51 protein-coding genes, 1 tRNA gene and 3 rRNA genes are annotated in these 57,431 nt (G+C 75.6%); 41 read left to right on the forward strand and 14 right to left on the reverse strand.

Annotated features, from left to right (window positions below; all coding sequences use genetic code 11):
• The 5 genes from ACI79B_RS14815 to ACI79B_RS14835 all read left to right on the forward strand — a co-directional run.
• Window positions 1-220 (forward strand): 16S ribosomal RNA (locus tag ACI79B_RS14815); the annotation flags it as partial.
• A gap of 463 nt (window positions 221-683) precedes the next feature.
• A 23S ribosomal RNA gene (locus ACI79B_RS14820) occupies window positions 684-3,819 on the forward strand.
• Between the two features lie 110 nt (window positions 3,820-3,929).
• Window positions 3,930-4,046 (forward strand): 5S ribosomal RNA (gene rrf / locus ACI79B_RS14825).
• Between the two features lie 1,145 nt (window positions 4,047-5,191).
• Window positions 5,192-5,947, forward strand: a complete 756-nt coding sequence (locus tag ACI79B_RS14830; protein WP_456928708.1) for a tetratricopeptide repeat protein — start codon at window positions 5,192-5,194, stop codon at window positions 5,945-5,947.
• A gap of 99 nt (window positions 5,948-6,046) precedes the next feature.
• Window positions 6,047-6,406 carry a single-stranded DNA-binding protein gene (locus tag ACI79B_RS14835; protein WP_456928709.1) on the forward strand — a complete coding sequence of 120 codons (360 nt, stop codon included), beginning with the start codon at window positions 6,047-6,049 and terminating at the stop codon, window positions 6,404-6,406.
• 29 nt (window positions 6,407-6,435) lie between these two features.
• Here the strand turns inward: ACI79B_RS14835 and ACI79B_RS14840 are convergent, their stop codons facing one another.
• On the reverse strand, window positions 6,436-7,761 hold the full coding sequence (locus ACI79B_RS14840; RefSeq protein ID WP_456928710.1) for a DUF1015 domain-containing protein: 1,326 nt from the start codon (window positions 7,759-7,761) through the stop codon (window positions 6,436-6,438).
• A 114-nt stretch (window positions 7,762-7,875) separates the two neighbouring features.
• Here ACI79B_RS14840 and ACI79B_RS14845 point away from each other — a divergent pair, with 114 nt between their 5' ends.
• From ACI79B_RS14845 to ACI79B_RS14875, 7 genes are all read left to right on the forward strand, one after another.
• Entirely contained in the window at window positions 7,876-8,307 is a 432-nt protein-coding gene (locus tag ACI79B_RS14845) for a tetratricopeptide repeat protein (protein ID WP_456928711.1), read from the forward strand.
• Window positions 8,304-9,368, forward strand: coding sequence for an HAD-IIA family hydrolase (locus ACI79B_RS14850; protein ID WP_456928712.1), 1,065 nt, complete (start codon window positions 8,304-8,306; stop codon window positions 9,366-9,368). Before ACI79B_RS14845 ends, ACI79B_RS14850 begins: the two co-directional genes overlap by 4 nt.
• A 175-nt stretch (window positions 9,369-9,543) precedes the next feature.
• Window positions 9,544-9,807 (forward strand): hypothetical protein, encoded by a 264-nt coding sequence (locus ACI79B_RS14855; RefSeq protein ID WP_456928713.1) that lies wholly within the window; start codon window positions 9,544-9,546, stop codon window positions 9,805-9,807.
• Window positions 9,807-10,604, forward strand: coding sequence for a TlyA family RNA methyltransferase (locus tag ACI79B_RS14860; protein ID WP_456928714.1), 798 nt, complete (start codon window positions 9,807-9,809; stop codon window positions 10,602-10,604). Before ACI79B_RS14855 ends, ACI79B_RS14860 begins: the two co-directional genes overlap by 1 nt.
• A gap of 112 nt (window positions 10,605-10,716) precedes the next feature.
• Window positions 10,717-11,769: an NAD kinase gene (locus tag ACI79B_RS14865; RefSeq protein WP_456928715.1), complete on the forward strand. Its 1,053-nt coding sequence runs from the start codon at window positions 10,717-10,719 to the stop codon at window positions 11,767-11,769.
• Window positions 11,744-13,615, forward strand: a complete 1,872-nt coding sequence (recN, locus tag ACI79B_RS14870; RefSeq protein WP_456928716.1) for a DNA repair protein RecN — start codon at window positions 11,744-11,746, stop codon at window positions 13,613-13,615. The genes ACI79B_RS14865 and recN overlap by 26 nt, the downstream gene beginning before the upstream one ends.
• A 146-nt stretch (window positions 13,616-13,761) precedes the next feature.
• Window positions 13,762-14,478, forward strand: coding sequence for a methylase (locus ACI79B_RS14875; RefSeq protein ID WP_456928717.1), 717 nt, complete (start codon window positions 13,762-13,764; stop codon window positions 14,476-14,478).
• A 10-nt stretch (window positions 14,479-14,488) separates the two neighbouring features.
• Here the strand turns inward: ACI79B_RS14875 and ACI79B_RS14880 are convergent, their stop codons facing one another.
• A complete protein-coding gene (locus ACI79B_RS14880; protein WP_456928718.1) occupies window positions 14,489-15,205 on the reverse strand; it encodes a hypothetical protein in 717 nt (238 codons plus the stop codon).
• 45 nt (window positions 15,206-15,250) lie between these two features.
• Window positions 15,251-15,871, reverse strand: coding sequence for a TetR/AcrR family transcriptional regulator (locus ACI79B_RS14885; protein ID WP_456928719.1), 621 nt, complete (start codon window positions 15,869-15,871; stop codon window positions 15,251-15,253).
• A 441-nt stretch (window positions 15,872-16,312) separates the two neighbouring features.
• On the opposite strand from ACI79B_RS14885, the gene steA reads away from it, so the two are divergent.
• From steA to ACI79B_RS14925, 8 genes are read left to right on the forward strand one after another with little or no spacing between them, the layout of a single operon-like run.
• Window positions 16,313-17,449, forward strand: coding sequence for a putative cytokinetic ring protein SteA (steA, locus tag ACI79B_RS14890; protein WP_456928720.1), 1,137 nt, complete (start codon window positions 16,313-16,315; stop codon window positions 17,447-17,449).
• Complete coding sequence (locus tag ACI79B_RS14895; protein WP_456928721.1) at window positions 17,446-18,396, forward strand: copper transporter; 951 nt, start codon at window positions 17,446-17,448, stop codon at window positions 18,394-18,396. The genes steA and ACI79B_RS14895 overlap by 4 nt, the downstream gene beginning before the upstream one ends.
• Window positions 18,393-19,217, forward strand: coding sequence for a hypothetical protein (locus tag ACI79B_RS14900; protein WP_456928722.1), 825 nt, complete (start codon window positions 18,393-18,395; stop codon window positions 19,215-19,217). Before ACI79B_RS14895 ends, ACI79B_RS14900 begins: the two co-directional genes overlap by 4 nt.
• A complete protein-coding gene (murJ, locus tag ACI79B_RS14905; protein WP_456928723.1) occupies window positions 19,214-20,860 on the forward strand; it encodes a murein biosynthesis integral membrane protein MurJ in 1,647 nt (548 codons plus the stop codon). The genes ACI79B_RS14900 and murJ overlap by 4 nt, the downstream gene beginning before the upstream one ends.
• Complete coding sequence (locus ACI79B_RS14910; protein ID WP_456928724.1) at window positions 20,853-21,983, forward strand: glycosyltransferase family 4 protein; 1,131 nt, start codon at window positions 20,853-20,855, stop codon at window positions 21,981-21,983. Before murJ ends, ACI79B_RS14910 begins: the two co-directional genes overlap by 8 nt.
• Window positions 21,980-24,346, forward strand: a complete 2,367-nt coding sequence (locus ACI79B_RS14915; RefSeq protein WP_456928725.1) for a hypothetical protein — start codon at window positions 21,980-21,982, stop codon at window positions 24,344-24,346. The genes ACI79B_RS14910 and ACI79B_RS14915 overlap by 4 nt, the downstream gene beginning before the upstream one ends.
• Complete coding sequence (locus ACI79B_RS14920; protein WP_456928726.1) at window positions 24,324-26,060, forward strand: CTP synthase; 1,737 nt, start codon at window positions 24,324-24,326, stop codon at window positions 26,058-26,060. The genes ACI79B_RS14915 and ACI79B_RS14920 overlap by 23 nt, the downstream gene beginning before the upstream one ends.
• Before the next feature lies 1 nt (window position 26,061).
• On the forward strand, window positions 26,062-26,661 hold the full coding sequence (locus ACI79B_RS14925) for an NUDIX domain-containing protein (RefSeq protein WP_456928727.1): 600 nt from the start codon (window positions 26,062-26,064) through the stop codon (window positions 26,659-26,661).
• Window positions 26,662-26,742: 81 nt separating this feature from the next.
• Here ACI79B_RS14925 and ACI79B_RS14930 read toward each other — a convergent pair whose 3' ends face one another.
• Both ACI79B_RS14930 and ACI79B_RS14935 read right to left on the reverse strand, forming a co-directional pair.
• Window positions 26,743-27,360, reverse strand: a complete 618-nt coding sequence (locus ACI79B_RS14930) for a hypothetical protein (RefSeq protein ID WP_456928728.1) — start codon at window positions 27,358-27,360, stop codon at window positions 26,743-26,745.
• 120 nt (window positions 27,361-27,480) lie between these two features.
• Window positions 27,481-28,134 carry a hypothetical protein gene (locus ACI79B_RS14935; RefSeq protein WP_456928729.1) on the reverse strand — a complete coding sequence of 218 codons (654 nt, stop codon included), beginning with the start codon at window positions 28,132-28,134 and terminating at the stop codon, window positions 27,481-27,483.
• Between the two features lie 178 nt (window positions 28,135-28,312).
• On the opposite strand from ACI79B_RS14935, the gene ald reads away from it, so the two are divergent.
• The 9 genes from ald (at window position 28,313) to ACI79B_RS14980 (ending at window position 36,089) form a co-directional block, all read left to right on the forward strand.
• Complete coding sequence (gene ald, locus ACI79B_RS14940) at window positions 28,313-29,428, forward strand: alanine dehydrogenase (protein WP_456928730.1); 1,116 nt, start codon at window positions 28,313-28,315, stop codon at window positions 29,426-29,428.
• 35 nt (window positions 29,429-29,463) lie between these two features.
• The gene (locus ACI79B_RS14945; protein WP_456928731.1) at window positions 29,464-30,381 is read left to right on the forward strand and encodes a site-specific tyrosine recombinase XerD; all 918 of its coding nucleotides are present in this window, start codon (window positions 29,464-29,466) and stop codon (window positions 30,379-30,381) included.
• 200 nt (window positions 30,382-30,581) lie between these two features.
• Window positions 30,582-31,487, forward strand: coding sequence for a ParA family protein (locus tag ACI79B_RS14950; RefSeq protein WP_456928732.1), 906 nt, complete (start codon window positions 30,582-30,584; stop codon window positions 31,485-31,487).
• The gene (locus ACI79B_RS14955) at window positions 31,484-31,978 is read left to right on the forward strand and encodes a hypothetical protein (protein WP_456928733.1); all 495 of its coding nucleotides are present in this window, start codon (window positions 31,484-31,486) and stop codon (window positions 31,976-31,978) included. The genes ACI79B_RS14950 and ACI79B_RS14955 overlap by 4 nt, the downstream gene beginning before the upstream one ends.
• Window positions 31,979-32,009: 31 nt before the next feature.
• Complete coding sequence (locus ACI79B_RS14960; RefSeq protein WP_456928734.1) at window positions 32,010-32,858, forward strand: segregation and condensation protein A; 849 nt, start codon at window positions 32,010-32,012, stop codon at window positions 32,856-32,858.
• Complete coding sequence (gene scpB, locus ACI79B_RS14965; protein ID WP_456928735.1) at window positions 32,855-33,694, forward strand: SMC-Scp complex subunit ScpB; 840 nt, start codon at window positions 32,855-32,857, stop codon at window positions 33,692-33,694. Before ACI79B_RS14960 ends, scpB begins: the two co-directional genes overlap by 4 nt.
• On the forward strand, window positions 33,691-34,104 hold the full coding sequence (locus ACI79B_RS14970) for a hypothetical protein (protein WP_456928736.1): 414 nt from the start codon (window positions 33,691-33,693) through the stop codon (window positions 34,102-34,104). Before scpB ends, ACI79B_RS14970 begins: the two co-directional genes overlap by 4 nt.
• A 55-nt stretch (window positions 34,105-34,159) precedes the next feature.
• Window positions 34,160-35,026 (forward strand): pseudouridine synthase, encoded by an 867-nt coding sequence (locus ACI79B_RS14975; RefSeq protein ID WP_456928737.1) that lies wholly within the window; start codon window positions 34,160-34,162, stop codon window positions 35,024-35,026.
• Window positions 35,027-35,216: 190 nt separating this feature from the next.
• Complete coding sequence (locus ACI79B_RS14980) at window positions 35,217-36,089, forward strand: hypothetical protein (protein ID WP_456928738.1); 873 nt, start codon at window positions 35,217-35,219, stop codon at window positions 36,087-36,089.
• Window positions 36,090-36,218: 129 nt separating this feature from the next.
• On the opposite strand, the gene ACI79B_RS14985 is transcribed toward ACI79B_RS14980, so the two are convergent.
• Both ACI79B_RS14985 and ACI79B_RS14990 read right to left on the reverse strand, forming a co-directional pair.
• Window positions 36,219-38,564, reverse strand: coding sequence for a beta-xylosidase/alpha-l-arabinosidase (locus tag ACI79B_RS14985; protein WP_456928739.1), 2,346 nt, complete (start codon window positions 38,562-38,564; stop codon window positions 36,219-36,221).
• A 73-nt stretch (window positions 38,565-38,637) separates the two neighbouring features.
• Window positions 38,638-39,645: a LacI family DNA-binding transcriptional regulator gene (locus ACI79B_RS14990; protein WP_456928740.1), complete on the reverse strand. Its 1,008-nt coding sequence runs from the start codon at window positions 39,643-39,645 to the stop codon at window positions 38,638-38,640.
• 455 nt (window positions 39,646-40,100) lie between these two features.
• On the opposite strand from ACI79B_RS14990, the gene ACI79B_RS14995 reads away from it, so the two are divergent.
• Genes ACI79B_RS14995 through ACI79B_RS15005 form a run of 3 tightly spaced genes read left to right on the forward strand, consistent with a single transcriptional unit; the run spans window position 40,101 to window position 43,165 of the window.
• Window positions 40,101-41,285 (forward strand): extracellular solute-binding protein, encoded by a 1,185-nt coding sequence (locus tag ACI79B_RS14995; RefSeq protein WP_456928741.1) that lies wholly within the window; start codon window positions 40,101-40,103, stop codon window positions 41,283-41,285.
• Window positions 41,286-41,339: 54 nt separating this feature from the next.
• The gene (locus ACI79B_RS15000; RefSeq protein WP_456928742.1) at window positions 41,340-42,278 is read left to right on the forward strand and encodes a carbohydrate ABC transporter permease; all 939 of its coding nucleotides are present in this window, start codon (window positions 41,340-41,342) and stop codon (window positions 42,276-42,278) included.
• Complete coding sequence (locus ACI79B_RS15005) at window positions 42,275-43,165, forward strand: carbohydrate ABC transporter permease (protein WP_456928743.1); 891 nt, start codon at window positions 42,275-42,277, stop codon at window positions 43,163-43,165. The genes ACI79B_RS15000 and ACI79B_RS15005 overlap by 4 nt, the downstream gene beginning before the upstream one ends.
• A gap of 1 nt (window position 43,166) precedes the next feature.
• Here the strand turns inward: ACI79B_RS15005 and ACI79B_RS15010 are convergent, their stop codons facing one another.
• Window positions 43,167-44,300, reverse strand: a complete 1,134-nt coding sequence (locus ACI79B_RS15010) for an ROK family transcriptional regulator (RefSeq protein ID WP_456928744.1) — start codon at window positions 44,298-44,300, stop codon at window positions 43,167-43,169.
• A 200-nt stretch (window positions 44,301-44,500) separates the two neighbouring features.
• Here ACI79B_RS15010 and xylA point away from each other — a divergent pair, with 200 nt between their 5' ends.
• The 4 genes from xylA to ACI79B_RS15030 all read left to right on the forward strand — a co-directional run bounded on the left by xylA (window position 44,501) and on the right by ACI79B_RS15030 (window position 49,147).
• On the forward strand, window positions 44,501-45,685 hold the full coding sequence (gene xylA / locus ACI79B_RS15015) for a xylose isomerase (protein ID WP_456928745.1): 1,185 nt from the start codon (window positions 44,501-44,503) through the stop codon (window positions 45,683-45,685).
• Window positions 45,685-47,094 (forward strand): xylulokinase, encoded by a 1,410-nt coding sequence (xylB, locus tag ACI79B_RS15020; RefSeq protein ID WP_456928746.1) that lies wholly within the window; start codon window positions 45,685-45,687, stop codon window positions 47,092-47,094. The genes xylA and xylB overlap by 1 nt, the downstream gene beginning before the upstream one ends.
• Window positions 47,095-47,159: 65 nt before the next feature.
• Window positions 47,160-48,233, forward strand: coding sequence for an ABC transporter ATP-binding protein (locus ACI79B_RS15025; RefSeq protein WP_456928747.1), 1,074 nt, complete (start codon window positions 47,160-47,162; stop codon window positions 48,231-48,233).
• Window positions 48,230-49,147, forward strand: a complete 918-nt coding sequence (locus ACI79B_RS15030) for an aldose 1-epimerase family protein (protein ID WP_456928748.1) — start codon at window positions 48,230-48,232, stop codon at window positions 49,145-49,147. Before ACI79B_RS15025 ends, ACI79B_RS15030 begins: the two co-directional genes overlap by 4 nt.
• Before the next feature lie 13 nt (window positions 49,148-49,160).
• Here ACI79B_RS15030 and ACI79B_RS15035 read toward each other — a convergent pair whose 3' ends face one another.
• Both ACI79B_RS15035 and ACI79B_RS15040 read right to left on the reverse strand, forming a co-directional pair.
• Window positions 49,161-49,415, reverse strand: coding sequence for a hypothetical protein (locus ACI79B_RS15035; RefSeq protein WP_456928749.1), 255 nt, complete (start codon window positions 49,413-49,415; stop codon window positions 49,161-49,163).
• Window positions 49,412-49,750: a hypothetical protein gene (locus ACI79B_RS15040; protein WP_456928750.1), complete on the reverse strand. Its 339-nt coding sequence runs from the start codon at window positions 49,748-49,750 to the stop codon at window positions 49,412-49,414. Before ACI79B_RS15040 ends, ACI79B_RS15035 begins: the two co-directional genes overlap by 4 nt.
• 325 nt (window positions 49,751-50,075) lie before the next feature.
• Between ACI79B_RS15040 and aroH the strand changes: the two genes are divergently transcribed.
• The 3 genes from aroH to der are packed head-to-tail and all read left to right on the forward strand — an operon-like array spanning window position 50,076 to window position 52,524.
• On the forward strand, window positions 50,076-50,438 hold the full coding sequence (aroH, locus tag ACI79B_RS15045; protein ID WP_456928751.1) for a chorismate mutase: 363 nt from the start codon (window positions 50,076-50,078) through the stop codon (window positions 50,436-50,438).
• A gap of 26 nt (window positions 50,439-50,464) precedes the next feature.
• The gene (gene cmk, locus ACI79B_RS15050; RefSeq protein WP_457000187.1) at window positions 50,465-51,181 is read left to right on the forward strand and encodes a (d)CMP kinase; all 717 of its coding nucleotides are present in this window, start codon (window positions 50,465-50,467) and stop codon (window positions 51,179-51,181) included.
• Window positions 51,178-52,524: a ribosome biogenesis GTPase Der gene (gene der / locus ACI79B_RS15055; RefSeq protein ID WP_456928753.1), complete on the forward strand. Its 1,347-nt coding sequence runs from the start codon at window positions 51,178-51,180 to the stop codon at window positions 52,522-52,524. Before cmk ends, der begins: the two co-directional genes overlap by 4 nt.
• A gap of 5 nt (window positions 52,525-52,529) precedes the next feature.
• Here der and ACI79B_RS15060 read toward each other — a convergent pair whose 3' ends face one another.
• Window positions 52,530-54,053 (reverse strand): MDR family MFS transporter, encoded by a 1,524-nt coding sequence (locus ACI79B_RS15060; RefSeq protein ID WP_456928754.1) that lies wholly within the window; start codon window positions 54,051-54,053, stop codon window positions 52,530-52,532.
• Window positions 54,054-54,151: 98 nt separating this feature from the next.
• Here ACI79B_RS15060 and ACI79B_RS15065 point away from each other — a divergent pair, with 98 nt between their 5' ends.
• Both ACI79B_RS15065 and ACI79B_RS15070 read left to right on the forward strand, forming a co-directional pair.
• The gene (locus tag ACI79B_RS15065; protein WP_456928755.1) at window positions 54,152-54,997 is read left to right on the forward strand and encodes an SDR family NAD(P)-dependent oxidoreductase; all 846 of its coding nucleotides are present in this window, start codon (window positions 54,152-54,154) and stop codon (window positions 54,995-54,997) included.
• 76 nt (window positions 54,998-55,073) lie between these two features.
• Window positions 55,074-55,147 (forward strand) — tRNA-Pro (locus ACI79B_RS15070).
• A 103-nt stretch (window positions 55,148-55,250) separates the two neighbouring features.
• On the opposite strand, the gene ACI79B_RS15075 is transcribed toward ACI79B_RS15070, so the two are convergent.
• The 3 genes from ACI79B_RS15075 to ACI79B_RS15085 all read right to left on the reverse strand — a co-directional run bounded on the left by ACI79B_RS15075 (window position 55,251) and on the right by ACI79B_RS15085 (window position 57,370).
• Window positions 55,251-56,384: a tyrosine-type recombinase/integrase gene (locus tag ACI79B_RS15075; RefSeq protein WP_456928756.1), complete on the reverse strand. Its 1,134-nt coding sequence runs from the start codon at window positions 56,382-56,384 to the stop codon at window positions 55,251-55,253.
• 166 nt (window positions 56,385-56,550) lie between these two features.
• On the reverse strand, window positions 56,551-56,853 hold the full coding sequence (locus ACI79B_RS15080) for a helix-turn-helix domain-containing protein (RefSeq protein WP_456928757.1): 303 nt from the start codon (window positions 56,851-56,853) through the stop codon (window positions 56,551-56,553).
• A 304-nt stretch (window positions 56,854-57,157) separates the two neighbouring features.
• A complete protein-coding gene (locus ACI79B_RS15085) occupies window positions 57,158-57,370 on the reverse strand; it encodes a hypothetical protein (RefSeq protein WP_456928758.1) in 213 nt (70 codons plus the stop codon).
• Window positions 57,371-57,431 lie beyond the last annotated feature (61 nt).

Consider the following 57,431-nt stretch of genomic DNA (forward strand, 5'->3'; position numbering starts at 1 on the left):
CCATGAAGTTGGAGTCGCTAGTAATCGCAGATCAGCAACGCTGCGGTGAATACGTTCCCGGGCCTTGTACACACCGCCCGTCACGTCACGAAAGTCGGTAACGCCCGAAGCCGGTGGCCCAACCCCTCGTGGGAGGGAGCCGTCGAAGGCGGGATCGGCGATTGGGACGAAGTCGTAACAAGGTAGCCGTACCGGAAGGTGCGGCTGGATCACCTCCTTTCTAAGGAGCATCTCGCTCGGCGACCGGAAGGGTTGTCGGGTGCAGAGCCGCGCCCAGGGCAGGACGGTCCACCATCCGCGGTGGGCCGCGGGTTCCTGGGGTGGTGCTCGAGGGTGGAACGCTGACCAGTTCGGCCGGCCGCGGTCGCGGCCCGCTAGTACGACCTGCTCGCAAGGGCAGGTGGGGAACGCGGGTGTGCCTCCGGGGGTCGGTCGTAGGCACGCTGTTGGGTCCTGAGGGAGCGGATTCCTGTTCGCCGGCCGTGGCCGGTGGGTGGGGGTGCTGCACCTCTGTCCGGGCCTGTCCCGATCTCACATCGCCGCAGTTGGTGCGGGCCGGTGGGGTCGACGGGGGCGGGTGACGGGTTGGTCGTTGAGAACTGCACAGTGGACGCGAGCATCTTTGAGCTCCGACTTCTTTGAGGGTCGGAGTTTTCAGTTCGATGGTTTGTGGGTTTTTGTGTGGTCAAGATGTTGAGGGCACACGGTGGATGCCTGGGCACCAGGAGCCGATGAAGGACGTGGGAGGCTGCGAGAAGCCTCGGGGAGCTGCCAACCGAGCGTTGATCCGAGGATGTCCGAATGGGGAAACCCCGCACCAGTCATGTGGTGTGACCCGCGCCTGAACACATAGGGCGTGTGGAGGGAACGTGGGGAAGTGAAACATCTCAGTACCCACAGGAGAAGAAAACAACCGTGATTCCGTGAGTAGTGGCGAGCGAAAGCGGAAGAGGCTAAACCGTTTCCATGTGATACCCGGCAGGGGTTGTGGAGACGGGGTCGTGGGACGCGTGTGTGCCGGTGCTGCCGCGCCGGCGGGAAGTCAGAAAAGATCGTGGTTAGGGGAAGGCCTCTGGAAGGGGTCGCCGTAGAGGGTGAGAGCCCCGTACCCGAAAGCCCGGTCTCTTCCTTTCGCGTGTTCCCAAGTAGCACCGAGCCCGTGGAATTCGGTGTGAATCGGGCGGGACCACCCGCTAAGCCTGAATACTCCCTGGTGACCGATAGCGGACGAGTACCGTGAGGGAAAGGTGAAAAGTACCCCGGGAGGGGAGTGAAATAGTTCCTGAAACCGTGTGCCTACAAGCCGTCAGAGCCGTGAAGCCGCGCCTCGTGCGCGGGCGGTGATGGCGTGCCTTTTGAAGAATGAGCCTGCGAGTTAGCGGTACGTGGCGAGGTTAACCCGTGTGGGGTAGCCGTAGCGAAAGCGAGTCCGAACAGGGCGAGTTCCAGTCGCGTGCTCTAGACCCGAAGCCGGGTGATCTACCCATGGCCAGGTTGAAGCGCGGGTAAGACCGCGTGGAGGACCGAACCCACCAGGGTTGAAAACCTGGGGGATGAGCTGTGGGTAGGGGTGAAAGGCCAATCAAACCCGGTGATAGCTGGTTCTCCCCGAAATGCATTTAGGTGCAGCGTCGCGTGTTTCTTGCCGGAGGTAGAGCACTGGATGGCCGATGGGCCCCACAAGGTTACTGACGTCAACCAAACTCCGAATGCCGGTAAGTGAGAGCGCGGCAGTGAGACTGCGGGCGATAAGGTTCGTAGTCGAGAGGGAAACAGCCCAGATCATCGGCTAAGGCCCCTAAGCGTGTGCTAAGTGGAAAAGGATGTGGGATCGCAGTGACAACCAGGAGGTTGGCTTAGAAGCAGCCATCCTTGAAAGAGTGCGTAATAGCTCACTGGTCAAGTGGTTCCGCGCCGACAATGTAGCGGGGCTCAAGCACACCGCCGAAGCCGTGGCACTCCGCCGTGACCCCGTCGACACCTGCGTGGTGCCGGCCAGGGGGCGGGGTGGGTAGGGGAGCGTCGTGTGGCGGGTGAAGCGGCGGCGGAAGCCAGCCGTGGACGCCACGCGAGTGAGAATGCAGGCATGAGTAGCGAGAGGGGAGTGAGAACCTCCCCCGCCGGAAGACCAAGGGTTCCTGGGCCAGGCTAATCCGCCCAGGGTGAGTCGGGACCTAAGGCGAGGCCGACAGGCGTAGTCGATGGACAACGGGTTGATATTCCCGTACCCGCGAAGGAGCGCCCATGCCCAGGCCAGTGATGCTGACCCACCGAAACCGGTGCCGGCTTTCGAGCCGGTGCTGGGAGTAGCTGGGGACCCGAGCTGGTAGTAGGCAAGCGATGGGGTGACGCAGGAAGGTAGTCGGGCCGGTGAGTGGTGGTACCGGTGCAAGGGTGTGGCCCGCGCCGCAGGCAAATCCGTGGCGCACGAAGGGTGAGGCCTGACGCGTAGCCGAATGAGGCGAATCCGATGATCCTATGCTGCCGAGAAAAGCCTCTAGCGAGTTCCGAGCGGCCCGTACCCCAAACCAACTCAGGTGGTCAGGTAGAGAATACCGAGGCGATCGAGCGAACTGTGGTTAAGGAACTCGGCAAAATGCCCCCGTAACTTCGGGAGAAGGGGGGCCTCCGTCCGTGAAGGCACGTGCTGCCGGCAGCGGAGGGGGGCCGCAGAGACCAGTGAGAAGCGACTGTTTACTAAAAACACAGGTCCGTGCGAAGTCGTAAGACGAGGTATACGGACTGACGCCTGCCCGGTGCTGGAACGTTAAGGGGACGGGTTAGCCGCGAGGCGAAGCTCAGAACTCAAGCGCCAGTAAACGGCGGTGGTAACTATAACCATCCTAAGGTAGCGAAATTCCTTGTCGGGTAAGTTCCGACCTGCACGAATGGCGTAACGACTTCTCAGCTGTCTCAACCACAGGCTCGGCGAAATTGCACTACGAGTAAAGATGCTCGTTACGCGCGGCAGGACGGAAAGACCCCGGGACCTTCACTACAGCTTGATATTGGTGTTCGGTTCGGCTTGTGTAGGATAGGTGGGAGACTGCGAAGCCGGCACGCCAGTGTCGGTGGAGTCGCCGTTGAAATACCACTCTGGTCGAATTGGATGTCTAACCTCGGTCCGTGATCCGGATCAGGAACAGTGTCAGGTGGGTAGTTTAACTGGGGCGGTTGCCTCCCAAAATGTAACGGAGGCGCCCAAAGGTTCCCTCAGCCTGGTTGGCAATCAGGTGTCGAGTGCAAGTGCACAAGGGAGCTTGACTGTGAGACCGACGGGTCGAGCAGGAGCGAAAGCTGGGACTAGTGACCCGGCACCGGCAGGTGGAAGCGGTGTCGCTCAACGGATAAAAGGTACCCCGGGGATAACAGGCTGATCTTCCCCAAGAGTCCATATCGACGGGATGGTTTGGCACCTCGATGTCGGCTCGTCGCATCCTGGGGCTGGAGTAGGTCCCAAGGGTTGGGCTGTTCGCCCATTAAAGCGGTACGCGAGCTGGGTTTAGAACGTCGTGAGACAGTTCGGTCCCTATCCGCCGTGCGCGTAAGAGACTTGCGAAGAGCTGTCCCTAGTACGAGAGGACCGGGACGGACGAACCTCTGGTGTGCCAGTTGTACCGCCAGGTGCACTGCTGGTTGGCTACGTTCGGCAGGGATAACCGCTGAAAGCATCTAAGCGGGAAGCTCGCTTCAAGATGAGGTCTCTCACCGGGTCAACCGGGTAAGGCCCCCGCCCAGACCAGCGGGTTGATAGGCCGGAAGTGGAAGCGCCGCAAGGCGTGCAGCTGACCGGTACTAACAGGCCGAGGGCTTGACCACACACCCCTATATCTTTTCGTGTCTCGCGTCCACTGTGCGGTTCTGAACGCACCCAGCCCCCCCACCCCCCAGGATCATCGGGGGCGGGGCCGGGACCACGTTCACAGCGTTACGGCGGCCATGGCGAGAGGGAAACGCCCGGTACCATTCCGAACCCGGAAGCTAAGCCTCTCAGCGCCGATGGTACTGCCCCGGAGACGGGGTGGGAGAGTAGGACGCCGCCGGACAACCATTCAGGAACGGGGGTCGGAGCCATTGGCTCCGGCCCCCGTTTCGCTTGTCCGGCACACCATTCCGGTGCTCCGACGAGTGCCGCCCTTTCGACCGAGGTACTGACGACGACATGACTGCTCCTCGACGAGGCTCCGCCGGACGTGGCCGCCCCGACGGCCAGGACCCGCGCGGCGGTGCACGCCCGCGGCGGGACGACCGGGCGGGTGGCTCCTCCAGCGGTGGGGCGACCGGTCAGCGGGGATCCGGCTCCGGCCGGCAGGGCGCCCAGGGCCGCCGCGACGGCGCCGCCCCGGGTGAGCGCAGCGGCCGGCCCCTCGCCGGTGGCCGCCGTGCCGGAGGCCAGCAAGAGCGCCGACCCGGTGGGGACCGCGGTGACGCGGGATGGCAGGACCGCCGTCCGGTGGCCGGTGGACGCTCCGAGGGTTCGTGGCGGGACCGCCGTCCGACCGGTGACCGGGCCGAGCGCTCCTGGCAGGACCGCCGTCCGACCGGTGACCGGGCCGAGCGCTCCTGGCAGGACCGCCGTCCGACCGGTGACCGGGCCGAGCGCTCCTGGCAGGACCGCCGTGCCGGTGGCGACCGCACGGAGCGCCCGTCGCAGGACCGCCGTCCCGCCGGCGACCGCCCGCAGCGGTCCTGGCAGGACCGGCGTCCCGGGACCGACCGGACCGAGGGCTCCTGGCGTGATCGTCGCAGCGGTGGCGGCGACCGGCCGGAGGGCTCCTGGCGGGACCGCCGTCCTACCGGGGACCGTCCCGGCAGCGACCGGGGCCGCGACGGCCACGGAGCGGGCCCGCAGGGCGGTGGCCGGTCCTGGGAGGACCGCCGGTCGGGCCGCCCGACGGACCGCGGCGAGCGCCCGACCGGCCGGCACCGGGACCAGGCCGCCGGCCGCCCGGGTCGCCCGGCGGGCGCGGGACGTCCCGACCGGTCCGGTGGAGGCAACTGGCGCGAGCGCCGGCCGGGCGAGGACCGTCGCGGCCGCGCCGGCGGACCGGCCAGGGTCGACCGCACGCCCCCGGCGCCCGCCGGCCCCCCGCTGCCCGACTGGGCCGACCCGCGGGATCTCGACCCCGCCGTCCGCGCCGGCCTCCGGGGGCTGGACTTCCGCAACGCGGAGACCGTCGCGCGGCACCTGGTGGTCGCCGGTGCGCTCGTCGACGAGGACCCCGCGCAGGCGCTCGCGCACGCCCGGGCGGCGCGCGACCGGGCGTCCCGGATCGCCCTCGTGCGGGAGGCCGTCGGGGTCGCCGCCTACCACGCCGGGGACTACGCCGAGGCCTCGCGCGAGCTGCGCGCCTACCGGCGGATGAGCGGCGACCAGGGCTACCGGGCCGTGCTGGCCGACTGCGAGCGGGCGCAGGGACGTCCCGAGGTGGCGCTGCGGCTGGTCCGCGAGGCGCTGGCCGAGCAGCCGGACCGCGACGAGACCGTGGAGTTGCGGCTCGTCGAGGCGGGCGCCCGCCAGGACCTCGGCGAGGTGCCCGCGGCCCGCCTCGTGCTCGAGGGCGCGCTCGGCGGGCGACCCCAGCCCGACCGGGTGGACTGGGACGACGAGCCCACCCGCCGGCTGGCCATCGCCTACGCCGGCCTGCTCACCGCCGTCGACGACCCGGCCGCCGCCGCCTGGCAGGAGGCCGTGGCCGCTGCCGAGCCCGAGGACGAGGACGTCGCCTTCGGCGAGGAGGAGCTGCCGGAGGTCCCCGACGTCGAGCCGGTCGCGGACGACGCCCTGGTGGCGGACGAGGTCGACGTCGACGCGGACGACGCCTTGGTGGCGGACGAGGTCGACGCGGGCGACGACGAGCTGGACTTCGACGCCGACGTGGAGCGCGAGGTGGCCGAGCTGCTCGGTGAGGTCGAGCCGCCCGCCGAGGACGAGCCCGGGCACTGACCACCGACGATCGGGTCCCTGTCGTCCACACCGCCGCCGCGGGTCCACAGGCGCCGCGGCGTGCTTCCCGGGGGGCCGGGGCCGGGTGAGGCTGCCGCCATGAGCGTGGCAGTCATCGACCGGAACGACGTGGTGCTCCGCGGGCGGCTCTCGGCCCCCGCGGAGCTCAAGAGCCTCCCCAGCGGGGACACCCTGGTGAGCTTCCGCCTCGTGGTGCGCCGGCCCGAGCCGCGGGCCCGCGGGCAGTCGGTGGACGTGCTGACCTGCATCACCTACGACCGCGCGCTGCAGCGGCGGGTGGCGGCCTGGGAGGCCGGGGACGTCGTCGAGGTCGAGGGGGCGCTGCAGCGGCGGTTCTGGCGGACGCCGGGCGGCACGGCCTCGGTGTGCGAGGTCAACTGCCGCCGCGGCCGCAAGGTGCCGCGCAGCAGCGCCGGGGGGACGGTGCGGACGGCGTGACGGTCGGCGGGCCGGGCCGTCGCCGCCGGTCAGTCCCCGTGGGGGCGCAGGACCAGCCCGGTCCGCGGCTTGGGGACGAACAACGTCGACTTCCTCGGCATGCGGGCCCCTGCCCGCGCCACCGCGGCGACGTCCGTGGGGGAGGGCGGCCGCAGCAGCAGCGCCACGCCGTGGCGACGGTCGGCCAAGCCCAGCGCCTCGGGGACGTCGTGGGCCACGAGCACCGACCCGGGGTCATCGGGCCGGCCCCACAGGTGCCCGATCAGCCCGGTCGTGGCCAGCACGACGTCGAGGCCGCGCCAGGCCGGCGGCGCCTCGGCGGGCACGGTCGCCCGGACCTCGTCCGACGGCTCGGACAGGCGCAGCAGCCGGCGGCCGTCGCTGAGCAGGAAGAGGACCTCGGCGGAGGCGTGCGCGTGGCGCACGGCGGCCTCGACGTCGTCGGGGTCCGGGCCGGCGGGGACCTCGGTGACGGTGAACCCTCGGGCGGCGGCCTCCGCGGCCGCGTCGAGGGAGAGGTCGGGCACGACCCGGTGGATCGCCTCGACCCGCAGCCCGCCGGCACCCATCGGCGTGAGCAGCGCGAGCACCCGGCAGTCGCCGTCGGGACGGGTCCGGTGCAGCGCGCGAGCCGCGGCGAAGCGGTGGTGGCCGTCGGCGATCACCGCGCCGGTGCGGGCGAGGGCCTCGGACAGGCGGCGCAGCACGTCCGGGTCGGCGACGCGCCACAGCCGGTGCCGGACACCGTCGGGGTCGGTGACGTCCATCGTGGGCGGGCCGGCCGGCGCCGCCTGCGTCAGCGCGGCGACCTCCGGCTCCGGGTCGTGGGCCAGGACGATCGGCTCGAGGTCGGTGGCCGTGGCCGCGAGCAGCGCGCGGCGGCCCTCCACGGCGGCCGGGAAGGTGTCCTCGTGCGGCAGCACCGCGCGGCCACCCCCGGCGGCGACCGCGACCGCGCCCAGCCAGCCGACCGTGGCCGCGCCCTCGACGGGCTGCATCTCGTACAGCCACAGGGCCGGCTCACCGTCCCGGACGAGCACCCCGGCGTCCTCCCACTCGCGCAGCGTGCGGGCCGCGCGGGCCGCGGTGCCCTCGCCGGCGCTGCCGCCGCAGGGGCCGTTGGCCCCGGCCGTGCCGGGTCCGGACGTGCCGCCGGGCAGGATGAGGCGGACGATGTTGTGCGGATCGGCGGCGGCCAGCCGCTCGCGGCCGTCCGGCGTCACCAGGTCGTAGGCTGGCGAGCTCACGCGGGCCAGGTGCCCGGGGTCGTGTCGCCGGTAGGTCAGGGCCCGGAACGGACGGACGTCCAGTCCCGCCACAGCGTGGGACAGGGGGCCTGCCGACGACGAGTGCACGACGGGATCGTAGGAGCCGTCGGCCGCGCACTGCCGCGGCAGCCGGGTCCCCGGTCCCTTCCGGGCCTCGCACCGCCCGGCGCGCACGCGAGCGGCAGGAGCGGGAGGACAGCGGTGTCGACAGCAGGCTCACCGGAGGACGAGCTCCCGGGCGGGGGAGTGCCCGAGGGCGGGGTCTACGAGTGGTACCGGCGCGGCCTGGACCTGCTCAGCGGCGGCGACCCGGCGGCTGCGGCGACCCTGCTCGCCCGGGCGGCGGAGGCCGAGCCCGGCTCGCGCAGCATCCTCGAGGCGCTGGCTCGCGCGCAGTACGACGCCGGGCGCTACCGCGACGCCATCGACAGCTTCGCCGAGCTGGCGGCGGTCAACCCCACCGACGACTACGCCCAGTTCGGCCTGGGCATGGCCGCCAGCCGGGCCGGCGAGCTGGGCCTGGCCGCCGAGCACCTCGCGCTGGCGGTCGCCATGCGCCCGGATCAGGCGCACTACGCCCGCGCCCTGCGCGGCGTGCGGGCCCGGCGCGCGTCGGGAGGGGGAGCGGCGTGAGCGACCCGTCCGCGCGGCCGGCTCTCGCGGCGGGCAGTCCCCGGCCGCCGGCCGAGGTGCACGACGTCGCGCTGCTGGACCTCGACGGCGTCGTCTACGTCGGGCCGGACGCGGTGCCCGGCGTGCCGCAGGCCCTCGCCACCGCCCGCGAGCGGGGGATGCGGCTGGGCTTCGTCACCAACAACGCCGCCCGCCCGCCGGAGGAGGTGGCGCGCCACCTGACCGACCTCGGCGTGCCGGCGAGCGCGGACGAGGTCATCACCAGCTCCCAGGCGGCGGCCTCTGTGGTGGCCGGGATGGTCGGGCCGGGCGCGCGGGTGCTGCCCGTCGGTGGCCCCGGTGTCGCGGCGGCGCTGCGCGCGGCCGGGCTCACCGTCGTGGGGCGCGCCGAGGACGAGCCGGCCGCGGTGGTGCAGGGCTACGGCCGCGAGGTGGGCTGGGCGCAGCTGGCCGAGGCGGTGGTCGCCGTCCGCAACGGCGCCCGCCACGTGGCCACCAATGCCGACGCGACCATCCCCTCGCCGCGGGGCCCGCTGCCCGGCAACGGGGCGATGGTCGGCGTGGTCCGCGACGTGACCGGGCGCGAGCCGCTGGTCACCGGCAAGCCGGACCCCGCCATGCACGCCGAGTGCGTCCGCCGCACCGGCGCCGAGCGCCCGCTGGTCGTCGGCGACCGGCTGGACACCGACGTCGAGGGCAGCCACCGGGCCGGCGCGGCCAGCCTGCTGGTCCTCAGCGGTGTCACCGTCCCCGCCACCCTGCTGGCCGCCGGCCCGCTGCACCGCCCCGACCTGCTGGCCGCCGACGCCGGCGGCCTGCTGGTGCCGCACCCGCCGGTCACCGCCGAGGACGGCGGCTGGCGCTGCGGGGGCTGGCTGGCCACCGCGGACGGCGCCGGCCTCCTGGAGCTGCGCGCCGGGGACGGGGACGGCCTGGACGGGCTCCGCGCGCTGTGCCTCGCCGCCTGGACGGGAACGCCCGAGGGCGCTCCGGTGCGGGTGCGCGCCGCCGACGGCGAGGCGCGCCGGGTGCTCGCCGCGTGGGGCCTGGCAGAGCGGTGAGACGGCCCGCCGGCACCCCGGGCCGGGGGACCCCGCGGGGCGTCCGCGGCCCCCTCGGGCGGCCCGCGCCGTCGTCCCCGGCCGGTACCCTCGCAGGCCGGGGGCGCTGCACCGCGCCGCCCCGTGCCCGCCGTCCGGCGACCCCGATCCCCGCCCCGTCCGAGAGGCCAGCGCCATGACCGAGCCGACCCGGCCGCGACCGGTCCCCGGCCCGCCGCGGCCCGGTCCCGCGGGCGTCCCGGCCCGGCCCGTCGCCGCGGGGCCCGCCGTCGACGCGGCGGCCGCCGGCCCGGGCGCCGGCGCGGGCGCCGGCGCGCCCGAGCAGCCGGGTGCGCGGTTCGCCGACCTGGCGCAGCGCCCGGTGGGGGAGCACGTCGCCGTCTTCGAGGCCGAGCACGACCGCCTGAAGGCCGAGCTCGGCACGATCGACCAGCTCTGATGCCGCGCCGCAGCCGACTCGACGCCGAGCTGGTCCGCCGGGGCCTGGCCCGCTCCCGCGAGCACGCCGTCGAGCTGATCACCGAGGGGCGGGTCGCCGTCGCCGGGCGCGCCGCCACCAAGCCGGCCACCGGCGTGGAGGCCGGCACCCCCGTCGTCGTCCGCACCGACCCCGACGAGCACCGCTGGGTCTCCCGCGGCGCGCACAAACTGCTCGGCGCCCTGGACGCCCTCGCCGTGCCGGTCGAGGGCCGCCGCGCCCTGGACGCCGGCGCCTCCACCGGGGGCTTCACCGAGGTGCTGCTGACCCGGGGCGCGCGCGAGGTGGTGGCCGTCGACGTCGGCTACGGCGAGCTGGCCTGGTCGCTGCGCACCGACGACCGGGTGCGGGTGCACGAGCGCACCAACGTCCGCACGCTGACGCCCGAGCGGATCGACGGCCCGGCCGACCTGGTGGTGGCCGACCTGTCGTTCATCTCGCTGCGGCTGGTGCTGCCCGCGCTCACCGCCTGCGCCACCGACGACGCCGACCTGCTGCCCATGGTGAAGCCGCAGTTCGAGGTCGGCCGCGAGCGGCTGGGCTCGGACGGGGTGGTGCGGGACCCGGCGGCGCGCGCGGCGGCCGTGCTCGAGGTCGCCGAGGCCGCGGCCGCACTCGGCTGGGGCACCGCCGGCGTCGTCGCCAGCCCGCTGCCCGGCCCGGCCGGCAACGTCGAGTTCTTCCTGCGGCTGCGCCGCGACGCCGGCGCGCCGGCCGAGGAGGACGTGCGCCGCGCCGTCGAGGAGGGACCACGGTGACGCGGGGGACCGGCCGGGCGGGGACGCCCGTCCGGGGGGACGCTGGGGACCGGCGGCGGACGCCGCGGCACAGGGCACGGGCGGGCAGAGCAGCCCGGATCGAGGAGGACCGATGAGCGAGGCCGGCCAGGGCGGATGGCGCCCGGGAGGCGGGCGGCACGTGCTGCTGGCCGTGCACACCGGGCGGCAGGACATCACCGAACTGGCCCGCAGCTCCGCCGCGCGGCTGGCGCGCGCCGGCATCACCGTGCGCGTGCTCGACGACGAGGCCGAGGCGCTGGGCATCGAGGGCGCCGAGGTGGTCCCCGCCGACGCCGAGGCCGCCCGCGGCGCCGAGATCGTCATGGTCTTCGGCGGCGACGGCACCTTCCTGCGCGCCGCGGAGCTCGCCCGTTACAGCCACGCCGCGCTCATGGGCGTCAACCTCGGCCGCGTCGGCTTCCTCGCCGAGACCGAGCCCGAGGCGGTCGAGGAGACGCTGACGGCCATCGAGCAGTGCGAGTACTCGGTGGAGAAGCGGCTGGCCATCGAGGTCGACGTCCTGGACGCGGCGGGCAACGTCGTCGCCGGCACGTGGGGGCTCAACGAGGTGTCCGTGGAGAAGGCCGAGCGCTCGCGGGTGCTCGACGTCGTGGTCTCCATCGACGGGCGGCCGCTGACCAGCTTCGGCTGCGACGGCGTCCTGTTCGCCACCCCCACCGGCTCCACCGCCTACGCGTTCTCCGCCGGCGGCCCGGTGGTGTGGCCCGACGTCGAGGCGATGTTGCTGGTCCCCAGCAACGCGCACGCGCTGTTCTCCCGGCCGCTGGTCACCTCGCCCGACGCCGTGCTCTCGGTCGCGATCCCGCCCGACGGCAACCGCGCCCGCGTCTCGGCCGACGGCCGGCGCGCCCTCGACGTGCCCGACGGCGGCCGCGTCGACGTGCGGCGCGCGGCCCGGCCCGTGCGCATCGCGCGGGTGCACACGACGACGTTCGGGGACCGGCTGGTCGCCAAGTTCGGGCTGCCGGTGCGCGGCTTCCGCGAGGTCCGCCGGCACGACCCCGGCCACGAGCTGCGGCCCTCGCGCAACGTCCTCGCCCGCGACGTCGTGGCCTACCCGGGCAACGGCGACGGGGGCGTCCGGGAGGAGGTGCGCGGTGGCACCGCGGACCCCGACGCGTGAGCGCACCGGCCGCGCGCGCACCGCGCCGGCCGCCGACGCCGCCGTCCCGGCCGACGCCGACGGCGCCCGCCCGCCCGCCCGCGGGGAGGCCGCGCCGCGCGCCGCGCACGGCCTCGGCCGGCTGACCGAGCTGCGCATCCGCGGCCTGGGCGCGATCGACGACGTCACCCTCGAGCTCGGCCGCGGCCTGACCGTCGTCACCGGCGAGACCGGCGCGGGCAAGACGATGGTCGTCACCGGCCTGACGCTGCTGTTCGGCGGCCGCGCCGACCCCGGCCGGGTGCGCGCCACCGGGCGGGCCGGCGTCGAGGGCCGGCTGGAGCTGCCGCCGGACTCCCCGGTGTGGGAGCGGGCCGCCGACGCCGGCGCCGAGCCCGACGACGACGGCAGCCTGATCCTCGCCCGCACGGTCAACGCCGAGGGCCGCTCGCGGGCGCACCTGGGCGGGCGCAGCGTGCCGGTCGGCGTGGTCTCCGAGCTCGCCGAGGGCCTGCTGGCCGTGCACGGGCAGAGCGACCAGCTGCGGCTGTCCCGCCCGGCCGAGCAGCGGCACGCCCTCGACCGCTACGCCGGGCCCGCGCACCTGCAGCTGCTGGAGACCTACCGCGCCGCCTACGCGCGGTGGCGGGAGCTCGCCGCCGACCTCGACCGCCGCCGCGGTCAGGCCCGCGAGCTGGCCCAGGCCGCCGATGTGCTGCGGCACGGCCTGGAGGAGATCGAGGCGCTGGCGCCCGAGCCGGGCGAGGACGAGGCGCTCGACGCGCAGGCCAAGCGGCTGGGCGACGCCGACGCGCTGCGCGCCGCGGTCGACGAGGCGCGGATGGCGCTGGTCGGCGACGTCACCGGCGACCTCGGCGCCGAGGGGCTGCCGCAGGACGCCACCGCGGCGCTGGCCACCGCCGAGCGCGCGCTGGCGGGCACCGACGACCCCGCGCTGGTCCTGCTCGCCCGCGACCTCGCCGACGCCGTCGCGGTCGTGTCCGACGTGAGCGTGCAGCTGGCCGGGTACGTCGCCGACCTCGACGCCGACCCCGCGCGGCTGGCCGAGGTGCTCGACCGGCGGGCGGCGATCACCGCGCTGGTGCGCAAGTACGCCGACCCGGGGGAGGGGCTGGCCGGCGTGCTGGGCTGGGCCGAGGACGCGCGCGCCAAGCTCGACGCGCTCGACGTCTCCGACGAGGCCCTCGAGGCGCTGGAGGCCGCCCGCGACACCGCCCGGGCCGAGGTCGACGACCTCGCCGCCCGCATCTCGGCCGGCCGCCGCGCCGCCGCCGACGGGTTCGCCGCCGAGGTGGGCCGGGAGCTCGCGGGCCTGGCGATGAAGAGCGCGCGGGTCTCCTTCTCGATCGACAGCCACCCCGACCAGCCCGGGCCCGACGGCGTCGACGAGGTCGCGCTGCTCATGGCCGCCCATCCCGGCGCCCCGCCGCGGCCGGTGCACCGCGGCGCCTCCGGCGGTGAGCTGTCCCGGGTGATGCTCGCGATCGAGGTGGTCTTCGCCGGCGCCGACCCGGTGCCGGTGATGGTCTTCGACGAGGTCGACGCCGGCGTCGGCGGGCAGGCCGCCGGCGAGATCGGGCGGCGGCTGGCCCGGCTGGCCCGCGACCACCAGGTCGTCGTCGTCACCCACCTCGCGCAGGTGGCCGCCTTCGCCGACACCCACCTCGTGGTCGACAAGTCCCCGGACACCGCCGCGGGCGTCACCGCCACCGACATCCGCGCCGTCGACGGCGAGGACCGGGTGCGGGAGCTGGCGCGCATGCTGTCGGGCCTGGCCGACAGCGACACCGGGCAGGCGCACGCCCGCGAGCTGCTCGCCGTCGCCGCCGCGGCCCGCACCGCGTAGCGGCCCGCCCGGTCGCACACGACCGGGTGGCGGGACGCAGGAGTGTCGATCGCGGAACGCGGGTAGGCCGACACCGTGCGCGCCGATGCCCCGCTCCCGTTCCCCCTCGCCGCGGCCCGCGCCGCCCGGACCGCCGGGGGCCACCGGTGAGCTGCTTCAGCTCCGCCGACGAGTCGGCGCACTACGGCTTCTCGGTCTGCATGCTGCTGCAGCAGTACCACGAGCAGCTGGGGTGGGAGTCCGCGCCGCTGGTCGAGCTGGGCACCGGTGACGCCTCGGCGGTCGCCGACGTCGTGCAGGGCCTGCCCGGCCTGCGCATCCGCAGCTACGACATCAGCGAGGACTCGGTGCGGGAGGCGCAGGCGAACATCGCCGGACGCGGGGTCGCCGACCGCTACACCGTCGAGCTCGGCGACTTCTTCGACCAGGCCGACGCCGCCGGCGGGGAGCCGGTGACCACCGCGATCGCCAACCCGCCCTACATCCCGGCGCCCGACCGCGACATCCTCATGCCCGAGCTGTGGGGCGGCGTCCGCGGCAACGACCTCACGCTGCAGCTGCTCAAGGCCGGCTACGAGCACGTGATCACCGCGGTCGCGAGCTACGCCGACCCGGTCACCACCGTCAGCACCGCCGCCGACCTCGGCTACCGGGTGGTCAACTTCCTCGCCATGGGCCTGGACTACGGGCGCTACAGCAGCGAGCCGAAGGTGCGCGAGCAGATCCGCCGGATCGTCGCCGAGGGCCGCGGCTGGGCCGGCGACGACGAGTACATGGTCGCCGTCGCGCTGTTCACGAAGGACCCGGAGATCCCCGGCGACCGCGCCGACCAGCTGCTGCGGGCGCTGCAGCTGCCGGCCTGAGCCCGGGCGCTCAGCCCAGCGGGACGCACAGCGCGACCGGGTCGTCGGCGCACGCCCCGGCGGTCACGGTCACCTCGTCCCAGGGGCCGGTGGCGTTCGACCCGGCCTCGTTGCGGAGCCCGGAGATCCGCAGCACCAGGTCGCTGGTGGGGGCGGCGTCGCGCGCGACGACGTGGACGGTCGCCGCGGCGCCGTACCCGGCCCCGGCGGCCAGGCCGAAGCCGTCGCGGGTGGGCGCGGTGTCCCCGTCCTGGCACCAGCGGGCCGACGGCGACGACGACGCGACGAACACCGCGGTGCCCGCCCGCGGGGCGCCGCCGTCCGCGGCGGTGAGCTCGACGGTCGCGGCGAGCCCGGCCTCGGCGAACGTGTCGTTGCCGAACCCGACCTCGACGGCGAGCGTCCGCACGGAGCCGTCGTCGGGCAGTGCGCAGTCCTGCGGGAAGGGCGGCGACAGCGGCGGCAGCCCGACCGCCACCGCGGACCGGGTGACGCGCACCGACCCGGTGAAGTCCAGCGGCCCGGAGGAGTCGGCCAGCTCCGCCGCGGCCACCTCGACCGGCGCGGGCGGTGGCGGGACGGAGGGGGCGGGCTCCGGGCTGCTCACCGCGACCGGCTGCTCCTCGTCCGGCGCCGCGACGGCGGCCAGCAGGCTGCACCCGGAGGTGGCGAGGAGGGCGAGGGCCGCCCCGGACAGGACGGCGGCCGGTCGCCGCAGCGCGCGCACGGCGCGCAGCCTGGCAGACGCCGGCCGGTTCCGGAACTCCTGCGGTCAGCGGCGCTTGGCGTAGCCGGCCAGGCCGAACTGCAGCAGCGACAGCCCGCGGCGGCCGGCGGTGCGCAGCTCCTCGGCCAGCTCGGGGCCGGTGACGCCGGCCAGCACCCGGTCGCGGGCGAGCTCCAGCAGCCGCCCGTAGAGCGCGGTGACCGCCGCGGCGGTGAGCTCGGGCTCGACCGCGCCGTCGCCGGCGCCGGTCTCGGCGCGGATCTGCGCGGCGAGCGCCGCGGTCAGCTCGCCGAGGATCTCCCGCTCGCGGGCCTGCAGCGTGCGCGAGCCCCGGACCACCCGGGCCATCGCGGCCACGCCCTCGGCGGCCTCGGGCGTCCCGAGCATGGACATCGCCCGGACGACGAACGTCCCCGCCGCCGCGGCCACCGACTCCCCGGCCGGGCGGGTGGCGACGGCGTCGAGCAGCGCGGCGCGCATCGGCGGGTCGGCGGCGAGGACCAGCCCCTCCTTGACCGGGAAGTGGTTGAAGACCGTCTTCTCGACCACGCCCGCGCGCTGCGCGATCTCCACGACGCTCACCGCGTCGAAGCCGCGCTCGGCGAACAGCTCGGCGGCGGCGTCGACGATCCGGTCGTGGGTCTCCCGCCGGCGGCGCTCGCGCACGCCCGAGCCGCGCCGCTCCCGCCGGCGCGCGGCCCGCCGCTCCCCGGCGGGCGCGTCCCCGGGCCGCCCCGCCGGGGCGGGCGGCGGGCCGCCCACGGGAGCCGGCGCGGGCGCCGGGCCCCCGGGCACCGCGCGGATGTGCGGGGGAGCCGTCGTCTCCGGCCCTTCCTCCGCGGCCCCGGGACGAGTCGCCGGGATGCTGGCAGCAGGAGCCGAACGTGTCACAGCGGGCAACGCTAGACAGCCCCGCGAGGGGATGGAGCGGTGCTGGTGGGGCGTGCGTGCCGGGCGTGTCGCGTCGGCCGTGGTGTCGGACACCCTGCGTGACCAGGCCGTTGCAGTTGCGCGTCGGAGGAGAGCCGCCGACGGCGTGCGTGGGACCATCGACCAATGCGCATCGGCACCCTGCGACGGAGCCGGGCCCAGGAGGCGGCACCCGGGGTGAGCGGCACCGTCCGGCTGGACCGTCGCACCAAGAACCTCACCAAGCGCCTGCGGCCCGGCGACATCGCCGTCATCGACCACGTGGACATCGACCGGGTCAGCGCCGACTCCCTCGTCGCCGCCCGGGTCGGGGCCGTCGTCAACGCCGCCCCCAGCATCTCCGGCCGCTACCCGAACCTGGGCCCGGAGATCATCACCGCGGCCGGCATCCCCCTCGTCGACGGCGTCGGCAAGGACGTGTTCGCCGCGCTCAAGGAGGGCGCGCAGGTCCGCGTCGAGGGCGACACGCTCTACGGCCCCGACGGCGCCGCCGTCGCGAAGGGCACCGAGCAGACGCCGGAGACCGTCGCCACCGCGATGGCCGAGGCCAAGGCCGGGCTGTCCACGCAGTTGGAGGCGTTCGCCACCAACACGATGGAGTACATGAAGCGCGAGCGCGCGCTGCTGCTCGACGGCGTCGGCGTGCCCGACGTGCAGACCGCCATCGAGGGCCGGCACGTGCTCGTCGTCGTCCGCGGCTACGACTACAAGGAGGACCTGCAGGCGCTGCGGTCCTACATCCGCGACTACCGGCCGGTCCTCGTCGGCGTCGACGGCGGCGCGGACGCGCTCATCGAGGCCGGCTACTCGCCGGACATGATCATCGGCGACATGGACTCGGTCAGCGACCACGTCCTCAAGAGCGGCGCCGAGGTCGTCGTGCACGCCTACGTCGACGGCCGCGCCCCCGGCCTCAAGCGGGTGCAGGACCTCGGCGTCGACGCGATCACCTTCCCGGCCGCGGCGACCAGCGAGGACATCGCGATGCTGCTGGCCGACGAGAAGGGCGCCAAGCTCATCGTCGCCGTCGGCACCCACGCCACGCTGGTGGAGTTCCTCGACAAGGGCCGCGGCGGCATGGCCTCGACCTTCCTCACCCGGCTGCGGCTGGGCGGCAAGCTGGTCGACGCCAAGGGCGTGAGCCGGCTCTACCGCAGCCGCATCTCGACCGCCGCGCTGGTCGTGCTCGTGCTCGCCGCGCTCGTCGCCATCGTCGCCGCCCTGGCCGTCACCACCGCCGGGCGGATCTACTTCGACCTGCTGGTCGACCAGTGGGACAGCTTCGTGTTCTGGTTGGAGAACCTCTTCTCGTGATCGACTTCCGGTACCACCTGGTCTCCCTGATCGCGGTGTTCCTCGCGATCGCCCTGGGGCTGGTGATCGGCGCGACCCAGCTGTCGGGCCCGCTGCTGGACAACCTGCAGGGCCAGGTCACCTCGCTGCAGGAGGACAAGCGCGCGCTGGAGGACACCACCCAGCAGCTGCAGACGCAGGTCGACACCGACCAGGCCTTCGAGTCCGCCGTCGCCCCGGCCCTGGTGCAGGGCGCCCTGACCGGCCGCAGCGTGCTGCTGGTGCAGGCCTCCGAGGAGGTCACCACCGACACCGTCGAGGAGGTCACCGCGCTGGTCACCGAGGCGGGCGGCACGATCTCCGGGCAGCTCTCGCTGGCGCCGGAGTACAGCGACCCGGCCAGCGAGGCGGGCCTGCAGAGCTACGTGACGGGACCGGGCCGCCCGGTCGGCGTCACGCTGCCCGAGACCGACGACACCGGCCAGCTGGTCGGCGCGCTGCTCGCCCAGGTCCTCATGGTCCCGGCCGACGGCACCCCGGCCCCCGACACCGCCGCGGTGTCCACCGTGTTGGCCGGGCTGTCGGCGCTCGAGGTCCTCTCCCAGGACTCGGCGTCGGTGACCCCGGCCGACTTCGCCGTGGTGCTCACCGCCGGGGCGCTCACCGGCGACGACGCCGCCGACCGCAACGACGTGCTCCTCGACCTGGTCACCGCCCTCGACGCCGAGGGCTCGGGCGCGGTCGTGGCCGGCGACGCCGACGCGGCGGGGGAGGACGGCCTGGTGGGCGTCGTGCGCGCCGACCCGGAGGTCTCCGCGGCGGTCTCCTCGGTGGACAACGTGACCAGCCCCTCGGGCCAGATCAGCACCGTGCTGGCGCTGGGCCGCGAGCGCGAGGGCACCTCCGGCAAGTACGGCACCGGGGAGGACACCCAGCCGGTCCCGCCGGTGCCGGCCACGACCCCGTGACCGGCCGACGGCTCGCCCTCGCGCTCGCCGGTGCGGCCGCGGCCCGGCTCGGCCTCGCCGGGGCCGCCGCGCTCACCGCCCGCCCGGCCGGGGCCCCCTGGCGGCGGTCCAACTACGCCGGGCGCCCGGTGACCCTGCTCGGCGGGCCGGCGCTGGCCGCGGCCGCCACCGCGGCCGCCGCGCTCGGCGCCCCGGCCGGCACCCGCGGCGCAGCCGTCGTCGCCGGGGCGGTGTCCGGGCTGGTCGGCGGCTACGACGACCTCGCCGGCGCCCGCCCCGAGCAGGCGCGGGACAAGGGCCTGGCCGGGCACCTGGCCGCGCTGCGCGCCGGCCGGGTGTCGGCCGGCGCGGTCAAGGTCGCCGGGATCGGCGCCGCCGCCGCGGTGACCGCGGTGCTCACGCGCCGGGACCGGGGGCCGGCCGACGCCGTCCTCACCACCGGCCTGGTCGCGGGCACCGCCAACCTGGTCAACCTGCTCGACCTGCGCCCCGGCCGCGCCGCCAAGGCCGGCGCGCTCGCCGCCGCGGCGGGCCTACGCGGCCCGGCCGGCGGCCTGGCCGCCGGCCCGCTCGGCGCGGCGCTGGCGGTGCTGCCCGCCGACCTCGGTGAGCGGGTGATGCTGGGCGACGCCGGCGCCAACGCCCTCGGCGCGCTGCTCGGCCTGCGGGCCGCCGCCGTCCCCTCGCGCCCGGCGCGCGCCGGCCTGCTGGCCGCGGTCACCGCGCTCACCCTCGCCAGCGAGCGGGTCAGCTTCACCCGGGTCATCGAGGCCACGCCGGGCCTGCGCGAGCTCGACCGGCTCGGCCGCCGCCCGGCGTGAGCGCGGGACCGGCGGTGCGCCCGCCCGGCCGCCGCGTCGCGCAGGGGGTCGCCGGCGCCGCCGCGCTCATCGCCGTCCTCACCGTGCTGGCCCGCCTCGCCGGGTTCGGGCGCACGCTGGTGTTCACCAACGCCGTCGGCGCGGACAGCACCGGCGACACCTACACCGCGGCCAACACCGTCCCGAACATCGTCTTCGAGGTGGTGGCGGGCGGGGCGCTGGCCTCCCTCGTCGTCCCGATGCTGGCCGGGGGCATCGCCGCCGGGGACCGCGAGCAGGTCCGCCGGACCGCCTCGGCGCTGCTGGGCTGGACGCTGCTGGTGCTCACGCCGCTGGCCGCGCTGCTCGCGCTCCTCGCGCACCCGGTCGCCGGGCTGCTGCTCGGCGGCGGCACCCCCGCCGAGGTCGACCTCGCCGCCCGCTTCCTCGTCGTGTTCGCGCCGCAGGTGGTGCTCTACGGCCTCGCCGTCGTCGCCACCGGCGTGCTGCAGGCCCACCGCCGCTTCGCCTGGCCGGCGCTGGCGCCGCTGCTGTCCAGCGTCGTCGTCGCCGCCGCGTACACCGCCTTCGCCTGGACCGACGGCGGCCGCGAGGTGCAGGACCTGACGACGACGGGCGAGCTGGTCCTCGGGGTCGGGACGACGCTCGGCGTGCTGGCACTGGCCCTGGCGGTGCTGGTGCCGGTGCGCGGGCTGCACCTGGGGCTGCGGCCCGCGCTGCGCTTCCCGGTGGGCGCGGCGCCGCAGGTGCGCCGGCTGGCGGTCGCCGGGGTGCTCACCCTGGCCGGGCAGCAGCTGGTGGCCGCGGTCGCCATCCGGCTGGCCGGCGACGGGCCCGACGGCACCCAGGTCGCCTACACCGCCGGGCTCACGCTGTTCCTCGTGCCGTGGGCCGCGGTCGCGGTGCCGCTGGCCACCTCCGCCTACCCGCTCATGGCCGAGCGCGCCGCCGTCGGGGACCTGCCCGGCTACCGCCGCGCGCTGGCGCCGGTCACCGCCCTGGTCGTGGTCGCCAGCGCCGGGGCCGCCGCGGTGCTGGCCGCCGTCGCCGGGCCGATGGCGCGGGTGTTCCTCGTCGACGGCGGCGACGACCGGGTGGCCGCGCTGCGCGACGCCGTCGTCGCCTTCGCGCCGGGCCTGGTCGGGTACGGCCTGGTCGCCGTCCTCACCCGGGCGCTGTACGCCCGCGGGCTGTGGAAGGCGCCGACGGCGTGCGTGCTCGGCGGGTGGCTGCTCGCCGTGGCCGCCGACGTCGTCCTGTCCGCCGCGCTGCCGGCCACCGACCGGGCGCTGGCGCTGGCCGCCGGGCACAGCGTCGGCGTGACCGCGGCGGGCGTCGGCCTGCTCGCCGTCACCGCGCGGACGGCGGGGTCGGCGGGGCTGGCCGGGCTGGCCCGCCTGGGGCTGCCCGCGCTGCTCGCCGCCGGGGCGGGCGCGGGCGCGGGCCTCGCGGTCGCCCGGGCGCTGGGCGTCGACCCGGTGCCCGGCGGGTCCCTGTTCGGCGCGGTGGGCGCGGGGCTGCTGGTGGCGGCGACGGTGACCGCGGTGGCGGCGGCCGTCATGATGGGGACGGCGCGCCGCCCGCTGACCGCGGCGGTGCGCGCGCTGCGGACGCCCGGGGGGACGGAGGTGCACGGTGGCTGAGGCCCGACCGCTGGCCGGCCGCCGGGTCGCCGAGGTGCTCGCCACCAGCACCGGCGGTGTGGGCACCCACCTGCGCTCGGTGCTGCCCGCGCTGGCCGCCGCCGGCGCGCGGGTCACCGTCTGCGGGCCCGCGGCCACCGACGCGCTGTTCGGCTTCTCCGCCGCCGCCGGGTTCACCCCGGTGGAGATCTCCGCCGGGCTCGACCCGCTCGCCGACACCCGCGCGGTGCTCGCGCTGCGCCGCGCCACCGCCGGGGCCGACCTCGTGCACGCCCACGGGCTGCGCGCCGGCCTGGTCGCCGCCGCCGCGGTGCGCACCGGCCCCCGCCGCCCGCTGGTGGTGACCCTGCACAACGCGCTGCCCGAGCGCTCCGGCCCGCTGCGCCGGGTGCTGGCCGCCGCCGAGCGGGCCACCGTCCGCGCCGCCGACGTCGTGCTGGCCGCCTCCGGCGACCTCGCCGACAACGCCCGCCGCCTCGGCGCCCGCGACGTCCGGGTGGCGCCGGTGTCGGCGCCCGCGCTGCCGCCGGCGCGGAGGACCCGCGACGAGGTCCGCGCCGGCCTGGGCCTGGCCGACGGCCGGCCGCTGGTGCTCGCCGTCGGCCGGCTGCACCCGCAGAAGGGCTACGACGTCCTCCTCGACGCCGCCGCGGCCCTGACCCGGGGAGCGGCCCGCGACCCCGCGCCGCTGGTCTCGATCGCCGGCGACGGCCCGCTGGAGGCCGAGCTGTCCGCCCGGATCGCGGCGCAGCGGCTGCCGGTGACCCTGCTCGGCCGCCGCGACGACGTCGCCGACCTGCTGGCCGCCGCGGACCTGGTCGTGCTGCCCTCCCGCTGGGAGGCGCGCTCGCTCACCGCCCAGGAGGCGCTGCGGGCCGGCACGCCGCTGGTCGCCACCCGCACCGGCGGGCTGCCGGAGCTGCTCGGCGACGGCGCGGTGCTGGTGCCCCCCGGCGACGCCGCCGCGCTGGCCGGCGCGGTCACCGACCTGCTGGCCGACCCCGCCCGCGCCGCAGCGCTGGCGCAGGCCGGGCGGGCGCAGGCGGCGGGCTGGCCGGACGAGGCCGCCACCGCCCGCACCCTCGCCGCCGTCTACCGCGAGCTGCTGGGGCCCCCGCGGTGAGGCGCGCCGCCGTCCTGCTGTCCGTGCTCCTGGCGCTGCTCGGCGCCGGGCTGCCCGGGGCAGCGGCGGCGGACGACGACCGGCGCGCCGACCGGGTGCTGGTGGTCGGCGTGCCAGGGCTGGTGTGGGACGACGTCGACCCCGAGCGGACCCCGGCCCTGTGGGAGCTGGCCGGCAGCTCGCCGGTCGGAGCGGTGTCGGTGCGCGCGGCCCGCTCCACCACCTGCCTGCTCGACGGCTGGGCCACCCTCGGCGCGGGCAACCGGGCCCGCTTCCCGGCGCCGGACGAGATGCTGCCGGCGGTCCCGCTGCCCACCGTGCCGCTGCCGGGGGCGACGCCGGACGTCCCCGGCGAGCCCGGCGCGGCCCCCTCGCAGGAGCCGGTGCCGGCCGGGCCGCCGGCCAGCCCCGAGCTGTCGCACTGCGGGCTGCAGGAGCGGCTGGCGGAGGTGGGGCTGGCCGATCCGCTCAGCGCCGTCCGCGCGGTCGCCGAGGACGACGCCAGCGCCCGCTTCGGCGCCGAGCCGGGCGCGCTGGGTGCCGCGGTCGGCTGCGCGACCGTCGTCGGGCGGGCGGCGGCGCTGGCCGTGGCCGCGCCCGGGGTCGGGCTGACCCGCGAGGACGCGCTGCCGGCCGACCCGGCGGCGCTGGCCGCGCTGCTGGAGCCCTGCCCGCTCACCCTGGTCTCCCTCGACGGCCTGGTCGACGCCGGCGTCCCCGCGCCCGAGGGCAGCGAGACCGGCACCGACCCGGTCTCCCGCGAGGCCGCGCTGGCCGCCGTCGACGAGCAGGTGGCCCGGCTGCGCGCCGCCGTGGACACGCTGCCCGGCGAGACGCTGCTGCTGGTGCAGGGCGTCTCGGAGGTCAACGACGGCCGCCCGCAGCTGCACGTGGGCATCGCCTCCGGGCCCGGGTTCACCGGCCCGGGGTGGCTCACCTCGGCGAGCACCGGCCGGGCGCCGTTCACCCAGCTCATCGACGTCGCCCCGACCGTGCTGCGCGCGCTGGGCCTCGAGCAGCCGGCGTCGGTCAACGGCCAGCCGCTCACCGTCGCCGGGGGCCACCCGGCCACCGCGGAGGCGGTCGCGCAGCTGGAGCGGGCCAACACCGCCGCGGTCACCCACCACCGCAGCACCGGCACGTTCTTCACGGCCCTGGTGGCGGTGCAGGCCGCCGTCGTCGTCCTCGGCGTGCTGGTGCTCGGCCTCACCCGGACCGCGCGGCCGCGCGCCCGGCTGCGGCCGCTGCTGGAGCTCGCCGCGCTCGCGGCCGCGGCGCTGCCCGTGGCCACCTACCTGGCCGGGCTGCTGCCCTGGGAGCGCGCCGGCTCGCCGCGGTGGGCGCTGGCCGGGGCGCTGCTGGTGGCCGACGCCGCGGTGGTCGCGGTCGCCCTGCTGGGGCCGTGGCGCCGGCGCCGCGGCGGGCCGCCGCTGGCCGTCCTCGCGCTCACCGTCGGCACGCTGGTCGCCGACGTGCTCACCGGCTCGTCCCTGGAGCTCAACGGGCTGCTGGGCTACGACGCGATCGTCGCCGGGCGGTTCACCGGCTACGGCAACCTCACCTCCGGCCTGCTGTCGGGAGCCGCGCTGGTCGGCACCGCCGTCGTCGCCACGACGGCCGGCCGCCGCGCCGGCGCCGGGCGGGACGACGGCGGGCGGCGGGCCCGGCGGGTCACCGGCGCCGTCGTCCTGGGCGCCGGGCTGGTCACCGTGGCGCTGGTCGGCGCGCCGGGGCTGGGCCGCGACTTCGGCGGCGTGCTCGCGGTGCTGCCCGGCTTCCTGCTGCTGGCCATGCTGCTCACCGGCGTGCGGGTGACCGTGGTGCGGCTGGCCGCGGTGCTCGGCGCCGGGGTGGTCGCCGTCGGCACGCTGGCGTTCCTGGACTGGCTGCGGCCGGCCGCCGAGCGCAGCCACCTCGGCCGGTTCGTCGAGCAGCTGCTCACCGGCGAGGCGTGGACGGTGGTCAGCCGCAAGGCGTCGGCCAACGTCGACATCCTGCTCGGCAGCGCGCTGGCGTGGATGCTGCCGGTGGCGCTGGTGGCCGCCGTCTGGCTGGTGCGCGGCCGCCGGCCGGCGCTGCTGCGCGGCCCCGGCCTGCTCCGCGACGGCGGCGCGGGGCTGCCCCCGGCCGACGCGGCCGCGCTGCGCGCCGGGCTGGTCGCCGCGGCGCTGAGCCTGGCCCTGGGCGCCGCGGTCAACGACTCCGGCGTCGCGCTGCCCGCGACCGCCGCCGCGCTGCTCGTGCCGCTGCTGGTGACGCTGGCCACGACCGCGCCGGGCCGGCGGGGCGTACCCGCCGGTGACCGGGGCGAGGACCCGGATCGTGTTACGGTGGGTTCCCGTGGGTCGACCTGGAATGCGTGATCGCGGGCTCCTCCACAACTCCCAGCCGACGAAGTTCGTCTTCGTCACCGGTGGAGTTGTCTCCTCTCTCGGCAAGGGCCTGACGGCCAGTTCCCTCGGCGCTCTGCTGTCCGCCCGCGGCCTGCGGGTGACCATGCAGAAGCTGGACCCGTACCTCAACGTGGACCCGGGGACGATGAACCCGTTCCAGCACGGCGAGGTCTTCGTCACCGAGGACGGCGCGGAGACCGACCTCGACGTCGGTCACTACGAGCGGTTCCTCGACACCGACCTCGGCCGGCGCTCGAACGTCACCACCGGGCAGGTCTACTCCGACGTGATCGCCAAGGAGCGGCGCGGCGAGTACCTGGGTGACACCGTGCAGGTCATCCCGCACATCACCAACGAGATCAAGTCCCGCATCCTCGCCGCGGCCGAGTCCGGCACCGACGACGACCAGGGCGTCGACGTCGTCATCACCGAGATCGGCGGCACGGTCGGCGACATCGAGTCGCTGCCCTTCCTCGAGGCCGCCCGGCAGGTGCGCCACGAGATCGGCCGGGACAACTGCTTCTTCCTGCACATCTCGCTGGTGCCCTACATCGCGCCGTCGGGCGAGCTGAAGACCAAGCCGACGCAGCACTCGGTGGCCGCGTTGCGCAACATCGGCATCCAGCCCGACGCGCTGGTCTGCCGCGCCGACCGCGAGATCGGCACCGGCCTCAAGCGCAAGATCAGCCTGATGTGCGACGTCGACGCCGAGGGCGTCATCTCCTGCCCCGACGCGCCGTCGATCTACGACATCCCCAAGGTGCTGCACCGCGAGGGCCTGGACGCCTACGTCGTCCGCCGGCTGGGCCTGCCCTTCCGCGACGTCGACTGGACCGTGTGGGGCGACCTGCTCGAGCGGGTGCACCGCCCGAAGCAGACGGTGACGATCGCGTTGGTCGGCAAGTACGTCGACCTGCCCGACGCCTACCTGTCGGTCAGCGAGGCGCTGCGCGCGGGCGGGTTCGCCCACCGCGCCCGGGTGCAGATCCGCTGGGTGCCCTCCGACGACTGCCAGACCCCCGAGGGGGCGGCGGCCGCGCTGTCCGACGTCGACGGGGTGTGCGTCCCCGGCGGGTTCGGCGTCCGCGGCATCGAGGGCAAGCTCGGCGCGATCCGCTACACCCGCACCAACGGCATCCCGACCCTGGGGCTGTGCCTGGGCCTGCAGTGCATGGTCATCGAGTACGCCCGCAACGTGGCCGGGCTCGAGCAGGCCAACTCCGCCGAGTTCGACCCCGACACCCCCGACGCCGTCATCGCCACCATGGCCAGCCAGGTCGACGTCATCGCCGGCGAGCGCGGGCTGGGCGGCACCATGCGGCTGGGCAGCTACCCGGCGCAGCTGCTCAAGGGCTCGCAGGCCGCGGCGGCCTACGGCTCGACCGAGATCACCGAGCGACACCGGCACCGCTACGAGGTGGCCAACGCCTACCGCGACCGGCTCTCCGACGCGGGCCTGGTGTTCAGCGGCACCTCGCCCGACGGCCTGCTGGTCGAGTTCGCCGAGCTGCCGCGCGAGGTGCACCCGTTCTTCGTCGGCACCCAGGCCCACCCGGAGCTCAAGAGCCGGCCCACCCGCCCGCACCCGCTGTTCGCGGCCTTCGTCGACGCGGCCATCGACCGCGCCGAGTCGGCCCGGCTGCCGGTGCCCGTGGAGGCCGAGGCGGAGAAGGTCGGGATCTGAGGTGACCGAGCGGGCCGCTGACGGCGACTACCGCGTCCTCGGCAGCGAGACGGTCTACGAGGGCCGGGTCATCACGCTGGTCAAGGACACCGTCGCCATGCCCGGCGGCGGCGAGGGCGTGCGCGAGGTGGTCCGCCACCCGGGCGCGGTCGCCGTGGTCGCGCTGGGCGACGACGGGCGGGTCGTGCTGCTCCGGCAGTACCGGCACCCGGTCGGCGGCTACCTGTGGGAGCTGCCCGCCGGCCTGCGCGACGCCGACGGCGAGCCGCCGCTGGAGACGGCGAAGCGGGAGCTGGCCGAGGAGGTGCGGATGGCCGCCGCGCGGTGGTCGCTGCTCACCACCAGCTTCAGCACCCCGGGCTTCTGCGACGAGCTGGTGCTGGTCTACCTCGCCGAGGGCCTGTCCGACGTCGACCGGCCCGAGGGCTTCACCGTGGAGCACGAGGAGCTGGACATGACCGTCGAGCGGGTGCCGCTGGACGAGGCGGTGCAGCGGGTGTTCGACGGGCGGATCCGCAACGCCGCCGCCGTCATCGGCCTGCTCGCCGCCGCCCAGCACCGCGCCGCGGGCCCGCGGCTGCGCCCCGTCGACGCCACGTAGCGGCGCCTCGCTCCCGCACCGGGATCGGCGGTCTCGTGGCCATCGGCCGCTGATCGCCACGGGACCGCCGGTCTCGGTGCGTCAGCCGATGACGACGGGGCTGGACCACCCGACCTGCTGGTACTCGGGAACCTGCGTGCCGGCGTCGAGGACGAGCTCCTCGAGCCAGAAGACGTAGGGGACGCCGCTGGTCAGCCCGCCGATGCTCGCGGTCACCTCGCCGCAGTCGCCGCGCTGCCCGACGGTCACCTGCGGCGGCGCCGGCTGCTCGCCGGTCACCAGCTGCTGGCTGACCGCCGTCACCCGGTAGCCCTGCACGGACTCCCGGCCGTCGGCCTGCCAGCTCACCGTCGCCGACCCCGGCCCGGGGACGACGCCCGGCGGCACCTGGCGCAGGCTGCCGTACCCGCCGCACTGCGCGGGCGGCGGCGTGGTCCGCAGCGGCTCGCCGTGCGGGACCAGCGGGCTCGGCACCTCGACGTGCAGCCGGCGCGGCACGGGAAGCGCGAGCACCGGGGCGTCGACCACCGGCTCCGGCGCGTCCGCCACGGTCCGGGGCGCGTCCGCGACGCGCGCGGGCTCCGGGCCGCCGGCGGTGCCCGCGTTGCGGAACGGCGCCCAGGACGCGGTCACCTGCGCGGCGAGGTCCGTGGCCGGCGCCGACAGCGCGACCAGCCCCACCGCCGCCACGGCGGCCACCCGCCCGGCGATCCCGCCGGCCGACGGTCCCCGCCGTCGCGACCGCGTCGGCCGCCGTCTCGCTCGTCCCACGGACACCTCCCGGCTCGGGAGGGGACATCGGCACCGGCGGTCGCGGACTCAACCCGAGAGCGGCGGCGCGGTGGCCCCGGAGCCCGCGGCGTCCGGCGCGGGCAGCCGCAGCCCCAGCCGCCCGGCCTCCAGCGCGGCCAGCGCCCGCACCGCGGCGGGGTCGCCGGCGCGCCAGGCCGCGCCGGTCCCCGGCGGCAGTGCGGCCAGCCGGGGGAGCGGGGCGGTGGCGACGGCGCGGGCGGCGAGCAGGTGCAGGTCCGGGTCGGGGCCGGCGGCCAGCCGCTGCACCGCCGTCGCCTCCTGCACCCAGCGCAGCCGCCACGGCAGCCAGCGCAGCAGCAGCCAGCCCACCGGCAGCACCACCAGGACGACGGCGAGGACCAGCGCGAGCGTGCCGACGGCGTCCTGCGCCGCCTGCCCGGCGCCCCGCACGGAGCCCGCGGCGTCGCCGAGCGCGTCGAACGGCGAGGACAGCTCGTCGCCGACGACCGGCACGTCCTGCGCGACGTCCGCGGCCGAGCCCATGCTGTCGGCGACCGACGTCCCGAGGTCCTCCACCGCCCGGCCGGGCCCGGCCAGCGCCAGCACCGCCCCGTGCACCGCGCGCGCCACCAGCACCCACAGCACGGCCCAGGCCAGCAGTCCGGCGTCGGCCCCCACCTGGCGCAGGCGGTGGTCGGGTCGGGCGGCGTACAGGCGCATCAGCGGGTCCTCCCGGGGGTCAGGCGGCGCGGTCCGGCCCCCGCCATCGTCGGCGCTGCGCGCGGTCCCGGCAGCGCGGGGCGGCCAGGCTCTAGGGTCCGGAGTGAGCTCCCTCACCCGGGAGCGGACGACAGGCGCGGGCCGACGACCTCGGCCCGGTCGACATCCAGGAGTGGTCATGCGCGTCGGGGTGCCCCGCGAGGTCAAGAACAGGGAGTACCGGGTGGCGTTGACCCCGGCCGGGGTCACGGAGCTGACCCGGGCCGGGCACACGGTGCTCGTCGAGCAGGGCGCGGGGGAGGGCAGCTCCATCCCGGACGCCGACTACACCGCCGCGGGCGCGCGGATCGTCGCGAGCGCCGACGACGTCTGGGCCGACGCCGACCTGCTGCTCAAGGTCAAGGAGCCGGTCGAGGAGGAGTACGGGCGGCTGCGCGCCGGGCAGACGCTGTTCACCTACCTCCACCTGGCCGCCTCGCGGGCGTGCACCGAGGCGCTGGTCGCCTCCGGCACCACCGCGATCGCCTACGAGACCGTGCAGACGGCCGGCGGCGCGCTGCCGCTGCTCGCGCCGATGAGCGAGGTCGCCGGGCGGATGGCGCCGCAGGTCGGCGCGCACAGCCTCGAGCGCGCGCACGGCGGCCGCGGCGTCCTGCTCGGCGGGGTGTCGGGCGTCTACGCGGCCAAGGTCGTCGTCATCGGCGCCGGGGTGTCGGGCATGAACGCCGCGACCATCGCCCTGGGCATGCAGGCCGAGGTCGTCGTCCTCGACCGCGACGTCGACAAGCTGCGCGCCGCCGACCGTGTCTACCGCGGCCACCTGCAGACGGTGACCTCCAACGCCTACGAGGTCGAGCGGGCCGTCCTCGACGCCGACCTGGTGATCGGCGCGGTGCTGGTCCCCGGCGCCAAGGCGCCCACGCTGGTGAGCAACGAGCTGGTCAGCCGGATGAAGCGGGGGTCGGTGCTCGTCGACATCGCCGTCGACCAGGGCGGGTGCTTCGAGGACTCGCGTCCCACGACACACGACGACCCGACCTTCCGGGTGCACGAGTCGGTGTTCTACTGCGTGGCGAACATGCCCGGCGCCGTCCCGAACACCTCCACGCACGCGCTCACCAACGTGACGCTGCCCTACGTCATGGCCCTGGCCGAGCAGGGGACGCGGGCGGCCGTCGCCGCGGACCCGGCGCTCGCGCACGGCGTCAACGTCGTCGCCGGGCAGGTGACGCTGTCCGAGGTCGCCGACGCGCACGGGATGACCGCCGTGCCCTGGGAGGAGGTCCTGTCCTGACCGCCACGATCGGTGCCGGTCCCGACGTCGAGCGGGTGGTCGGCGGCTACCTCGACCACCTCGCCGTCGAGCGCGGGCTGGCCGCCAACACCATCGCCTCCTACCGGCGTGACCTGCGCCGGTACGCGCGGTTCCTCGCCGACGCGGGGGTGCGGGGCCTGGGGGAGGTCGCCGAGAGCGACGTCTCCGGGTTCCTCGCGGCGCTGCGGGCCGGCGACGACGAGCACCCGCCGCTGTCGGCCACCTCGGCCGCGCGCGCCGTCGTCGCCGTCCGCGGGCTGCACCGCTTCGCGCTGCTGGACGGGCTGGTGCCCGGCGACGTCGCCGCGGAGGTGCGCCCGCCCGCCCCGGCGCGGCGGCTGCCCAAGGCGATCCCGGTCGAGGCGGTGGTGGCGCTGATCGAGGCCGCCGGGTCGGTGGAGGGTCCGCGCGGGCTGCGCGACCGGGCGCTGCTCGAGGTGCTCTACGGCACCGGCGCGCGCATCTCCGAGGCGGTCGGCCTCGCCGTCGACGACCTCGACCGCGGCCAGGCGGTGGTGCGGCTGGCCGGCAAGGGCGGCAAGGAGCGGATCGTCCCGGTGGGCAGCTACGCGCTGCGCGCCGTCGAGGACTACCTGGTGCGCGCCCGCCCGGCACTGGCCGCGGCCGGGCGGGGCGGCGTCCGGGGCGGGCGGCTGTTCCTCAACGCCCGCGGCGGGCCGCTGTCGCGGCAGAGCGCCTGGGCGATCCTGCGGTCGGCGGCCGAGCGGGCCGGGCTGGACCTCGACCACGTCTCGCCGCACACGCTGCGGCACTCGTTCGCCACCCACCTGCTCGACGGCGGCGCCGACGTCCGCGTGGTGCAGGAGCTGCTCGGCCACGCGTCGGTGACGACGACCCAGGTCTACACGCTGGTCACCGTCGACAAGCTGCGCGAGGTGTACGCCAGCAGCCACCCGAGGGCCCTGTCCTGACGACGGCGGGGCGGCCCGTCTGGCAGGTCCTGCCCACGGCTACCCGCCGGTACGCCGGAACCTGGGCGACTTCCGCCAGCAACCGGCGTGTTGCGTGGATCGTTCGAGGTGATCTCCCTACCGTCGCAGAGGACCCGAGCGGACCGGGCCGGCCGAGACCGCGGCCGGCTCCGCCGGGGAGCACGGAGGAGTGGCGACTCATGGCGATCCGAGGGGACGTGGCCGGGCAGGCTCTCGCACTCCCGGCCGACGGCGGGGAGATGGGTGCGGCCGCCTCGAAGCTGGACCCCGCCCGCGCGCGGCAGCGCAAGCTGCCCGAGCCGCCGCCGCTGACGCAGCACGGCCCGGCGCAGGTCATCGCGATGTGCAACCAGAAGGGCGGCGTCGGCAAGACGACGTCGACGATCAACCTGGGCGCCGCGCTGGTCGAGTACGGCCGCAAGGTGCTGCTGGTCGACCTGGACCCGCAGGGCGCGCTGTCGGTCGGCCTGGGCGTGCCCTCCCAGCAGCTGGACCGCACGATCTACAACGCGCTCATGGAGCCGCGGACCACGCTGGCCGACGTCCGCGTGCCCACCGACGTGCCCGGCCTGGACCTGGTGCCCAGCAACATCGACCTGTCCGCCGCCGAGGTGCAGCTGGTCAGCGAGGTCGCCCGCGAGCAGACGCTGCTGCGCAAGCTGGCCGACGTCCGCGACGAGTACGACTACATCCTCATCGACTGCCAGCCCTCGCTGGGCCTGCTCACGGTCAACGCCCTGACCGCGGCGCACGGCGTGGTCATCCCGCTGGAGTGCGAGTTCTTCTCGCTGCGCGGCGTGGCGCTGCTGGTCGACACGATCGACAAGGTGCGCGAGCGGCTCAACCCCGAGCTGGAGATCTCCGGGATCCTCGCCACGATGTACGACACCCGGACCGTGCACTGCCGGGAGGTGTTCAGCCGGGTGGTCGAGGCCTTCGGCGACACCGTGTTCCAGACGGTCATCCAGCGCACCGTGCGCTTCCCGGAGACGACCGTCGCCGGCCAGCCGATCACCACCTGGGCGCCGACCTCCTCCGGTGCGGCCGCCTACCGCGACCTGGCCAAGGAGGTCATCGCCCTGTGACCCGTCGCCCCGTCCTCCCCGGCGCGGCCGAGCTGTTCCGCCGCACCGACGTGCCGCAGGCGGAGGTCACCGAGCTGCCGAGCGTGAGCTCGGCGGTCAGCTCCCCGGCGCTGCGGGGTGCCCGCCGCGCGGCGGAGCCGGCCCCCGCCGAGGAGGCGCCCGCCCCGCTCACGCTGGTCCCCGGCGGCGCGCCGGCCGACGCGCTGGCCGCCTTCCGCACGCCGGCCCCCGCCCCGGCCCCCGGCGCCCGCACCCGCGGCAAGCCCGCCCGGGCCTCGGGCAACGGCCGGACCAAGCACGACGAGAAGATCACCGTCTACCTCTCCGCCGAGGAGCTGCTGGGCCTGGAGAGCGCCCGGCTCACGCTGCGCGCCCAGCACGGCGTGGCCGCCGACCGCGGCCGGATCGTGCGCGAGGCGATCGCGGTGCTGCTCGCCGACCTCGAGGAGCAGGGCGAGGACTCGGTGCTGGTGCGCCGGCTCCGGGGCTGAACGTCGTCCGGGGCGCATACGCTTGCTCCCCGTGAGCGGTGAGGTGCAGGCGGTGGCGGAGCGCCCGGCGGAGCCGGCGCGCTTCACCGTCCGGCTCACCAACTTCGAGGGCCCGTTCGACCTGCTGCTGCAGCTGATCGGAAAGCACCAGCTCGACGTCACCGAGATCGCCCTGTCGGTGGTCACCGACGAGTTCATCGCCCACCTGCGGGCGCTCGGCGACGAGCTCGACCTCGACCAGGCCAGCGAGTTCCTCGTCGTCGCCTCCACCCTGCTCGACCTCAAGGCCGCGCGGCTGCTGCCCGCCGCGGAGATCGAGGACGAGGAGGACCTCGAACTGCTCGAGGCCCGCGACCTGCTGTTCGCCCGGCTGCTGCAGTACCGCGCCTACAAGCAGGCGGCCGCGTTCCTCCGCGAACGCGAGGCCGTCGCCGCCGGCCGGTACCCCCGCGAGGCGCCGCTGGAGCCGCGGTTCGCCGAGCTGCTGCCCGAGGTGCTGCTCGGCGTCACCCCCGAGCGGTTCGCCGCGCTGGCGGCGAGGGCGCTGACGCCGAAGGAGCCGCCCACCGTCGGCGTCTCCCACCTGCACGCGCCGCCGGTCAGCGTGGCCGAGCAGCTGCTCGCCGTCCGCAGCGCGCTCATCGGCGCCGGGACGCTCACCTTCCGCGCGCTGACCGCCGAGTGCTCCTCGACGCTGGAGGTCGTGGCCCGCTTCCTCGCGTTGCTCGAGCTGTACCGGCAGCAGCGGGTCACCTTCACCCAGCTGACGCCGCTGGGGGAGCTGCACGTGCGGTGGACCGGCCCGGTCCCGTCCGGTCCCGCCGGGGACGACGCCGCCGACGACGCCGACGACGACGTCGCGACGGAGGACCTGCCGTGAGCGACCGGCCGGAGGAGCAGGAGGAGGCCGGGCGCGGCCCGATCTCCTGGGAGACCCTGGCCGCCGAGCTCGAGGCCACCCGCGAGCAGGAGGCCGAGCGCCCCGACGCCGCCGACCCGGCGGTGTGGGACGCCGTCGCCGCGGAGCTCGCCGCCCGCGTCGCCGAGCGGCCGGCGCCGGGGCACGACGACGTCCCGCCGGTCCCCGAGGAGCCGCTCGTCCTCCCGGGGATGCCCGAGCCGGCGCCGGCGCCGGCACCCGCGCCGGAGCCGGAGGTGGAGCTCGACCCGGCCGAGCTGCGCGGCGGGCTGGAGGCGCTGCTGTTCGTCGCCGACGGGCCGGTCGACGAGGCGACGCTGGCCGGCGCCGTGCGCTGCCCGGTCGCCCGGGTGCGGACCGCGCTGGCCGACCTCGCCGCCGACCACGACGCGCGCCGGTCCGGCATCACGCTGCGCCGGGTGGGGGAGGGCTGGCGGTTCTACACCCGCGAGGAGTTCGCGCCCGTCGTCGAGCGGCACCTCGCGGAGGGGCAGCGCACCCGGCTGACCCAGGCGGCGCTGGAGACCCTCGCCGTCATCGCCTACCGGCAGCCGGTGACCCGCGCGCGGGTGTCGGCGATCCGCGGGGTCGGCGTCGACGGCGTCATGCGCACCCTGCTCGCCCGCGGCCTGGTCGCCGAGGTCGGCACCGACCCCGACAGCGGCGGCGGCCTCTACGGCACGACGCCGCTGTTCCTCGAGCGGCTCGGGCTCACCGGCCTCGACGAGCTCCCGCCGCTGGCGCCGCTGCTGCCCGACCCCACCGCGCTGGCCCGCGAGGAGGACCCGGACCGGTGAGCGGCCACGGCACCCCGCGCGCCGCCGTCGCGCTCGCCCTCGTCGCGCTGGCCGCTGCCGGCTGCTCGTCGGAGGAGGCGCAGCGGCAGGAGGCCTTCTGCGCGGAGGTCCCCGCCCTGCTCGAGGAGATCACCGCCGACGTCGACGCCGTCGCCTCCGACCCCCGGTCGGCGCCGCGGGTGGTCGAGGAGGCCGTCGGCCGGCTGGAGGCCGTCGAGCCGCCGGAGGCGGTGGCCGCGGACTGGGGCGACCTGGTCACCTCCTGGCGGGCGCTGTCGGACCTGCTCGGCGAGGCGGACCTCACCGACCCTGCGGCGAACGCCGACCTGGCGCCGCGGCTGCAGCAGCTCCAGCAGGACCTGACCTCCTCCGGCGAGGCCGTGGACGCCTACGGCCGGGAGGCCTGCTGACCCTCCGCCCGCGCCGCCCGGCTCCCGCCGCGGGGGTGGGAGACTGGGCGGCGACATGGACACCGCACCGCACAGCGACGAGTACACCGACCCGGACGAGACCCCCGGCACCCCCGGCGGGGAGGGCTGGTCCGAGGACATGGAGCTCGCCCCGGCCCACCCCGGCGACCGCGAGCCGTCCGCCGCGCCGGAGGAGCGCGAGGGGGAGCGGCTGCAGAAGGTGCTCGCCCGCGCCGGCGTCGGCTCCCGCCGCGTCTGCGAGGAGATGATCGACCGCGGCCGGATCAGCGTGAACGGCCGCGTCGTCACCGTGCAGGGCATGCGGGTCGACCCGCACACCGACAAGATCGCCGTCGACGGGCGGCGGATCGAGCTGCGCGACGACCGGGTCACCTACGCGCTCAACAAGCCGCCGGGCGTCGTCACCGCGATGAGCGACGACCGCGACCGGCCCACCGTCGGCGACATGATCGGCGACCTCGCGCCCGGGCTGGTGCACGTCGGCCGGCTCGACCAGGACACCGAGGGCCTGCTGCTGGTGACCAACGACGGCGAGCTCGCGCACCGGCTGGCGCACCCCTCCTACGAGGTGAAGAAGACCTACCTGGCGCAGGTGTCCGGGTCCATCCCGCGCGACCTGCACCGCCGACTGCGCGCCGGGATCGAGCTCGAGGACGGCCCGGTGAAGGTCGACTCCTTCCGGGTCGTGGACACCCACGCCGGCCAGTCGGTCGTCGAGGTCGTCCTGCACGAGGGCCGCAAGCACATCGTCCGGCGGCTGCTGGCCGCGGTGAACCTGCCGGTGTCCCGGCTGACCCGCACCGCGATCGGCCCGGTGTCGCTGCAGCGGATGCGCAGCGGCTCGATCCGCCGGCTCACCCGCCAGGAGGTCGGCGCGCTGGAGGAGGCCGTCGGCCTGTAGCCCCTCCGCCCGTGATCCTCCGCCCGTGATCCTCCGCCCGTGATCATCGGCATCCGGCGGCCCCGGGCGGCGTGTCGGGCCGCCACCCGCCGATGATCACGGCGGGAGGCCCGGTGTCCACAGACCGGCGTTCGTCCACACCCGCCCGCCGGGCGGCCGGCGCCGGGCGGTCCACCAGCAGCGTGGCGGCGTGTCCCTGCCACCGGCGTACACCGCCGCCTCCGCCCGCGCCGCCGGACTGACCCGCGCCCGCCTGCGCGGCCCCGGGTTCGTGCGGCTGGCCCACGACCTCGTCGTCCGCCTGGACGACGCCATCGACGGACGGGAACGTCTCGCGCTGCTCGCCGGCCTGCTCCCCGACGACGCCGCCTTCAGCCACCGCACCGCCGCGGCGCTCCTCGGCGCGCACGTCGACCCGCCGGCGCGGGCCCACGTCGCCCTGACCCCGCGCCGGGTGCTCCCGCAGCGCGCCGAGTTCGTCGTCCACACCCGGCGGCTCGCCGCGGAGGACGTCGTCGTGCACCGGGGACTGCGGACGACGTCGGGGCCGCAGACCTGGCTGGACCTCGCCGAGCACCTGCCGCCCCACGAGCTGGTCGCGGTGGGCGACGCGCTGGCGCGCGCCGGCCACCTGACCGCGGGGGCGCTCGCCCGGCGCCTGGAGCGCGCCGCCAGGGTCCGTGGCGTCGTCCGTGCCCGGCAGTGCGCGCCCCTGCTGACGCCGGCCCCGATGTCCCGGCCGGAGAGCCTGCTGCGGTACTGGCTGCTGGCCAGCGAGCTGCCCGACCCCCAGCCGCAGATCGCGGTCCGGGACAGCCGGGGACGGGTGGTCGCGCACGCCGACCTCGGCTACGAGCGGTGGCGTCTGCTGATCGAGTACGAGGGGCGCCTGCACGCCGAGCCCGGGCAGTTCGGCAGGGACGTCGACCGCTACTCGCTGATGGCCGCCGACGGCTGGCTGGTGCTGCGGTTCGCGGCGCGCCACGCGGAGTCGCCGACCGTGGTCGTCGAGCGGACGCGCCGGGCGCTGGTCAGCCGCGGCTGGCGTCCCGGGTCGGCCTGACCACCTCGGCGGGATCATCGGCATCCGGCCGCCCCGGGCGGCGTGTCGGGCCGCCACCCGCCGATGATCACGGCGGAGGAGGGCCGGCCGCGGCCCGCCCCCGGGTGCGGGGGACGGGCCGCGGGGCGGTCAGAGCGCGGTGACCTCGGCCGGGGTGGTGAGCACCCTGTCCGGGCCGACGACCCGGTCCGGCCCGGTGAGCCGCACGGTCGCGCGCAGCCGCAGGTCCTCGCTGGAGGCGCCGACGGCGAGCTGCACCTCCCCGGCCTCGACGACGCGGCGCAGGTCCCGCCCGGTGAACGAGGCCCGGTCGGCGTGCAGGCGGAAGCTCACCCGCGCCGCGGCGCCGGCGTCGAGCTCCACCCGGGCGAAACCGACCAGCCGGCGCAGCGGCTGCACCGCGCTGGCCACCGGGTCGGACAGGTACAGCTGCACCACCTCGGCGCCCGCGCGGCCGCCGGTGTTGCGGACCGTGCAGGAGACGGTCAGCTCGCCGTCGGTGGCCCACTCCTCGCCGGACACCGCGAGGTCGGACCAGTCGGCGGTCGTGTAGCCGAGGCCGTGGCCGAAGGGGAACAGCGGCGTCGGGTCGGCCGAGCTGATCCCGCCGGCGCGGCCGAGGGTGGGCGCCAGGTAGGTGGCCGGCGACCCGCCGGGCCCGCGCGGCACCGACACCGGCAGCCGGCCCGAGGGGTTCACCCGGCCGCTGAGCACGCCCGCGACCGCGCCGGCACCCTCCTCGCCGGGGAAGAACGCCTGCACGACCGCCGCGGCCCGGCCGGCGACGCCGCCCAAGGCGTAGGGCCGGCCGGTGAGCAGCACGACGACGACCGGGGTGCCCGACCCCAGCAGCGCGTCGAGCAGCTCGCCCTGCACGCCGGGCAGCCGCAGGTCGGCCGCGTCGCAGCCCTCGCCGGAGGTGCCGCGGCCGAACAGGCCCGAGGTGTCGCCGACGACGGCCACGCACACGTCGGCGTCGCGGGCGGCGGCCACGGCGGCGTCGAAGCCGCTGCGGTCGGGTTCCTGCACCGGGCAGCCCGGGGCGGTGGTCACCTCGGCGCCGGCGAACTCGGCGCGGACGGCGTCGAGCAGCGTGGGCACCTCCAGGCCCACCGGCACGTCGGGGTGCTGCGGGCCGACGTGGTTGGGGAAGGCGTAGCAGCCCATGAGCGACAGCACCGAGTCCGCGCACGGGCCGACGACGGCGATCCGCTGCGGCGCCGCCAACGGCAGGGCGCCGCCGGGGTTGTCCAGCAGCACCACCGAGCGCTCGGCGAGCACGCGGGCGATCTCGCGCAGGTGCGGCGGGTCGAAGTCCAGCGGCTCGCCGCTGCGCAGCGCCTCCGGCTCGGGGTCCCAGCCGGCGTCGAGCAGGCCGAGCTCGCCCTTCTGCCGCAGCACCCGCTCCACCGCGCGGTCCACCAGCGCCTCGGGCACCTCGCCCGAGCGCACCCGCTCCAGCAGCGGCGCGCCGTAGCAGCGGACGGTCGGCAGCTCGACGTCGACGCCGGCGGCCAGCGCCTGCGCCGCGGCCTCGCCGGGGGAGCCGGCGACGTGCTGGGTGGTCTCGAGGAACGAGACGCCGAAGTAGTCGGCGACCACGACGCCGTCGAAGCCCAGCGTCCCGCGCAGCAGGTCGGTGAGCAGCGCCGGGTCGGCGGCGGGCGGGACGCCGTCGACGGCGGCGTAGGAGTGCATGACCGAGCGGGCGCCGCCCTCGCGCAGCGCCGTCTCGAACGGCGGCAGCAGCAGGTCGGCGAACTCGCGCGGGCCCAGCCGCACCGGGGCGTGGTTGCGCCCGGCGCCGGAGGCGGAGTAGCCGGCGAAGTGCTTGAGGGTGGCGACGACGCCGGTGTCCTCCAGGCCGCGGACGTAGGCGGTGCCCAGCGCGGCGACCAGGTACGGGTCCTCGCCGATCGTCTCCTCGGTGCGGCCCCAGCGGGCGTCGACGGTGACGTCGAGGACCGGCGCGAGGCCCTGGTGCACGCCGATGCGGCGCATCAGCCCGCCGATGCCCGCGGCCATGGCGTGCACGGTGGCGGGGTCGAAGGAGGCGCCCCAGGCCAGCGGCGTCGGGAACACGGTGGCCTGCCAGGCGGCGAGCCCGGTCAGGCACTCCTCGTGCGCGATCGCCGGGATGCCCAGCCGGGAGCCCTCGACGATGCCGCGCTGGGTGCTGGCCAGCACGCGGGCGCCGGTGAGCGGCTCGACCGGCACGGTGCCGAACACGCGGGTCAGCTGCCCGAGCCCGGGCCGGGTGAGCTCCTCCCACGGCGGCAGCGGCTCGGAGAACTCGTGCTGGTTGGGGGCGACGTCCTCGCTCTCGCCGATCGTCGTCCACACGCCGTAGAGCTGGGCGACCTTCTCCTCGAGGGTCATCTCGGCCATGAGCTCGCGCACCCGCTCGCCCAGCGGCCGGGACGGGTCCCGCCAGTCGCCGGCGGCGGGTGCGTCGAGGAGGGATCGGTCGGTCACGGGGCGGCTCCAGACGTGCGGGGAGGAGCCGGACGGCGCGTGCGCCGCCCGGCCGGGGGGTACGGGCATCGGGTCAGGGACGGCGCGCCGTCGAGGCGCGCGGGACCAGCGAGGTGGCGAGCTCCACCCGCTGGCTGGCCAGCTCCCGGCCGCTGACGAGGTCGAGGAGCATGCGCCCGGCCATCCGGCCCATGTCGGCCAGCGGCTGGCGCACGGTGGTCAGGGGAGGGGAGGACCAGCGGGCCATCGGCAGGTCGTCGAAGCCGACGACGGACAGGTCGCCCGGGACCGACAGGCCGGCCTGCCGGGCGGCCTCCAGCACGCCGAAGGCCTGCTCGTCGCTGCCGGCGAACACCGCCGTCGGCGGGTCGGGCAGCGCCAGCAGCTCGCGGGCCCGCTCGTAGCCGCCGTCGTGGTGGAAGTTGCCGTGCCGCACCAGCGCCGGGTCGGCCGGGATGCCGGCGCGGTCGAGCGCGGCGCGGTAGCCGTCGATCCGGGCCCGGCTGCACAGGTAGTCCTCGGGACCGCCGATGACCGCGATCCGCCGGTGCCCGAGCTCGACGAGGTGCTCGGTGGCGGCCATGCCGCCGGACCAGTTGGTGGCGCCGACGCTGGGCACGTCGGGCCCGGGCATGTCGACCGGGTCGATGACGACGACCGGCAGGTGGGAGCGGCCCAGCCGGCGCTGGTCGGCGGCGGTGATGCGGGAGGTGACCACGATGGCGCCGCGGCGGCCCCCGGCGATCAGCGAGCGGACCCAGTCCCCGCCCTGCGGCCGCGCGGCGAGCGAGTCGAGGACGATCTCCAGGCCGCTCTCGGTGATGCCGCGCAGCAGCTCGACCGCCCAGGGGCTGTCCAGCGCGGTGAACACGACGTCGACCAGCGGGCTCTCCGGCTCGGGGACGGGCCGCCGGGACACCGGCACGTAGTCGTACTGGTCGAGCAGGGCCAGCACGCGCTCGCGGGTGGCGGGGGCGACGTCGGTCTTGCCGTTGACGACCTTGCTCACGGTGGGCAGCGAGACGCCTGCCGCCGCGGCGATGCTCGCCAGGGTCGGGCGGCCTGCCGTCTGCTCGGACACGGGGGGTCCTCCTGGGTCGCCGGTCGCCGGCGGCCGGTGTGCCCGCCGGGTGCCGTCCAGCCTGGCGTCCCGGGGTGGGCCGGAGGAGGGGCCCCGGCGGCGGTGCCGGACGAATGTGAGCGGGAACGCTATCGAAACATCTCCGAAACCGCCAGCCCCGCTCATCCGTGCTGGTCGGTCCGCGCGTGCGGTCGGGAGACCGCACGGGTCGCGAAGATCCGCTTCGGCGCGCCCAGGGCGGGCGCGTTGACACGACCGGTGACGTGGCTTACGTTCTCGCACCACTCCGAAACTTTCGGTTTTCAACGTCGAAACAGAAAGGCGGCGATGGGATGTCATCCCGGCGTCTGACCCGCGGAGCCGCGTCTGCCGGCGCGCTCCTCCTCGCAGCGAGCCTGGCCGCCTGCGGCTCCTCCGGCCCCGGCGGAGGCGGTGGCGGCGGCGACGCCGCCCAGGTGTGGGCCCTGCAGGACACCGTCCTGAACCCGATCGAGGAGTCCTCGGTCTCCCGCTTCAACGAGGTCAGCGAGGCGGGTGACGCCGAGCTGACGACGTTCGGCAACGACCCGTACAAGCAGCGCCTGCGCGTGGCCCTGGGCTCGCCCGAGGCCCCCGACGTCTTCTTCAACTGGGGCGGCGGCAACCTCAAGGAGTACGTCGACGCCGACGCGGTGGAGGACCTCACCCCGCTGCTCGAGGAGGACACCGAGCTCCGCGACTCGTTCATCCCGAGCGTCCTCGAGGCCGCCCAGCTCGACGGCAAGTACTACGGGATCCCGATGCGCGGCGTGCAGCCGGTCGCGCTCTTCTACAACAAGCAGGTCCTCGACGCCGCCGGCGTCCAGGTCCCGCAGACCTGGGACCAGCTGCTGGCCGCCGTCGACGCCCTCAAGGCCGACGGGGTCACCCCGATCGCGCTGGCCGGCTCGCAGTCCTGGACCGAGCTGATGTGGATCGAGTACCTGCTCGACCGCGTCGGCGGCCCGGAGGTCTTCCAGGCCATCCGCGACGGCGAGGACGGCGCCTGGGAGAACCCCGCCGTCCTGCAGTCCCTGCAGATGGTCACCGACCTGGTCGACCGCGGCGCCTTCGGCGACGACTTCGCCTCCGTCGGCTACGACGTCGGCGGCGCGTCGACGATCCTCGCCCAGGGCGACGCCGGCTTCCACCTCATGGGATCGTGGGAGTACGTGAACCAGCTCGGCCAGAGCCCCGAGTTCGTCGAGGCGGGCAACCTGGGCTGGGCGCCGTTCCCGGCCGTCGAGGGCGGCGCCGGTGACCCGGCCAACGTCGTCGGCAACCCGACCAACTTCTACTCGGTGGCCGCGGACTCCGACCACAAGGACGCCGCGCTGGAGTACGTGTCGACCGCGCTCAACGACGAGCAGTACGTCGAGGACCTGGTGGCGGCCGGTGACGTGCCGGCGGTGACCGGCGTCCGCGAGCAGCTCGAGGCGGGGGAGAACGCCGACTACACGACCTGGATCTACGACCTGGTCGAGGGTGCCCCGAACTTCCAGCTGTCCTGGGACCAGGACCTGCCCGCCGACCAGGCCACGGAGATGCTGACCGAGCTGCAGCGCCTGTTCCTCGGTGAGCAGACCCCCGAGGGCTTCGTCTCGGCGATGTCCGCGGCCTGACGGTCCGACACCACCGCACCACCGCACCACCCACCACACGGCAGGGGAACCGGCATGGCAGGCAGCACCCTCGTGACACCCGAGGCGACCCCGGCGGCGTCCGCGCCGCCGGGGAGGCCGAAGGGGGCGCGGGAGCGTCCCTCGGGTTGGTACCTGGCACCCGCGCTGGCCTTCTTCGGGTTCTTCGCGGTGCTGCCGATGGTCCTGGTCGTCTACCTCAGCTTCACCGACTGGGACGGCTTCGGGTTCCCGCAGCCGTCCGGGGCGGCGAACTGGGAGCGCCTGGTCGCCGACGGCGAGGCGCGCGACGCCCTGCTGCTCACCCTGCTGTTCATGGTGGCCTCCTGGGCCGTCCAGACCCCGATCGCTCTCCTGATCGGGGTCTGGGCGGCCGGGCGGCAGCGCAACCGCGCCGTGCTCAGCTCGCTGTTCTTCCTGCCCCTGCTCCTGTCGACGGCGGCCATCGCGCTGCTGTGGGCCTCGGTGCTCGACCCGAACTTCGGGGTCACCCAGGCGCTGCCGTTCCTCGACCGGTTCAACTTCCTCGGCGACACCGAGATCGTCATCTACACCGTGGTCTGGGTCGTCTCCTGGCAGTACGTCCCGTTCCACACGCTGCTCTACCAAGGCGCGGCGCGGCAGATCCCGCACAGCCTCTACGAGGCGGCCACCATCGACGGCGCCGGCCGCTTCCGCCAGTTCTTCACGATCACGCTGCCGCTGCTGAAGTACACGGTGATCACCTCCAGCGTGCTCATGCTGGTCGGCTCGTTCACCACCTTCGACACGATCCTCATCCTCACCGGGGGCGGTCCCGGGACGACGACCCGCATCGCGCCGCTGTACATGTACATCACCGGCTTCAGCGGCTTCGAGTTCGGCTACGCCAGCGCGATCGCCGTGCTGCTGCTGGTGCTCGGCGCCGGGCTGTCCCTCTTCGTCACCCGCGTCACCGGCTTCCGGGCCATGCAGAGCCAGCAGGAGGGCCTGTGACCGCCACCGCGCTGCCCACCACCGGCGCCGGCGCGGCCCCCGCGCCGCCCCGCTCCCGCCGCCGGCGCCGCCGCGAGCGACCCAACGTCCTGGCCGGCGTCCTGTCGCTGGTCTGGCTGGTGCTGGTCGCCGTCCCGCTGTACTACCTGGTGTCGGGGAGCCTGCGGACCCGGCAGGACTACCTGTCGGACAACCCGCTGGTCCCGCCGTCGGACCCGACGCTGGACAACTACCGGACCGTCTTCGAGGGCGGGTTCACGACCTACCTGCTCAACACGGTCGTCGTGACCGTCGCGACGGTGGCGATCGTCGTCGGGCTCACCCTGCCGGCGGCCTACGCGGTGGCCCGCAACGCCGGCCGGTTCGTGCAGCGCGGCTTCTCGCTGATGCTCGTCGGCCTGGCCATCCCGGCGCAGGCGGCGATCATCCCCGTGTACCTGATGATCACGCAGATGCGCCTGTACGACACCCTGCTGGCGGTCATCCTGCCGACGGCGGCGTTCGCCATGCCGGTGGCGCTGCTGGTGATGGTCAACAGCCTGCGCGACATCCCCGGCGAGCTCTACGAGGCGCAGACCCTCGACGGCGCCGGCCCGTTCGCGGTGCTGCGCAACCTGGTGCTGCCGCTGGCCAAGCCCGCGATCACCACGGTGTCGGTGTTCACCTCGCTCACCGCCTGGAACGGCTTCCTGTTCCCGCTGGTGCTCACCCAGTCCGAGGACAACCGGGTGCTCACGCTCGGCCTGTGGGACTTCCAGGGCCAGTTCGGCACCAACGTGCCCGGCCTGCTCGCGGCCGTGACCCTGTCGGTGGTGCCGATCTTCGTGCTCTACCTGGTCGGCCGCCGCTACCTGCTCAGCGGCCTCACCGCCGGCTTCGGCAAGTAGCTCAGTGCGGTCGCAGCCAGCGCGCGGGGTCGGCGACCACGCCGGCCAGCGCGCGCAGCGCCGCCCCGGTCGCCCCGGCGGCCGGGGCGGCGAGCGCGGCCTCCACCCGGGGCCGGCGCCAGCGGGCCGACAGCACCCGCCGGCCCAGCGCCTCCTCGAGCGCCGGGCACAGCAGCGCGGCCAGCTCGCCGAGGTGGCCGCCGAGCACGACGGTCGGCACGTCCAGGACGTTGAGCACCCCGGCCAGCGCCACGCCCAGCGCGCGGGCGGCGCCGTCGACCGCCGCGCGGGCCGCGGGGTCGCCGTCGGCGGCGCGGCGGGCCAGCTCGCCGGGGCCGGTGTCGCGGGGGAGCCCGGCGGCGGCCAGCAGCGCGTCGCGGCCGGCGTACTGCTCCAGGCAGCCGGTGGACCCGCAGCGGCAGGCCGGCCCCGCGGGGTCGACGCACACGTGGCCCATCTCGCCGGCCCAGCCGGAGCTGCCGCTGACCACCCGGCCGTCCATGACGGTCGCGCCGCCGACGCCGATCTGCCCGGACAGGTAGACGAAGTCCCGGTGCGGCCCCGGCCGGCCGGGCGCGGTCTCGGCGACCGTGCGCGCGGCCAGGTCGGCCTCGTTGCCCAGGACCAGCTCCGCGGGCAGTGGCGGGCCGAGCAGGTCGGCCGGGCGCAGGTCGGACCAGCCGAGGTTGGGCGCGCGCAGCAGGACGCCGGCGTCGACGTCGACGATGCCGGGCAGCGCGAGGCCGGCGCCGGCGACCCGGGCGCCGTCGGGGAGCCCGTCGAGCAGGCCGGTCGCGAGCCGGCCGAGCCGGGCGAGCGTGGGTGCGGGGTCGCTGCCGCGGAAGTCGCCGGGCTCGACCCGCTCGCCCACCACCCGGCCGCGCAGGTCCAGCAACCGGCCGGCGAGCAGGCCGGCGTCGGCCTGCAGGCCCAGGGCCACGACCCGGGCGCCGGGGGCGAGCGGCGTGGCCGGGCGGCCGCGGCGGCCCGACGGCGTGGACTCGACCTCGTCGAGCAGGCCGCCGGCGACCAGGTCGTCGGCCAGCCGGGCGGCGGTCGCCCGGGTCATCCCGGTGGCCGCCGCGACGTCGGCGCGCGAGGGTGGGGGAGTGGCGGAGCACACCGTCCGCAGCACCAGCGCGAGGTTCGCGGGCCGGGGGGTCGAGGGCCGCGCACGACCCGTCTCGGGGCTCGCACCGGGCTCGGACACGGGCTTGAGGTTAGCTGTGACGTGCATTATGTTCTAGTCCGAAACAAAATCAGCGCCGCTCCGCCGGCCACCGGCCTGTGCGCATCCCCGCACGGCCTCCCCGCTCAGTTCCCGGGAGTTACCCCATGACGCACCCCACCCGCGACGACAGGTTCTCGTTCGGCCTCTGGACGGTCGGCTGGACGGCACGCGACCCGTTCGGCGAGGCCACCCGCCCCGAGCTGGACCCGGTCGAGAGCGTGCACAAGCTCGCCGAGCTCGGCGCCTACGGCGTCACCTTCCACGACGACGACCTCATCCCGTTCGGCAGCGACGACGCCGCCCGCACCCAGCGGATCGAGGCCTTCAAGAAGGCGCTGGCCGAGACCGGCCTGGTCGTGCCGATGGTGACCACCAACCTGTTCACCCACCCGGTGTTCAAGGAGGGCGGGCTCACCGCCAACGACCGCGGCGTCCGCCGGTTCGCGATGCGCAAGATCATGCGCAACATGGACCTCGCCGCCGAGCTCGGCGCGCAGACCTACGTGCTGTGGGGCGGCCGCGAGGGCGCCGAGGTCGACAGCGCCAAGGACCTCAAGGCCGCGCTGGACCGCTACCGCGAGGGCATCGACACCCTGGCCCAGTACTCCGAGGACCGCGGCTACGGCCTGCGCTTCGCCCTGGAGCCCAAGCCCAACGAGCCGCGTGGCGACATCTTCCTGCCGACCATCGGCCACGCCATCGCCTTCATCAACACCCTCGAGCACGCCGACCTGGTGGGCGTGAACCCCGAGGTCGGGCACGAGCAGATGGCCGGCCTCAACTACACGCACGGCATCGCCCAGGCGCTGTGGCAGGGCAAGCTCTTCCACATCGACCTCAACGGGCAGAAGGGCCCGCGCTACGACCAGGACTTCGTCTTCGGTCACGGCGACCTGCTCTCCGCCTTCGCCACCGTCGACCTGCTGGAGAACGGCTTCCCGTCCGGCGGCGCCCGCTACGAGGGCCCCCGCCACTTCGACTACAAGCCGCTGCGCACCGAGGACGTCAAGGGCGTCTGGGAGTCGGCCGAGGCCAACATGCGCACCTACCTCCTGCTCAAGGAGCGGGCCGCCGCGTTCCGCGCCGACCCGGAGGTGCAGGAGGCCCTCGCCGACGCCGCCGTGCCGGAGCTCGCCCAGCCGACCCTCGGCGACGGCGAGTCCTACGAGCAGCTGCTGGCCGACCGCTCGGCGTTCGAGGACTTCGACGCCGAGGCCGCCGGCGCCCGCCGCGGCGGTCAGGTCCGCCTGTCCCAGCTGGCCCTCGAGCACCTGCTCGGCGCCCGCTGATGTCCCTGGTCGCGGGGGTCGACACCTCGACCCAGGCCTGCAAGGTCGTCGTCCGGGACGCGGCGTCCGGTGCCCTCGTGCGCGAGGGCCGGGCGCCGCACCCGGAGGGGACCGAGGTGGCCCCCGCGGCCTGGGCGGCCGCCCTGGAGCAGGCGGTGGCGCAGGCCGGCGGGCTCGACGACGTCGCCGCCGTCGCCGTCGGCGGTCAGCAGCACGGCATGGTCTGCCTCGACGGGGACGGCCGGGTCGTGCGCGACGCCCTGCTCTGGAACGACACCCGCTCCGCCGGCGCGGCCGCCGACCTCACCCGTGAGCTCGGCGGCCCGCAGGCGTGGGCCGACGCCGTCGGCCTGGTGCCGGTGGCGTCGTTCACCGTCACCAAGCTGCGCTGGCTGGCCGAGCACGAGCCGGCCAACGCCGAGCGCACGGCCGCGGTCTGCCTGCCGCACGACTGGCTGACCTGGGTGCTCGCCGGGCAGCCGGGCCTGGGCGCGCTGGTCACCGACCGCGGCGACGCGAGCGGCACCGGCTACTGGTCGGCGGCGACGGGGGAGTACCGCCCCGACCTGCTGGAGCGTGCCTTCGGCAGCACCCCGGTGCTGCCGCGGGTGCTCGGCCCGGCCGAGTCCGCCGGGACGCTGGCGTGGGCGGGCAGCACCGGCGCCGTCCTCGGCCCCGGCACCGGCGACAACGCCGCCGCGGCGCTGGGCCTGGCGGCCGAGCCCGGCGACGTCGTCTGCTCGATCGGCACCTCCGGCGTCGTCTCGATCGTCTCCACGACGCCGGCCGCCGACGCCAGCGGCGCCGTGGCCGGGTTCGCCGACGCCACCGGCAACTACCTGCCGCTGGTGGCCACGCTGAACGCCGCCCGCGTCCTCGACGCCACGGCGCGGCTGCTCGGCGTCGGCCACGACGAGCTGTCCCGGCTGGCCCTGTCGGCCCCGGCCGGCGCCGGCGGCCTGGTCCTCGTGCCCTACCTGGAGGGCGAGCGGACGCCGGACCGCCCCGACTCGACCGGCGCGCTGCACGGCCTGACGCTCGCCACCTCCACCCCCGCCTCGCTCGCCCGCGCCGCCGTCGAGGGGCTGCTGTGCGGCCTCGCCGACGGCCTGGACGCCGTCCGGGCCACCGGCGCGGAGGTGCGGCGGGTGTTCCTGGTCGGCGGCGGCGCCCGCTCGGAGGCGGTCCGCCGGATCGCCCCCGCCGTCCTCGGCGTGCCGGTGCTCGTGCCGCCGCCGGGGGAGTACGTGGCCGACGGCGCCGCCCGCCAGGCCGCCTGGGTGCTGTCCGGCGCGGACGCCGCGCCCGAGTGGCCCCGGCCGGGCACCGAGGTGCACGAGGCCGACCCGACCCCCGCCGTCCGCGAGCGCTACGCCGAGGTCCGCGACCTCATCGCGAACCGCACCTGATCCGCCCCGCACCTGATCCGCCCCGCACCGCCGGCACCGTCGCCGTACCCCCGAGGAGCACCCCCATGGCCACCGTCACCTACGACTCCGCGACCCGGATCTACTCGGGCGCGGACCGGCCCGCCGTCGACGCGCTGGACCTGCAGGTCGAGGACGGCGAGTTCCTCGTCCTGGTCGGCCCGTCCGGCTGCGGCAAGTCCACGTCGCTGCGGATGCTCGCCGGCCTGGAGGACGTCGACGCCGGCCGCATCCTCATCGGCGACCGCGACGTCACCGACCTGCCGGCCAAGGCGCGCGACATCGCGATGGTCTTCCAGAACTACGCGCTGTACCCGCACATGACCGTGGCCGACAACATGGGCTTCGCGCTCAGGATGGCCAAGGTCGGCAAGGCCGAGATCGGCGAGCGGGTGCGCGAGGCCGCGAAGCTGCTGGACCTCGAGCAGTACCTGGACCGCAAGCCGCGCGCGCTGTCCGGCGGCCAGCGCCAGCGGGTGGCGATGGGCCGGGCGATCGTCCGCAAGCCGCAGGTCTTCCTCATGGACGAGCCGCTGTCCAACCTCGACGCGAAGCTGCGCGTGCAGACCCGCACCCAGATCGCCCAGCTGCAGCGCCGCCTGGGGATCACCACGGTCTACGTCACCCACGACCAGACCGAGGCGATGACCATGGGCGACCGCGTGGCGGTGCTCAAGGACGGCCTGCTCATGCAGGCCGGCCGGCCGCGCGAGCTCTACGACCGGCCGCGCAACGTCTTCGTCGCGGGCTTCATCGGCTCCCCGGCGATGAACCTCGTCGAGCTGCCGGTGGCCGACGGCGGTGTCCGCTTCGGCGACACCGTGCACCCGGTCGAGCGCGAGGTGCTCGGCCGCGCGGCCGCCGACCGGGTGGTGCTCGGCGTCCGGCCCGAGGACCTCGAGGTCGGGGAGCACGGCATCCCGGTGGAGGTCGACGTCGTCGAGGAGCTCGGCGCGGACGCCTACGTCTACGGCCACGCGGACCTGGACGGCACCCGGCACACCGTCACCGTCCGGGTCGACGGCCGCCGCCCGCCGCTCAAGGGCGACCGGGTGCACGTCACGCCGCGCGCCGGCCACGTGCACCTGTTCTCCACCGTCGACGGCGAGCGGCTCGGGTGAGCCTCCCGCCCACCGGCGAGCAGCACGTCCTCCGCCGCGGGGACGCCGAGGCCGTCGTCGTCGAGGTCGGCGGCGGCCTGCGCACCTACCGCGCCGGCGGCCGCGACGTCGTCGACGGCTACGACGCGGCCGAGATGGCCGCGGACGTCCGCGGGCACGTGCTCGCGCCCTGGCCCAACCGGCTGCGCGACGGCGTCTGGTCCTGGGACGGCGTCCGGCACGTCACCGCGGTGACCGAGCCCGAGCGCGGGACGGCGATCCACGGGCTGGTGCGGCACGTGCCCTGGCGGGTGCTCGACCGGGCGGGGGACCGCGTCGTCCTCGGGTACGTGCTGCACCCGCAGCCGGGCTACCCGTTCACCCTGCGGCTGCAGGTGGCGTGGGAGCTCACCGACGACGGCCTGCGGGTGACCACCACCGCCACCAACGAGGGCGGCACCGACCTGCCCTACGGCGAGGGCCACCACCCCTACCTCGCCGCCGGTCCGGGGCTGCGGGTCGACGACTGCACCCTCACCCTGCCCGCCGCCACCCGGCTGCTGACCGACGACCGGCTGCTGCCGGTGGGCAGCGAGCCGGTGGAGGGGACGCCGTTCGACCTGCGCGCCGGCCGGCGGGTCGGCGACCTGGTGGTCGACGACTGCTTCACCGACCTCGCCCGGGACGGCGACGGCGTGGCCGAGGTGCGGCTGGTCCGCCCGGACGGCAGCGGCGTCGCGGTCTGGATGGACGCCTCCTACGGGTACCTGCAGGTGTTCACCGGCGACGTCGTCGAGCCGCCGTCGCGCCGCCGGCACGGCCTCGCCGTCGAGCCGATGACCTGCCCGCCGGACGCGTTCCGCTCGGGTGAGGCGGTGCGGCGGCTGGCGCCGGGGGAGTCCACGACCGGCACCTGGGGCATCCGCCCGCTCTGACGGCCGGCGCGGGTCAGGCGGTCAGCGCGAGGCAGATCCAGCACAGCGGGTCGCCGGCCTCGTCCCGGTCCTCGGGCCAGGACCACACCGCCGGGTCGAGCAGCGTCACCGGCGCCAGGCACACCGACCGGCCGACCAGCAGGCCGTCGCCGCTCACCGCGTGCAGGCGGCCCACGGGCAGGTCCAGCGACTCCCCGCCGCACTCGAGGGGGCGCACCGCGTCCGCGCCCATCGTCCAGTGCTCGCGGCGCCGGGTGTCCGCGCTCACCGGAGCACGAGGCGCTCGCCGGCGGGCATCCGGCGGGCGAGGTCGGCGAGCAGTGCCCGGGCGTCGTGGGTCACGGTGGCCGAGTCGAGCCGCACGACGACCTGCCGGTGGCCCAGCCGCCGCAGCCCGGTCACGGTCCGGCACAGCGCCTCGGCGCCGATCCGGTCGAGGCGGCCGCGGACGGTGATGACGCCGGTGCTCCGGTCGGTGCGCGCGGTGGACAGCGGGGGCAGCGGACGAGCGTCCTCCCCGGGCGCCCGCTGGGAGGCGGGCGGACCCGCGGGGGTCCGCCGTCGGCGGGCAGGGGTGCGGCGGTGGGCCTCTTCTCGACTCACCCCTCGACCGTGACGAATCCGTCCGTAACTCCCCAGGGCCCTAGGTCCCTGCCGACTCCGGCGGACGGCGACCCGTCGCGGACCGGCACGGACGGGAAGCGCTCCGTCACGCGCGGCTGCCGGTCGTGACACCCGGCACCCTGCCGTCCGGCCGGACCGCTGGCCGTTATCCCCAGCTCAGTCGCGGCCTGGGCGCCGAACGGGCCTCCAGGACACCGCCGGCCCCGGCGGCTCCGGTCACCGGCGACCGGGAGGTGGCGCGGGGTACCTAGACTCGACCGGGCACCCCTGATCCGGGCGCCGGGACCGAACGAGGAGGGTGCACGTGGCCGTACGGGCCATCCGGGGCGCGACGCAGGTGGACGCCGACGAACGCGAGCAGGTCCTCGAGGCCACCCGGGAGCTGGTGAGCACCGTGGTCGAGCGCAACGGCCTCCACCACGACGACATCATCAGCATCCTGTTCACCGCGACCCCGGACCTGGTCTCGGAGTTCCCGGCGCTGGCCGCCCGCGAGCTCGGGATGGGCGACGTGCCGCTGATGTGCGCCACCGAGATCGGCGTGCAGCACGCGCTGCCGCGGGTGCTGCGGCTCATGGCGCACGTGGAGACCGAGCGGCAGCGCGGGGACATCCAGCACGTGTACCTGCGGGGTGCCGTGGCGCTGCGACGGGACATCGCGCAGTGAGCGAGCGCCGGCGAGCGGAGACCACTGTGCGGAGCAACGGCGCAGTGGGCGAGCAGGGGTTCCGGGGGCAGGTCACCCTCGACGGGCCGTCGGGCACGGGCAAGTCCAGCGTCGCGCGCGCGGCGGCGACCCGGCTGGGCGCGGCCTACCTGGACACCGGCGCGATGTACCGGGCCGCGACCGTGGCCGTCCTCGACGCCGGCGTCGACCCCGAGGACGCCGAGGCGGTGGCCCGCGTGGTCGCCGGCGCGCGCATCGAGGTGGGGACGGCGGCGGACACCGAGCGGGTCGAGGTCGACGGCGCCGACGTCGCGGTGCGGATCCGCGGCGCCGAGGTGACCCGCAACGTCTCGGCGGTCTCGGCGGTGCCCGCGGTGCGCCGGCAGCTGGTCGGCCAGCAGCGGGCGCTGGTGGCCGCGGCCGACGCCGTCGTCGTCGAGGGCCGGGACATCGGCACCGTGGTGCTGCCCGACGCCACCGTGAAGGTCTACCTGACCGCCGCGCCGGAGGCGCGCGCGCAGCGGCGGGCCGCCCAGCTGGGGCTGACCACCCCGGACGAGATCGCCGACCTGGCGGCCGACCTGCGCCGCCGGGACGAGTACGACAGCAGCCGCGCGGACAGCCCGCTGCGGCCGGCCGCCGACGCGGTGGTCGTCGACAGCACCGACCTGGACCGGGAGGGCGTCGTCGACCGCATCGTCGAGCTGGCGCTCTCGGCGGTCGGTGCGGGGGAGAGAGCATGAGCGAGGAGGGCACCGGCGGTCCGCTGCCGGTGGTGGCGATCGTCGGCCGGCCCAACGTGGGCAAGTCGACGCTGGTGAACCGCGTCCTGGGCCGGCGCGCCGCGGTGGTGCAGGACATCCCGGGGGTGACCCGGGACCGCATCTCCTACGAGGCGCTGTGGAACGGCCGGCGGTTCACCGTCACCGACACCGGCGGCTGGGACCCGAAGGCCGAGGGGCTGGGCGCGTCGATCAGCCGGCAGGCGGAGTTCGCGATGCGCACCGCCGACGTCATCGTGTTCGTGGTCGACAGCCGGGTGGGCGCCACCGACACCGACCTGGCCGCCGCGCGCATCCTGCGCCGCAGCGACCGGCCGGTGATCGTCGTCGCCAACAAGGTCGACGACGAGCGCAGCGAGGCCAACGCCGCGGAGCTGTGGTCGCTGGGCCTGGGCGAGCCGCAGCCGGTCAGCGCGCTGCACGGCCGGGGGAGCGGTGACCTGCTCGACCTGGTGCTCGACGCGCTGCCCGAGGCGCCCCGGGAGCAGCCCGAGGAGGGCGGCCCGCGGCGGGTGGCGCTGGTCGGGCGGCCCAACGTGGGCAAGTCCAGCCTGCTCAACCGGCTGGCCAAGGAGGAGCGGTCGGTCGTCGACTCGGTCGCCGGCACCACCGTGGACCCGGTCGACTCGATCATCACCCTCGGCGGCGAGGAGTGGCGGTTCGTCGACACCGCGGGGCTGCGCCGCAAGGTGAACACCGCCAGCGGCACCGAGTACTACGCCAGCCTGCGCACCGAGGCCGCCATCCAGGCCGCCGAGGTCGCCGTCGTGCTGCTGGCCGCCGACGAGGTGATCAGCGAGCAGGACCAGCGGGTGATCACCCAGGTCATCGAGGCCGGCCGCGCGCTGGTCATCGCGTTCAACAAGTGGGACACCCTCGACGAGGACCGGCACGCCCAGCTGGAGCGCGAGATCGAGCGCGACCTCGCCCGCGTGAAGTGGGCCAGCCGGGTCAACATCTCCGCGGCCACCGGCCGCGGGATCGGCAAGCTGCCCGACCACCTGCACGCCGCGCTCGCCTCCTGGGAGACCCGGGTGCCGACGGCGGAGCTCAACGCCTACGTCCGGCAGCTGGTGCAGGAGACGCCGCCGCCGGCCCGCGGCGGGCGCGCGCCGAAGATCAAGTACGTGACGCAGGCGGACATCCGGCCGCCGCGGTTCGTCGTCTTCTCGACCGGGTTCCTCGAGGCCGGCTACCGCCGGTTCCTCGAGCGGAAGCTGCGCGAGCGGTTCGGCTTCGGCGGCACGCCGCTGGACATCTCGGTGAAGGTCCGCGAGGGCCGGGGGAACGACAAGCGCGGCTGACCGCGTCAGCCCGCCGGGGCCGGGTCGTCGTCGAAGCGCAGCGGCTCGGTCCGGCGGGGCATGGCCAGCACCGCCAGCGCGATGACGACGGCGGTCACGGCGGTCGCGACGAACACGCCGTGGGAGGCCGCGTGCAGGCTCTCCCGCGCGAACTCCGCGACGGCGCCGCCCTGCGACAGCGCGGCGGTGGTGCTGTCCACGTCGGTGGGGACCTCGCCGTCCAGGCCCGGCGGCGGCGCGGCGAACCGGGCGGCCAGCGTGGTGTTCGCGATCGCGCCGAACACCGCCGCGCCGACCGCGGACCCCATCGACCGGGCGAACATGTTCGTGGCGGTGACGACGCCGCGCCGGTCCCAGCCGACCACCGACTGCACCGCGACGATCAGCGGCGACGACGACAGCCCGAGGCCCGCGCCGGTGACGAACATCCACGCGCCGACCTGCCACAGCCGGGCGTCGGCGCCGAGCAGCGCCGTCCCGACGGTCCCGGCGACGGCGAGCGCGACACCGAGCAGCGCGGTGCTGCGGAAGCCGATCCGCAGGTAGAGCCGGCCGGCGAGGCTCGCCGCGATCGGCCAGCCGAGGGTCAGGGCGGCGAGCGCGAAGCCCGCCTCGAGCGCGCCGGCGCCGAGGACGCCCTGCGCCCAGGTCGGCAGGTAGGAGCTCAGCCCGATCAGCAGCGCGCCCAGGCCGAGCGCGGCCACGTTGCCGGACAGCAGGATGCGGCGGCGCAGCACCCACGGCGGCAGCACCGGCTCCGCGGCCCGCCGCTCGACCAGCGCGAAGGCCACGAGCAGGACGACCGCCGTCGCGAGGACCGCGACCGAGGTCCCCGACGTCCACGCCCACGCGCTGCCGCCCTGCAGCAGCCCGAGGATGAGCAGCGCGAAGCCGGCCGACAGCAGGACGGCGCCGGCGACGTCGAAGCGGTGGGTGCGGCGCTCGACGCGCTCGTTCCACCGGCGCAGCAGCGCGACGAACGCCAGCGCGCCCAGCGGCAGGTTCACCAGGAAGATCCAGCGCCAGGACAGGTAGTCGCTGAAGACGCCGCCGAGGGTGGGCCCGAGCACCGACGAGACGCCCCACACCGAGGCGAGGTAGCCCTGGACCCGGGCGCGCTCCTCGACGGTGTAGATGTCGCCGATGACGGTCATGCCGATCGGCTGGATGGCGCCGGCGCCGATGCCCTGCAGCGCCCGCCCGACGATCAGCGCCGGCATCGACCAGGCCAGGCCGCAGAACAGCGAGGCGGCGACGAACACCGCGATGCCGAACAGCAGCACCGGCTTGCGCCCGAGGACGTCGGCGAGCTTGCCGTAGACCGGCACGGTCACCGCCTGGGTGAGCAGGTAGACGCTGAACAGCCAGGGGAACTGGCTGAACCCGCCGAGGTCGTCGACGACGGCGGGGACGGCGGTGGCGATGATCGTGCTGTCGAGGGCGATCAGCGCGGTGCTGAGCATGACCGCCCCGAGCACGGGGCCGCGCTCGGAACGGAGCCCGACCGAGGCCCGGGTCACGGTTGTCACGGACAACCACCAACGCCGGCCGTCGTCGCGCATTCCCGACACGGAGGGGGCGGCGCGAGTGTCCCGGCGCGCGCCGGGACGGCGGGAGGATGCGCCGCATGGCGCGCACGGACGGGAAGGTCGCGCTCGTGACCGGCGCGGCGTCGGGCATCGGCCGGGCGACGGCGACCGGTCTGGCCCGGGAGGGCGCCGCGGTCGTGCTGCTGGTGCGCAGCGCGGAGCGGGGCGAGCGGGCGCTGCGGGACGTCGGGGCGGCGGCGCCGGGCGCGCGGCTCGAGGTGCTGGTCTGCGACCTCGCCGTCCAGGCGTCGATCCGCGAGGCGGCGCGGCGGTTCGCTGCCGGGCACGACCGGCTCGACGTGCTGGTGAACGCGGCCGGGGTGTTCGTGAAGGAGCGGCGGCTGACCCCTGACGGCGTGGAGCTGACCTTCGCCACCAACCACCTGGCGTACTTCCTGCTCACACGCGAGCTGCTGCCGCTCCTGCAGGCCAGTGCGCCGGCGCGGGTGGTCAACGTGGCGTCGCGGTACGGCCGCGTGACGATCGACTTCGACGACCCACAGCGGCTGCGCGGGCGGTACTCCTACCTGCGGTCCACGCCGCCCACGATGCTGGCGCGGGTGCTGTTCACCCAGGAGCTCGCGCGCCGGCTGGCCGGCACCGGAGTCGTCGCCAACGCGGTGCACCTGGGGCTGGTCGCCGGCACCGGGCTGCTGGCCGACGTCGGCGGTCCGTTCCGGTGGGTCACCGACCGCTTCGGCCGCACGCCCGAGCAGGGCGCGGACACGGTGCTGTGGCTGGCGACCGCCCCGGAGACGGCGACCGTGACGGGGAAGCTGTGGGCGGGGCGCCGAGAGCTGCCCACGCCCGGTCAGGGGCGCGACCCGGGTGCCCGGCTGCGGCTGTGGGAGGTGAGCGAGCAACTGACCACGGCACGCGGCTGACCACCGGGCGGAGCGGGGGAGCGGGTGCGGTAACCTGCTCTACGCAGCGATCGGGCGGTGCGAGCCGCCCGGCGCTCGGGCTGTAGCGCAGCTTGGTAGCGCACTTGACTGGGGGTCAAGGGGTCGCAGGTTCAAATCCTGTCAGCCCGACAGCGACACCGCAGGTCAGAGGCGGGTCACCCGACGAGGGTGGCCCGCCTCTCGCGTGAGTACAGCAACGCGTACAGCAACGCGGCCCTCGATACGGCAGCGGTCACCAGCGGAGCGCCTGGTCGAGCCGGTCGGCCGCCTCGCGTTGTTGAGCCGGACCGACGTGGCTGTAGATGTCGGCGGTGATCGCGTAGGACGAGTGGCCCAGGTGCTCCTGGACGACCTTCGTGTGCGTGCCGGCCGCCAGCAGGAAGCTGGCCGCGGAGTGCCGGAGGGTGTGCAGGGTGACGCCGCGAAGGCCGGCTCGCCCCGCGACCACCTCGAAGCGCCGTAGGACATTCCGCGGCTCGAGCGGCGTCCCGATCTCGGTGGTGAAGACCAGGCCGTGGTCCTGCCAGGCTCCGACGGCCGAGCGCTGTTCCTCCAGTTGCCGGGTTCGGTGGGCCTTAAGTGTCTCGACGGCCGAGCGGGGGAGTGGCACGGTCCTGCGGGACTTGTCGGTCTTGGGCTCGTCGAGCTGCAGTCCCTGGGACGTCCGGGCGAGGGTCCAGCGGACCCGCAGCAGCCCGGAGTCGAGGTCCACGTCGGACCAGTGCAGCCCCAGCGCCTCCCCGCGGCGCAGCCCGGTGGCCAGCATGAGCCGGAACAGGCTCTCCAGCCGGTCGCCATGGATCGCGTCGAGGAGTGCATGCGCCTGCTCCGTGGTCAGGTGCGGCGCGTCCGTGCGCTCGACTCCGGGCCGCTTGACGGCGGCCGCGGGGTTGCTGCGGATCAGCCCGTCGCGAGCGGCGATGTCCAGCGCCGCCCGCAGGACGGTGTAGATCGTCCGCACTGTCGACGCCGCCAGGCCCGCATCCCGCTTGGTGACAATGAGCGCTTCGACATCCGAGGGACGCAGCCGGCCGAGGGAGATCGTCCCGACCGTGGGCACGAGATGGGTGCGGGCGAGGGTGGCGTAGAGGTCCTTGGTGGTCTGCTTGCGGTTGCTAGCGGCCAGCGACTTGGTGATCCAGTCTTCGAGCCACGCGGCCACGGTCATGGAGGCGTCCTTGACCGGTGCTCCGGACTCGATCCGCTGGCGGACCTCGCGGAGCTTGGCCCGGACCTCGGCCTGCGTCTTCCCGTAGACCGTCCGCCGTTTCAGGGTGCCGTGGTCGTCCCGGTAGCTGAGTTCGGCCGACCACGTGCCGTCCTTCCGCCGGAAGATCGACCCCTCGCCGTTCGCGCGTCGTGCCACGTCGACCCTCCGGCGCTGTCGGCTTGCCCGGGCACTCGCTCCCTGCCGGCGACCTGCGGTCCCGAGACCAGCCAGGCGACGTCACCACGGGTGCGCCTGGGGCAGCCGCCGGCGGGACGAACCGGTGGATGGCCGCGGCGTTGTCCCCAGCAGTAAGGCGGGACGGCTATCGGGCGTGTATGCGGCGTGGGCTGGCGTCGCTTCGACGTCGCGGAGAGCGTGTTGCGTCGAGCTCAGCCGTCGGTGCCAACGCGGCGTTCGCGGACATCTCCAAGCAGCGGACGTAGCGCTCGAGCTCGGTGCGGGGGAGACGGCAACTGCGGCCGATGTGCACCGGGCGTAGGTCGCCGGCCTTCATGAGCGCGTAGATGGTCGTCCGACCGATGCGCAGGACCGTCGCTGCCTCCTCGGGGGTCAGCAGCAGGGGATTGCTGGCCAGCACGTCGTGAAGGCGCTCCGGGTCGCTCATGTCGTCTCCTCCCCAGGTCTCCACGCCGCCCGCCGACGTCCGACAGCGGCCATGCGGCAACGGCGGCTCGTGCGGTGCAGCTGTCGACGATGGGGGAGCGGCCTCGGGTACTTCTTCGGTCCTTCTGCGACCAGGGATGTGCGTCGACAGGGCAGGAGAGCGCAAGGCTGCGACGGTCCTCCAGTTTCCCAAGATCTCAACTGGAGGAGGGCTGGAGACGGCCGCTCAGGACAGGTCCAGGGGCGGTACGCAGAACGGCGCCCGCAGTAGTCCTCCGGCACGCCCGTTCCTCCGGGCCCACTCCTCAGCGGGATGTGTGTCGGGGACCCCAGATCATGCGGTGCTCGTCGGCAGCTCGGAGACGGATGTAGGGCCGGCGGTTGTAGGCATCGAGGACGGCGTCGAGTGCGACGGACAGCCCGGAGAGGTCGCGGTCGTAGATCCGCCCGTCATCGATCTGCTGAGCCAGCTCGTGCAGCGCCTGGGGCCAGTCCCGGCGGGTGAGCGGCTGCCGCATGGGGACCTCTACGCGCCGCTCGACGACATGGACTGCGCTACGGCCGGAGGCCGCGGCCCGT

This window comes from Geodermatophilus sp. SYSU D00879, from assembly GCF_054050375.1.

Bases quoted from the DNA above. Each gene is read 5' to 3' on its own strand.
- ACI79B_RS14835 (WP_456928709.1), top strand. From the start codon at position 6,047: ATGAGCGTGGCAGTCATCGACCGGAACGACGTGGTGCTCCGCGGGCGG.
- ACI79B_RS14855 (WP_456928713.1), top strand. From the start codon at position 9,544: ATGACCGAGCCGACCCGGCCGCGACCGGTCCCCGGCCCGCCGCGGCCC.
- ACI79B_RS14860 (WP_456928714.1), top strand. From the start codon at position 9,807: ATGCCGCGCCGCAGCCGACTCGACGCCGAGCTGGTCCGCCGGGGCCTG.
- ACI79B_RS14865 (WP_456928715.1), top strand. From the start codon at position 10,717: ATGAGCGAGGCCGGCCAGGGCGGATGGCGCCCGGGAGGCGGGCGGCAC.
- ACI79B_RS14935 (WP_456928729.1), bottom strand. From the start codon at position 28,134: ATGCGCCTGTACGCCGCCCGACCCGACCACCGCCTGCGCCAGGTGGGG.
- ald (WP_456928730.1), top strand. From the start codon at position 28,313: ATGCGCGTCGGGGTGCCCCGCGAGGTCAAGAACAGGGAGTACCGGGTG.
- ACI79B_RS14950 (WP_456928732.1), top strand. From the start codon at position 30,582: ATGGCGATCCGAGGGGACGTGGCCGGGCAGGCTCTCGCACTCCCGGCC.
- ACI79B_RS14975 (WP_456928737.1), top strand. From the start codon at position 34,160: ATGGACACCGCACCGCACAGCGACGAGTACACCGACCCGGACGAGACC.
- ACI79B_RS15000 (WP_456928742.1), top strand. From the start codon at position 41,340: ATGGCAGGCAGCACCCTCGTGACACCCGAGGCGACCCCGGCGGCGTCC.
- xylA (WP_456928745.1), top strand. From the start codon at position 44,501: ATGACGCACCCCACCCGCGACGACAGGTTCTCGTTCGGCCTCTGGACG.
- xylB (WP_456928746.1), top strand. From the start codon at position 45,685: ATGTCCCTGGTCGCGGGGGTCGACACCTCGACCCAGGCCTGCAAGGTC.
- ACI79B_RS15025 (WP_456928747.1), top strand. From the start codon at position 47,160: ATGGCCACCGTCACCTACGACTCCGCGACCCGGATCTACTCGGGCGCG.
- der (WP_456928753.1), top strand. From the start codon at position 51,178: ATGAGCGAGGAGGGCACCGGCGGTCCGCTGCCGGTGGTGGCGATCGTC.
- ACI79B_RS15065 (WP_456928755.1), top strand. From the start codon at position 54,152: ATGGCGCGCACGGACGGGAAGGTCGCGCTCGTGACCGGCGCGGCGTCG.
- ACI79B_RS15080 (WP_456928757.1), bottom strand. From the start codon at position 56,853: ATGAGCGACCCGGAGCGCCTTCACGACGTGCTGGCCAGCAATCCCCTG.
- ACI79B_RS15085 (WP_456928758.1), bottom strand. From the start codon at position 57,370: ATGCGGCAGCCGCTCACCCGCCGGGACTGGCCCCAGGCGCTGCACGAG.